The sequence below is a fragment of the Kribbella pratensis genome, from assembly GCF_004365355.1.
GTDB lineage: Bacteria > Actinomycetota > Actinomycetes > Propionibacteriales > Kribbellaceae > Kribbella.
In genome coordinates this window covers 2,069,739-2,125,628 of the sequence record NZ_SODP01000002.1, presented here as the reverse complement: position 1 = coordinate 2,125,628, position 55,890 = coordinate 2,069,739, and the positions used below count along the sequence as shown (strand labels likewise).

Here is a 55,890-nt window from a genome sequence, read left to right as displayed (position 1 = left end):
TCCTGCTCAAGGGCGCGATGAACAACGACCAGGACAACAACAGCGGCGGCGCGAAGAGCAGTGCCCCGCCGCAGACCAGCACAACACCGTCGGCGACCGGCGGCCAGGCCAAGATCGTCGGCGCCAAGGACTTCGACCCGAAGCCGGACGGCAACGGCGAGGAGCACCCGGAGGACGTGCCGAACACGTACGACGGCAAGGCGAGCACGACCTGGACGACGATGTCGTACAGCAAGGCGAACCTCGGCGGCCAGAAGCCCGGCGTCGGCATCATCTACGACCTCGGCGCACCGACCACCGTGTCGAAGGTCGCGGTGGCGGTGCAAGGCGACGACACGAGCCTCCAGCTGATGGTCCCGAAGGCCGACCCCAACACGTCGCCGACAACGGTCGACGGCTGGAAGCCCGTCGCCACCCAAGCGGACCAGCCCGAGGGTACGGTGAATCTCACCCCCTCGGCGCCGACCGAGACGCGGTACGTGCTCGTCTGGCTGACCAAGCTGCCGAAGGACAGCGGCGGTAAGTACCGGGGCACCATCTCGGAGGTCTCGATCCAGAAATGACGGCCCACCTGGACTCGGGCGACCAGCCGCCCCGCCCGGACGTCCCGCGCATCGACGCCGGCGAACCGGTGACTCAGGCTGCCCACACCGGTGCGCCGACGAGTTACGACCAGCTCGACGACCACGAGCTGCTCCGGATGCACGTGGCCGGCAACCCGGACTCGTTCGGGTTCCTGGTCAAGCGGCATCGGGACCGGATGTGGGCGGTCGCGATCCGCACCCTGGGTGAGCCCGAGGAGGCGGCCGACGCGTTGCAGGAGGCGTTCATCTCGGCGTTCCGGCGGGCCGACTCGTTCCGCGGGGACGCGAAGGTGACGACCTGGTTGCACCGGATCGTGGTCAACGCCTGTCTCGACCGGATCCGCCGCCGCCAGGTGCGGGCGGCCGACCCGCTGCCCGAGGACGAGGACCGCGCCGCCGAGCTGGCCGGACCGTCGGAGGAGGACCCGGCCGAGGTCCGGGAGCGGCGGCTGGACGTGCTCAACGCGCTCAAGCAGATCAACGAGGACCAGCGCGCCGCGCTGGTCCTGGTCGACATGGAGGGCTACTCGATCGAGGAGGCGGCGGCGATCCTCGACTGTGCTCCCGGCACGGTCAAGTCCCGCTGCGCCCGCGGCCGCGCCAAGCTCCTCCCGCTGCTGCGGCACTGGCAGACGACGCGGGCGTCCGACGTACCGGAAGAATCCGCCGCGGAAGCGGTGGGAACCGAATGAACGGGTACTCCGTCGAAGCGAGGTCGCCTGCCTCTGGCGACCTGACTGCATCTGTCTTCGACCCGGAGCTTCATATGATCACGCCGCCGCATACCTCCTGTGAGGAGGCGAGCCCCGATGACCGAATCCGGTCTGCCGACCAGTGAGCACCTCGAGCACCTGGACACGGACACGATCGCCGATCTGATCGAGAACCTGCTGCCTGCGCCCGAGGCACACCGCGCTCGTGAGCATGTGAAGGCGTGCCCCGAGTGCCAGCAGACGTACGACGCTCTCGTGAAGCTGTCCGAGGACCTCGCCGAGGAGGGTCGTGCGGACATCCCGATGCCGACCGACGTCGCCGAGCACCTGGACGCCGTCATCGTGTCGGAATCGGTACTGCGCGCCTCGACGGTGGGCGTGCACTCGTTGGCCCAGATCCGCGAGGAGCCCCGCCGCCACCTGCCGAAGCTGCTCGGCGCGGCGGCCGGCGTCGTACTGATTGCCGCGATCGGCGTCGGCGTGGTGTTCGCGACGAAGGACAACGCCAACGAAGGCGCGGCGAGCACCGACCAGAACTCCCCGCCCGCGGACGCGGTGACGATCACCACCAACGACCTCGGCCCGCAGATCCAGCAGTGGCTCGAGCACAACCCGGGCGCGATCATGCACGGCTCGGCGGCCGAGCAGGCCTGTGCCCGCACGTTCGCGTCCGGCCGGCCGAACCCGAACGTCCGGCTGGTCCAGCCCGCCAAGATCGACGGCAAGCGGGCCACGATCATCGGTCTGCAGGGCGGTTCACCGCGCGACATCCAGGTGTTCGCGGTCACCGGATGTAGCGAGCCGGGCGGAGTTGCCAGCCCGTTCTACGACACCACGGTGACACTGCGCAACCGATGACGACCCACCCTCACGGGGTGGGTACCGTGGGAATGGACGGCCTCTAGGATCCGTTGAGTACGACGTACCAATCTCGACTCCCCGAGGAACGCCTGAATGAGCGACTCCACAGTTCGCAACGTCATCATCGTCGGCTCCGGGCCGGCCGGTTACACGGCCGCCGTGTACGCCGCTCGCGCGGCACTGGAGCCGTTGGTGTTCGAAGGCTCCGTGACCGCCGGTGGCGCGCTGATGAACACCACCGAGGTGGAGAACTTCCCCGGCTTCTCGCAGGGCATCATGGGCCCGGCCCTGATGGACGAGATGCGCACCCAGGCCGAGCGCTTCGGCGCGGAGCTGGTGCCGGACGACGTCATCAAGGTCGACCTGACCGGCGACGTCAAGGTGGTCACCGACTCGGCGGGCGTCGAGCACCGGGCCAAGACCGTGATCCTGGCCATGGGTTCGGGCTACCGCAAGCTCGGCCTGGCCGACGAGGACCGGCTCTCCGGGCACGGTGTGTCCTGGTGTGCGACCTGTGACGGCTTCTTCTTCCGCGAGCACGAGATCGCGGTCGTCGGCGGTGGCGACTCCGCCGTCGAGGAGGCGACCTTCCTGACCAAGTTCGCGAAGAAGGTGCACCTGGTGCACCGCCGCGGCGAGCTGCGGGCCTCGAAGATCATGGCCGACCGTGCCTTCGCGAACGACAAGATCGAGTTCCACTGGAACTCCGCCGTCGACAAGATCCACGGTGAGGACAAGCTGACCCACCTGACGCTGAAGGACACCGAGACCGGCGAGGCCCGTGAGCTGCCGGCGACCGGCCTGTTCATCGCGATCGGGCACGACCCGCGCTCCGAGCTGGTCAAGGGCCAGGTCGACCTGGACGAAGAGGGCTACGTGCTGGTCAAGCCGGACAGCACCGAGACCAACTTGCGCGGCGTGTTCGCGGCCGGCGACCTCGTCGACCACACCTACCGGCAGGCAATCACCGCGGCCGGCACCGGCTGTGCCGCGGCTCTGGATGCCGAGCGCTACCTGGCCACTCTGGAGGACGCGGAGCACGCGGCCGCCAGCACCCAGCCTGTCTCTGTCTGACCTGACTCAAAACCACTGAAGGAGATACGCCCATGGGCGAGAAGATGAATGCCGTCACCGACTCCGAGTTCGACCAGACCGTGCTGAAGAGCGACAAGCCGGTGCTGGTGGACTTCTGGGCCGAGTGGTGTGGCCCGTGCCGCCAGGTCTCGCCGATCCTGGAGGAGCTGGCGCAGGACCACAGCGACAAGATCACCTTCCTGAAGATGAACGTCGACGAGAACCCGGTCACCCCGAGCAACTACAAGGTCACCGGTATCCCTACGATCAACGTCTACGTGAACGGTGAGCTGGCCAAGTCCATCGTCGGCGCCAAGCCGAAGGCAGCGCTGCTGAAGGAGCTGGCGGCCTTCACGGACTGACAGAGCATCGCCTGATCTACCCAGGACCCCCCGTCCGCCACGGCAAGGAGCAGTTGCATGGCAGTGTCACCGTCTGGCCCGCACGGCTTGTACCGGATCGGCGACAGCGGTGAGGCGGTCGCCGAGATCGTCGGCAAGCTCCAGCGGCTGGGGCTGCTGGACGGCGGTCACGACGTCTACGACGAGGCGACCGCGCACGCTGTCCGGGGGTTCCAGCAGCAACGAGGGCTGATGATCGACGGGATCGTCGGCCCGCAGACCTATCGGGCGATCGACGACGCACGTTGGCGGCTGGGCGACCGGCTGCTGACGTACGTCCCGTCGCACCCGCTGTCGGGAGACGACGTACTCGCCCTGCAGGCGAAACTGCAGGAGCTCGGGTTCGCGGTCGCCCGGATCGACGGGATCTTCGGCGCCGACACCCAGCGCGCGGTGACCGACTTCCAGCGGAACATGGGCCTTCCCGCTGACGGGACCTGTGGGCCGTCGACGTTCAAGGCGCTGCAGCGGATCCGCCCGATGGCGACCGGCGGTCGGCCCGACGCACTGCGTGCGCGCGAGGCTGTCCGCGCCGCCGGACCGCGGTTGTCCGGCAAGACCGTGGTGATCGACCCGGGCCACGGCGGATTCGACTACGGCTGGGAGGGCTACGGCCTGCGCGAGTCCGACATCGCGTACGACCTGGCGGCCCGGATCGAGGGTCGGCTCGGCGCCACCGGCGTCCGGGCATATTTGTCGCGGGGCCGCGATCAGGGGCCGGACGAGCTGGCCCGCGCTGCCTTCGCGAACGAGACCGACGCGAACCTGTGTGTCTCGCTGCATGCCGACGGTTCGACGAACCCGGAGGCGCAGGGCGTCGCGACGTACTACTACGGCAATGACCTGCACGGTGCCTCGTCGAGCGTCGGTGAGCAGTTCGCCGGCCTGGTCCAGCGTGAGATCGTCGCGCGGACCGACCTGCTGAACTGCCGTACCCACGCCAAGACCTGGGATCTGCTGCGGCGGACCAAGATGCCCGCGGTGCGGCTCGAGATCGGGTACGTCACGAACCCGCACGACTCCGCGCGCCTGGCCGACCCGGCGTTCCGCGATGTCATCGCGGAGGCGATCGTGGTCGCCATCCAGCGCGTCTACCTGCCGCCGGAGCAGGACGCCGCCACCGGCATGCTCCGCTTCGGGCAACTGACCGTCTGAGTCGATTTCCGGATGGGCCGTTCGTCAACTGGTTGAGCATCAGTTGACCTAGGAGGGGCTCATGGCACATCCAGTCGTCCACGCCGAGATCCGATCGGCGGATCCGGACAAGACCCGGCAGTTCTTCGCTGAGCTGTTCGGGTGGAAGGTCGCGTCCGAGGGCGCATACCCGGGGTACACGTTCATCGACACCGGTACGCCGGAGGGGACGTACGTCGCGATCGGCCCGCGGCAGAGCGCCGAGGACGAGGTGCTGTTCTTCGTCGGGGTCGAGGACGTCGCGGCCACGCTCGCGCGCGTCGAGGAGCTGGGCGGACAGATCGTTCAGCCCGCCCAGCAGGTGCCCGGCACGAGCTTCGGCGTCTTCGCCGACGCCCAAGGGCACAAGATCGGCGTGGCCGCCAACGGCTGAGGTCAGTCCTTCTCGAGGGCGATCCTCGGCAGCATCCGGTCGAGCCAACGGGGCAGCCACCAGGCACGGTTGCCCATCAGGCGCAGTACGGCCGGGACGATGATGCAGCGGATCAGGAGGGCATCGAGAAGGACCGCGGTCGCCAGCCCGAGACCGAACTGCTTGAGCATCCGGTCCGGACTCAGCAGGAACGCGCCGAACACCACGATCATGATCGCGGCCGCCGCGGTGATCACACTGCCCGTGGTCGCCAGTCCTTCCCGGACGGCGGCCCGGGCATCCTTCGTCCGTCGCCACTCCTCGTGGATCCGCGAGACCAGGAACACCTCGTAGTCCATCGACAACCCGAACACGATCGCGAAGATCATCACCGGTACGAACGCCTCGATCGGACCCGCCTGCGCGCCGAACCAGCCCTGCTGGAACACCAGCGTGATCATGCCGAGCGAGGCGCCGATGCTGAGCAGATTGAGTACGGCGGCCTTCAGCGGAATCAGCACCGACCGGAACACGGCCATCAACAGCAGCGCCGACAGCCCGACCACCACGAGCACGAAGATCGGCAGCCGCTTGCTCACCGCCCCCGCGAAGTCGTCGGCCGCCGCGGTCGCACCACCGACCAGGTACGTCGCCCTGGTCTCCGACTCGAGCTTCGGCAACGTGTCGTCGCGCAGTCGCTGCACGAGGTCACTCGTCGCCGCGTCCTGCGGCGCCGACTTCGGGAACGCCAGTACGGTCGCGACCTTGCCGTCCGGCGTCAGCTGCGGCGGCGTCACCGCCGCGATGCCAGGATCCGCCGCCAGCGTCTGACCAAGCGCCTGAGCCGCAGTCCGATCCCCCTCGGACACCACGACGAGCGGGCCGTTGAATCCTGGCCCGAACCCATCGGCCAGCAGGTCGTAGGCCTTCCGACTGGTCTTGGCCGGATCGTCGGTCCCCGCATCGGCGAACCCGAGCCGCATGTTCAACGCCGGCAGCGACAACGCCACCAACGCGACGATCCCGAGCAGCAACGGCACCCACGGCCCGCGCTGCACCAGACCGGCCAGCTTCCGCCAGCCCTCACCAGGCGTACGGCGCTGTTTCGCGGCATGCTTGCGAACGCTCCGCTCGATCCGCTTCCCGAACAACGTCAGCAACGCCGGCAGCAACGTCACCGCAGCGAGCATCGTCATGAGCACGGTCAACGTGACACCGAGCGCAACGCCTTGCAGCGATCCGAGTCCGAGCGCCAACAACCCGAGCAAGGCGATCACGACCGTGCATCCGGCGAACAGCACCGAACGACCCGCGGTGTCCAAGGCAACGATCGCGGCCGTCTCCCGATCCGTCTGGCCCTTCAACAGCTCGTGGCGATAGCGGGAGAAGATCAGCAACGCGTAGTCGATGCCGACGCCCAGACCGACCAGCATCATCACGGGGGTGGTGTAGTCCGGCACCGTGAACAGATGCGAGGCGAGCATCAGCAACCCGACCGTGCTGCCCACCGCGAACACCGCGGTCAGCAACGGAAGTGTTGCCGCAAGCAACGATCCGAAGAGGAACACGAGGATCACCAGCGCGGCCAGGATGCCCGCGCCCTCGGACGCACCGCCCGAACTGTCCGCGGCCTTCCGGGCCAGATCCCCACCGACCTCGACCTGAAACCCCGGTGCCGCGAAGTCCTGCGCCCGGTGGATGATCGTCCGCACGTCCTCCACCGGCATATCCGCCTGTGCGACATCCAGGCTCACGGTCGAGTACGCCGTACGTCGATCTGTCGACATACTGCCCGGGGCGGTGAACGGATCGGCGACGGAGGCGACGTGCGGCAGCGTCCGGACGACTGCCAGCATCGACGCCATCCGGCTCTTGTCCGTGTCGAGACCGCCGTCGGCCCGGACGACGAGCTGCACCGAAGCCGTATCGCCCTTCGGCTGGTGGGCCTGGAAGATGTCGGTCACCCGCTGGGAGTCCGTGCCCGGGAGCGAGTTGTCGTTCTTGTAGTTCGCGCCCACCACGGTCGACGCGGCGGTGACGGCGGCCAGGACGAGCACCCACAGCAGGAGCGCCAGGCCGGCGTGCCGCATCGCCCAGCCGGAGACGCGGTGCAGTAGTCCCGGCGGTTTCGTGCCGGGCGATCGTCGTACGGGGGTGTCCACGGTCATCGCCGGGGCCTCCTCACTGCTTGATGCGTAGATTGGCTACATGTTGCCTATCGACACTAACAGACATATGAGTAGACTGGCTACATGAAGGCGGATGCGCTGCGTGGGCACCTCGATCCGATGATCCTGGCGGTCGTCGAGCACGAGCCGCTGCACGGTTACGCGATCATGGAGGCGCTGCTCGAGCGCAGCGGCGGCGAGCTCGACCTGCCGACCGGCACGTTGTATCCGGCGCTGCGGCGGCTGGAGCGGGCCGGCTACCTGGCCAGTGAGTGGAGCACGGTCGGCGGGCGTAAGCGCCGGACCTATCAGCTCACCAGCGCCGGTTCGAAGATGCTTGCCTCGGGCAAGCAGGAGTGGCTGACCTTCCGCGCGGTCGTGGAAGGGGTGCTACGCCCGCGCGAGGCGTAGCGCGCGGGCTGCCTGCACGCTGACGAGCGCGAGCGGCAGGACGACGAACATCCCGACGATCCCGTACGCCGGCAGGCCGGGGGCGTGGGTGCTGGTCGCGGTCATGGTGACGCCGATCCCGGCGATCAGCGCGGAACCGGCCAGGGTGAAGAGTGCGGTGATCCGGCTCAGGTGCTCCCGGACCAACGGGAATCGCTGCCCGATGCCGGTGCCGAGCACGGCCAGCACAGCGCCGGCGATCACCACGCCGCCGACATCCCGGACGACGATCTGGAGCAGGTCGTTCAACGCGCTCGAGTCGGTCTGCTCCTGGGTCCAGACCCAGGCGCCGCTCTGCCAGACGATCGGCTGGATGATCAGCGCCAGCAACAGCATCATCGCCGTCCGCCGGCTCTGACTGATCGCCAGCTCGGACCGGTATCCCGGTGCGACGTCCTCGATCGCCCCGAAGTCGGCGACCGCGTGCTTCTCCGCGTCGTACCGGTCGAAACCGTCGGCCTCGAAGGCCTCGGTCGCGTCGGTCAGGTGGTCGCGGGCCTCGGCCAGCAGATCCGCCTTCCGGCGCCGTGGTCCCCGGAGCTGCTTGCTCAGCGCGGCCAGGTAGTCGTCGATGGGCACCCTCCCAGTATGGGGAGGCTTCGTCCGGCTCACGTCCGGGGTCCCACTGACTCTCCCCTGACCTTGGCCTTCCGACCGTGCTGTACGACGAAGAACCCGGCGTACGCGATCAGCACCAGCGCGAAGCCGATCCGCTCCGCCCACGGGGTCGCGCCCTCCGGCCAGAGGTGTCCCTCGAGGTAGTGGTGGATGTACCCGCCCGCGTAGACGCTCTCGCCGCCCTGCCGGCGGAAGTACTTCTCGGTGGCCGTCACGGGGCAGCCGAAGTCGGCCAGGACGATGACAAGGTTCCACACCACGATCGCGAGGTGGAACCAGATCAGCCTGGGCCACCGCCAGGCGAGGAATCCGCCCACCACGAAGAACAGCAGCAACGCACCGTGCACGACCATCACCACATCGGCCAGTGCGCGCCAGATCACGGGACCTCCGGACCCGACCTCAGTGCGTCCCGGACCGTCACCGGACCGGACGGCGCGGGCTCCGGGCGGATCGCGCCCATCAGCCGCTCGACGGCGGCCTCCATCTCGCTGCGCCAGGTGATCGCCGAACGCAGGTCGAGCCGGAGCCGTGGATTGCGCGGATGCTCACGGACGACCGCGAACCCGACCGCGCGGAGGAACTCGGTCGGCCAGACGCAGCCGGGCCCGTTCCACCGCGAGTCACCGAACGCCTCGACCGCCCGGAAACCACGCTTGAGCACGTCCTTCGCAACCGCCTGGACGAGGATCTTGCCCAGGCCGAGCCCGAGGTACCGCGGCTGGATCCGGCCGGTCGCGAGTACGACGGCGTCCGGGCTGACCGGAGCGGTCGGGAACGCCTGGACCCGGGGCAGGTACGTCGCCGGCCCGTAGAGCGCGAATCCGGCCGGATCGTCGTCGACGTACAGCACGACGCCCGCGGGACCCCAGTCGAGCAGCAGCTGGGACAGCCAGGCTTCCTTCTCCAGCGCGGTGTCGCCGTTGCGGTCGGCCTGCCGCGCGGCGACCGGGTCGAGCTCCCAGAACACGCAGTCACGGCACGGAAGCGGCAACTCGCCGAGGTTGGCGAGTGTCAGCGGTTCGAGCCGTCGGGCCATCAGCGCGTCCGGTCAGCGGTGCTGCGTCGATCGTGGCTTGTTAGCTTCGTCACGATGCGTGTCATCGCGTAGCGGGTTCGGTCGCCGGTTCCGGCACCGGGGCCGGGGTCCGTGCGTCCGTCGTGCGGGTCGCCTCGGGGGCGACGTACCGCTGCTGCACCTTCGCGGCGGGTTGCCGCCGGAACAGCTCGGCCGCGAAACCGGCCAGCACGCCCAGCAGCAGTCCGCCGAGGGTCCAGCCGGCTGTCTTGCCCACGCTCATCCCGAATCCTGCCTTCCGCAGTCCACCTCTCAGGCCGCACCGCGCCGCCCGGCTGTCTCAGCAGCCAGATCACGGCATGGTCGAACCTGCCCCTATAAGGCATGGTAGTGAGAGGTCGCGCCGATCCACAGCCCGGACTCGGGTCTGTCGACGTAACCTGGTGACTTCCCCTCGATCACCCGTTGGAGTGGCCCTCGTGAGTGCTGACGTGCCTGATGTCCGGCAGACCCGCCTCGACAACTATGTCGAAGCGTACGCAGCCCGGACCAAGGGCATGACCGCATCGGAGATCCGAGCGCTGTTCTCCGTTGCCAGCCGCCCCGAAGTGGTCTCCCTCGCGGGCGGCATGCCGAACATCGGCGGCCTGCCGCTGGATGTGGTCGGCGGCGCGGTCCGCGACCTGGTGATCGACAACGGCGCGGTCGCGATGCAGTACGGCTCCGGCCAGGGCGACCCGGCTTTGCGCGACCAGATCTGCGACATCATGCGGCTCGAGGGCATCGAGGCCCACCCGGACGACGTCGTGGTCACGGTCGGCAGCCAGCAGGCCGTCGACCTGGTGACGCGGGTGTTCTGCGATCCGGGCGACGTGGTGATCTGCGAAGCGCCTTCGTATGTCGGTGCGCTCGGCGTGTTCCGGGCGTACCAATGCGAAGTGGTGCACGTCGCGATGGACGACGACGGCGTCGTGCCGGAGGCGTTGGAGCAGGCGATCGCCACGGTCCGCGCGGCCGGCAAGCGGATCAAGTTCTTCTACACGATCCCGAATTTCCACAACCCCGCCGGGGTTTCGCTGTCGGACGAGCGCCGGTCGCGGGTGCTGGAGATCTGTCAGCGGGCCAAGCTGCTGGTGCTGGAGGACAACCCGTACGGGCTGCTCGGCTTCGAGGGTGAGCCGCAGCGCGCGTTGCGGGCCGACGATCGCGAAGGCGTGATCTACCTCGGGTCGTTCTCCAAGACGTTCGCGCCCGGTTTCCGGGTGGGTTGGGCGGTCGCGCCGCATGCGGTGCGGGAGAAACTCGTGCTGGCACAGGAGTCCGCGACGCTCTGCCCGCCGACGTTCAGCCAGCTCGCCATCTCGTCGTACCTGGTCCGGCACGACTGGATGGGGCAGGTGAAGCAGTTCCGCGAGATGTACCGCGAACGCCGGGACGCGATGCTCGCGGCGCTCGCCGAAAAGATGCCTGCAGCAACGACCTGGACGCGGCCGAGCGGCGGGTTCTACGTGTGGCTGACGTTGCCGGAAGGCCTTGATGCGAAGGCGATGCTGCCCCGGGCGGTCACCGCGCGCGTGGCGTACGTGCCCGGAACGGCCTTCTTCGCCGACGGTTTCGGCTCGCAGTGCATGCGGCTGTCGTACTGTCATCCGACACCGGAGCGGATCACCGAAGGTGTCGGTCGGCTCGCCGCGGTGATTCATGAGGAGCTCGAGCTCCGCGAGACGTTCGGTCCGCTGCCACCTGGTGCGGGACGTGACTACGACGCTCCGGGACCGGAGCTGAGTTAGACCACCCTGCTGCGACGAGCGCAAAGGTTGCGCAATGGATCTACGGGTGGCCGTGGGTCGCTGACGCGCTAGCGGTACCGTTCCAATGGGCCTCGGGACCGGCGCCCGTGCCGGAGTCGCCCACGAGTGATCGGGATATTTGTGATGAGTGATCTGGGTCGAGTGCTTGTTCTGGCCGGCGGGCTGTCGCACGAGCGGGACGTCTCGCTGCGGTCCGGTCGGCGGGTGGCGGACGCCCTGCGCAGCGTCGGCGTAGAGGTCGAGCAGCGTGACGTCGACGCCTCCCTGGTCGACCGGCTGCGCAACGATCCGCCGGACGCGGTCTTCCCCGTCCTGCACGGCGTCACCGGCGAGGACGGCGCACTCCGCCAGGTCCTCGACCTGTACGGCGTTCCGTACGTCGGCGCCGACGCGGCCGCGTGCCGCACGGCCTTCGACAAGCCGGTCGCGTCGACGATGGTCGGGGCAGCCGGGCTGCACACGCCGGCGTCGGTCGTGCTCGGGCATGACACATTCCGGGAGCTGGGCGCCGCGTCGCTGATGGAGTCGGTGATCCACCAGATCGGGCTGCCGCTCGTCGTGAAGCCCGCCCGCGGCGGTTCCGCGCTGGGCGCGTCGATCGTGCGGTCAGCCGAGGAGCTGCCGTCGGCGATGGTGAACTGCTACGCGTACGGTCCGGTGGCGCTGATCGAGCAGTACGTCGACGGCACCGAGGTCGCCGTGACCGTGGTCGACACGGGCGACGGGCCGCGGGCTCTGCCGGCGGTGGAGATCCGGCCGGACTCGGGGTTCTACGACTACGAGGCGCGGTACACGGCCGGGGCGACGCAGTTCGTCGTGCCTGCCCGGCTCGAGCCTGAGGTCGCGGGTGCGTGCGCTGCGGCAGCGGTGCAGGCGCACCAGGCGCTGGGGCTGCGGGACCTGTCGCGGTCGGACCTCGTCGTGGACGCGGCCGGCGTGCCGTGGTTCCTCGAGGTGAATGTGGCGCCGGGGATGACGGAGACGTCGCTGGTCCCGTTGGCGGCTGAGGCCGCTGGGATCGAGCTCGGTGTGCTCTGCCGCGATCTGCTGGCGACAGCAGCTGCTCGCTGAAGGTTGTGATGCCCGACGTACCCCGGCCGCTGTGGCGGACCGTCCTGACACCGCGGTGGATCGGGCTGCTTGTGCTGGCTCTGGCCATTGCCGCAGTGATGTCGGTGATGGGTGTGTGGCAGTTGGGCGTGTACCGGTCCAAGACGGCTGATGCCACGGCCCACCGGGCTCAAGCTGCACCGGTGGCCTTGCAGTCGCTGTTCTCGATCGACGAAGGGCTGCCGTCCAAGGCGGTCAGCCGACGGGTGACGGTGGACGGGACGTGGGGTCCGGCCGCGGATCAGGTCTTCATCGCCAATCGCTCGCAGGACTCGCGGGTCGGCTTCTGGGTTGTGTCGCCGGTGAAGCTCTCGTCGTCGGACGCCGTGATGGTGGTTCGTGGCTGGGTCCCGACGGTCGGGGATGCCGCTGCGAAGGCTCCTAGCGGCCCGGTGCGGCTGACCGGGACGGTGATCGCGTCCGAGGCGGAGGATTCGTCGGGCGATGCCGCCAAGGGCCGAGTGCTGTCGTCGCTGCGGATCCCGACGATCGTCCACCTCGTCGACTACCGCGTGTACGACGCGTTCGTCGTCCAGGAGTCCGTGTCCGGCGGCGTACCCTCCCCCGCGCCGGCCGTCGTCCAGCCACCCCCGCCGCCGACCGACCACGCCGGGCTGCGGAACATCGCGTATGCCTTCCAGTGGTGGATCTTCGCGGCCTTCACGCTGTGGATGTGGGCGAAGATGGTGCTGGACGCCAACCGCGACGTCGACGAGCCGGATCCGGACCAGGACCGGCCCGGAGAGCGTGTGGAGCCAAGCGGTACCGTTTCAGCGTGACCTCTCCAGCCGACCCCGCCACCTCCGCCGGCTCGCAGCCGTTGACCCCGGCCGTCCGCGGCGCGCTGATGCGCTACCGCGTGATCGCGTACGTCGTCGGCGTGATGCTCCTGCTGCTGGTGTTCCTCGCCATGCCGCTCAAGTACTTCGCGGACAGCCCCGGCGCGATGGACGTGATCGGCCCGACGCACGGGTTCCTGTACATGGTCTACCTGCTGCTGACCTTCGACTTGTTCCGCCGGGTTCGTTGGTCGTTCCCGCGACTGGTGATGATGGCGCTGGCCGGCACGATCCCGTTCCTGTCGTTCTACGCCGAGCGCAAGACGTCGCACGAACTGCTGGGCCGCTAATCCCGTTGTCCCGCAGGGGTTCCGGCCCCTAGCGTCGACTCCGTGCTGCATGACATCACGGAGTCGAACCGCGCCAGCTGGAACCAGATCCACACTGCGCGCCCAGGGCAACCAGCGTCGTACTTCGCCAACGGCGGCTCGACGCTGTCCGCCGACGAGCTCGCAGCGGCGGGCGAGGTCCGCGGCCGCCGCGTCCTGCAACTCGCCTGTTCTTGCGGCGACGAAGCCCTGTCATGGGCTCAACTGGGCGCCGCGGTCACCGGCGTCGACATCTCCGAGGTCGCCCTGGATCTGGCGCGCTCGAAGTCCGTTGCCGCCGGCATCCAGGTCGACTTCCGCCGCGCCGACATGCTCGCCCTCCCGGCAGACCTCACTGACTTCGATCTCATCTACCTGAGCTGGGGCGCGATCTGCTGGGTCCCCGACCTGACCGTGTTCGCGACTCTGGTCGCGTCACGCCTGGCGCCCGGCGGCTCGATCCTCGTGGCCGACCATCACCCCGTCTGGGAAGTCCTCGCCGTCCAGGCCACCGGGCAGTTGACGGTCACCGCCGATTACTTCGGTCGCTCGACCCCGCACGCCACCATCGAAAACACCAAACTCCCGACCGGGGCCCGCGACAATCCCGACGCCCCGTCCTTCCAGGCTTTCATCTGGCCTCCGAGCGACATCATCACCGCGTTGTCGGCCGCCGGCCTCACGCTGGCCAGGTTCCAGGAGTTCCCCAACCCGGAGATGTACGCCGGCCTGGGCCCCACCGCAAGCCTGCTCCCCGCCACCTATCTCATCAAAGCCACCCGCAATGTTTCACATGAAACATTGCAGCAAGTCCCCAAGTAGCTATGTCGACAAATCTCGCCTCGGCTCACGCGCTCGCTGTGGACCTTGCCCGCCGAGAACATCGCCCGAGGTCGCTTAGGATCCCGCTGACAGAGGAATCCCTGGCCTTACCGAGACCACAGGCAGGCTGCTCACGACCCACCCGGGCGCAACCCCTCCGCGCGAACAGGGTGCGCCGGCACACCAGGCCGTCTCGTCCACCTCGGGCGGTTCCGGCGACCGGCTGTCTCGCCGGCTCGGGTGGTTCCGGCCGTTTTGGCAACTCTGGGTGCTCGGGCGCCTGCGCCACTCAGGCAGCTCCGGCTATTACGGCGTCTCAGACTGGCCGGTCGCTCCCGGCGGCTTCCGTGACCAGGGCGCCACATCGCGCTTGCGGCCCACGGATCTTCAGGCCATCACAATCGTGGCCGCCGTCCGCGGGTGAGCGGGCGGTCGGCGGACGTCGCACGTTGTGATGGCCTGGAGATCCGCGACAGACCCCGCCCTCGGCCAGCGCTCCGCCCGCGCGCCCATCTGTTCGCATGGTGGCAGGCGGCAGGCAGCCGGGGAAGTCAGTCGGTCTGCTTGTTGGGGTCCATCAGTGTGACGATGCGCTCGAGGTCGTCGAGGGAAGCGAACTCGACGGTGATCTTGCCCTTGGTCTTGCCGAGGTCCACCTTGACGCGCGTCTCGAAGCGGTCGGAGAGCCGGTCGGCCAGGTCGACCAGGCGCGGGGCCACCGGCTTGTTGCGGCGCCGGGGCGGAGTGGGATCCTCGGCGTTCATGTCGCCCAGTGCGACGATCTCTTCGACGGTGCGGACCGAGAGGCCCTCGGCGACGATGCGCTGCGCGAGGCGCTCGATGGCGTCGCCACTCGGGAGACCCAGGAGAGCCCGAGCGTGGCCCGCGGAGAGGACCCCGGCGGCAACGCGGCGCTGTACGCCGGCGGGCAACTTCAGGAGTCGCAACGTGTTGGAGATTTGTGGCCGCGACCGTCCGATCCGGTTGGCGAGGACTTCCTGGGTGCAGCCGAAGTCGTCGAGCATCTGCTGGTAGGCGGCCGCCTCTTCGAGCGGGTTCAGTTGGCTGCGGTGCAGGTTCTCCAGGAGCGCGTCCCGGAGCATCGCGTCGTCGGAGGTGTCGCGGACGATCGCCGGGATCGTCGCCAGGCCCGCCTGCTGCGTTGCCCGCCAGCGGCGCTCGCCCATGACGAGTTCGTACTTGTCGCCCTCGAGCCGGCGAACGACGATCGGCTGCAGGAGCCCGATCTCCTTCACCGAATGGACGAGCTCCTCCATCGCCTCCTCGTCGAAGACGCTCCGGGGCTGCTTCGGGTTCGGCGTGATCTTGTCGACCTCGATCTCGGCGAACGAGGCGCCCGGTACCGCGGCCAGCTCCGGCCCTTGCGGCCCCTGCGGCCCCTGCGGCTCAGCCGGTTTCGCGATCGGCGGCGCGCCCGGGATCGAGCTCGACTTGCTGCCGAGGGTCGTAGTGCCGGGGGCCGGCGAGCTGGGGATCAGCGCGCCAAGTCCGCGTCCGAGTCGGGTGTTCATCGCGCTCCCTCGAGATCGACATCCTGAGTCACTGCTGACGTTCCCGTTTCACGTGAAACGGTGCCACACCGATCCACAAATCAGGCGTTGTTCCGCATGGCGATCTCGCGGGACGCCTCCAGGTACGAAAGTGCGCCCGCGGACGCCGGGTCGTACGCGAGCACGGTCTGCCCGTGGCTCGGGGCTTCCGAGATACGCACCGAGCGCGGCACGGCAGTCCGCAGTACGGCGTCCTTGAAGTGGCCACGGACTTCGGCCGCGACCTCGCCGGCCAGCTTCGTCCGGGCGTCGTACATCGTCAGCAGGATCGTCGACACGTCGAGGCCGGGGTTCAGATGCGACTTCACCATGTCGATGTGGCGGAGCAGTTGAGACAGACCCTCGAGTGCGTAGTACTCGCTCTGGATCGGCACCAGCACCTCGCGTGCGGCCGTCAGCGCGTTCACGGTCAGCAGGCCGAGCGACGGCGGGCAGTCGATGAAGACGTAGTCGTACTTCTCCCCCGCGGCCTCGGACTTGGCCAGATACGCGTCGAGCACGTTCTTCAGCCGGCTCTCACGAGCGACGACGCTGACGAGCTCGATCTCGGCACCGGCCAGGTCGATCGTCGCCGGGATGACCTGGATGCCCGGGTGCTCGGCACACGGCTGGATGAGGTTGTCGAGAGCCTCACCCTCGATGACCGCTTCGTACACGCCCGGCGTTCCTTCGGCGTGGTCGATCCCCAGGGCCGTCGACGCGTTGCCCTGGGGGTCGAGGTCGATCACCAGGATCTTCGCGCCGTACAGCGCGAGACCGGCGGCGACGTTCACGGTTGTCGTGGTCTTGCCGACGCCACCTTTCTGGTTGGCGACCACGAAGACTCGGGTCTGGTCGGGCAGCGGGAACTCGCGGCCCATCGTGCGTCCTTCATTCACCAGCAGGGTCCGTTCGGTCGCGGCGGCGATCGGAGTCTCGAGAAGTCGTCGCTGAAGCTCGTCCGACGTGGCCCGCGCGGCGATCTGTGCGGCAGTCATAGCGCCCATTCCAAGAGGTGCGGGACTTGGCCCGAAGAGGATGTCGGTAGGGGTCGGGGCGGGTCTGCCCCCAGCTCCGTCCACAGGCTGCTGTGGACGAATTCCCGTGTGCAGAGGCAGTTTCATGCGGTGGTCATCCACAGGCGGTGGAGAGTCCGAGAAGCCCGGTTCGGCGTCCACCAGTGACGCCGATTCGGGCTCGGAACCATCATCGCGCATGTCTGGCGTTTCACGTGAAACGGAGCCGTCGCCGATCGCTCCGGGGACGTCGAGACCGGCCGCGGCAACCGCCCGGAGCCCCGAACTGTCGATCGGCGGCGTCGCCACGATCGGGTCAGGCAGCTCCGCAGAAGAAGAAGTCCGGACAGGAGGTGCCGGCGCGGGGGTGAGGTCGGGAGTCGGCTCGTGGGTGACCACGCGAACGCTGGATTCCGGATCGGTCGGCCAGCCGATGCCTTGCGATGACCTCGGCTCACCGGTGCTCCTCTCGGGCCATCCGAGGGCACGACTCACCAACCCGCTCACCTCCCGTGTCTTCCGTGCCGGGATCCCCCTGCAGCACGTCCGGCCACAATACTCACCACAGTCGTGGGGAGGGCCAGTTCATCGCCGCCGAGTTGATGAATGTGCCAAAGCTCTGCCCCGAGCTTCGCCAATTCGCGTTCCGAGGCGTCCAGTTCCTCCTCTGCGGACTCGCCCTTCATCGCCAGCATCAGTCCGCCCTCGACGCAGAGCGGCAGACACCAGCGGGCGAGTTTGCCGAGAGGAGCAACGGCCCGGGACGTCACCACGTCGTACGAGGCTCGTGGCAGATCCTCGGCCCGGGACCTGACCACCGTCGCGTTGTCGAGCTCGAGTGTGTCGACCGCTTCCTGGAGGAAGGTGGTGCGTCGGAGCAACGGCTCGACGAGCTCCACCTGGAGATCGGGACGGACGATCGCGAGCACGATCCCCGGCAGGCCGGCGCCGGTGCCGATGTCGGCAACCAGGGACTCCTCCGGGACCAGCCGCTCGACGACGGCACAGTTCAGCAGGTGCCGGTCCCAGAGCCGCGGCACCTCGCGCGGCCCGATCAGCCCGCGCAGGGTGCCTTCGGTCGCGAGCAGCTCGGCGTACGCCGAAAGCCGGACCGCCGCCCGTGGAAACAGCTTGTCCACGAGCGGCGGTGTTTCACGTGAAACGTCTTCGGTCATCGGGCCTCCCGGGCTGGACTGAGGAGCGCAGGGAGCGGAGCGACCAGAGCGACGAGGGAAGGCCGCGAGTCACAGCCCGATGACCCGCCGCGCCGGAGGCGCGGCATGCGCACTGTCACTGGCGTGCGTTCATGGCTGTACCACCACGCGGCGGCGGGGCTCCTCGCCCTCGGACTCTGACGTCAGGCCCGCGGCGGCGACCACGTCGTGCACGACCTTGCGCTCGAACGGCGTCATCGGGTCGAGCCGAACCGGGGTCCCGGACGCCTTCGCCTCCTCGACCGCCTTCCGGCCGACCTCTTCGAGCTCGGCCTTCCGGTTCGCCCGGTAGTTCGACACGTCCAGCATCAGCCGCGACCGCTCACCGGTCTCCCGGTACACCGCCAGCCGGGTCAGCTCCTGGAGCGCCTCGAGCACCTTGCCGTTCTCGCCGACGAGGTTGTTCAACTCCGCGCCGACGATCGACACCGCGGCACGATCGCCGTCGATGTCCATGTCGATGTCGCCGTCGAGATCGGCGATGTCGAGCAACTCCTCCAGGTAGTCCGCCGCAATATCGCTCTCGGCCTCGAGCGCCTTCAGGCGATCCGCGGCCGAATGGTTCGTACCGGCGGACTGCTCCGCCGCCTCAGTGTTCTGCATGCCGTCGCTCACGGCCACTCCTTCGCAATATCGGGATCCGCCCCACGGGGACCCCGTCGTTCACAAGTCAGGATGTGCAAGCACGAAGAGCTCGCGGGTCAGCGCGAACCGCCGGAGCGCTTCTGCGCCGCCCTCTTCTGCGCGGCCCGCTTCTGGGCGGCCGACTTGGCTGCCGGCTGGCGCTTGGTCGAGCCGGCCGGCTGCTTCTTGGGAACAGCGCCCTGTGCGTTCTTCGGTGCGTCCTGTGGTCGCGGCGCGTCCTGCGGTGCCGTCGTCTGGCCGTTGCTTGACGCCGTCGAGTCGGAGGCGGTCGCAGCACCGGCGGCCGGGCCGCCCTTGCGGTCGCTGCGCGACTGGCGCTTCGGCTGCTGACGCTGGGCCGGACGGCGATCCGAGGTCGCGGTCTCCGTCGCGGCGCCCGCCGTACCGGGAACGCCGTCGTCGACCGGCTTGCCGTGCCGGACGTTGTGCTCGCGCTTGCGGGCCTGCATCGCGTCGTACGCCGGGGTGCCAGGAGCGGGGTTGCGGCGGATCACGTAGAACTGCTGGCCCATCGTCCACAGGTTCGAGACGAACCAGTAGATCAGCACACCGATCGGGAAGTTGAAGCCACCGATCAGGAAGAAGACCGGGAAGACGTAGAGCATGACCTTCTGCATCTGCGCTGCCTGGCCGGTGAGGGCCTCCTTCGGCATGTTCTTGCGCATCAGCTGAAGCTGCGTGGTGAACATCGTCGCGGTCATCAGGATGATCAGCACGATCGCGACGATCTTGACGTTGTTCTCACCCGGGCCGCTTGCCTTCAGGAAGGTTTGCGAGATCTCCGCGCCGAAGATCTTGGCGTGCTGCAGCGACGAGACGTACGGCTGCATGATCGGGCTGTGGGCCTGACCCTTCGCGGCGTAGTCCAGCACGCGGAACAGGGCCAGGAAGATCGGCGACTGCAGCAGCAGCGGAAGGCACGAGGAGAACGGGTTGGTGCCCGTCTCCTTGTACAGCTTCATCATTTCCTGACCGAGCTTCTCCCGGTCATGGCCGTACTTCTTCTGCAGCTCCTTCATCTTCGGCTGCAACAGCTGCATGTTCCGGCTGGAGCGGATCTGCCGGACGAACAGCGGGATCAGGAGCGTCCGGATCACGACCGTGAGGCCCGCGATGGACAGCGCCCAGGCCCAGCCGCCGTTCGGGTCGAGCACCTGGCTGAGCAGCCAGTGCCAGCCGACGAGCAGCGCCGACACTGCCCAGTACAGCGGCGTCATGACCGTGTTGAACAGATCTACGATCCCGTCCCAAACGGCGAGCCCGGGGATGGCCAGAAGAGTCACTCATGCACCTCGCTGCACAGGCCCGGCGTCGGCTGACGGTCCGGGCTGGTTGGCGGAGTCGTGAAGACTGGGGTCCTCATGTTCTCCGCGCTGGTCGACATCTGTGGGTGGAACGGGGTCGTAGCCTCCGGGGTTCCACGGGTGGCAGCGGATGAGTCGTCTCATCGCCAGCCAGCTACCGCGCACCGCACCGTGGCGCTCGACCGCCTCCAAGGCGTACGCCGAACAACTCGGGTAGAACCTGCAGACCTGCCCGTACATCGGGCTGATCAGCAGGCGGTACAGCTTCAAGAATCCGATGATCCCGCTCCGCACGGGATTGATCCGCATCATGACTTCAGCAACCGGGTCAGAGCACCGTCGACATCCGCGGCGAGCTCCTCGTACGACGCCGAGGCGGACGACGGGAGCGCGCGGACGACGGCCAGGCTGCCGGCCGGAAGGTCAGGGAGCCGCGCTGTCAGCACAGCACGCAGACGGCGGTGGACCCGGTTCCGCAGAACCGCGTTGCCCACCGCCTTGTTCACAACGAATCCGACACGTGGAGGCTCGGCGCAGCCGTCCTCCACCAGCAGGTGGAGAACCACCGCGCGCCGCGACGCGCGACGTCCGGAGCGGACGGCGCGACGGAAGTCGTCGGACCGGCGGAGCCGGTTCGACGCTGGCAGCACGAGGTGGTCACCGTCGAGCAGGTCGCTCAGGCCGCGAGGCGCTGACGACCCTTGCCACGGCGGGCGGCGATGATCGCGCGACCCGCACGGGTACGCATCCGAAGACGGAAGCCGTGCTTCTTGTGCCGACGACGGTTGTTCGGCTGGAACGTCCGCTTGCTCACTGGAATGACTCCGGTTACTCGAGATCACAGAATGTCGACAAATCCACTGATTGGATCTGCCCAATGTAGCCGTCCTACACACCACCGGAGGAATCCGCAGGGAGCGCAGCACGAAACGGCCGGCTCAACACCGACTGATCCACGGTACGTGGCCGCCTGTGGACAGGTCAAACCAGGTATCCCCAGACTTTTCCACAGGCTTGTGGACAGGATAGTGGGCAACGGCCGCACCGGGCCGTGGTCACCCTCCGATCCGGACAGCCACAGAGAGCGATCGCCGACCATGACTACGCTCCGGCGTCTACCCGACACGCCGCAAGTTGCCCCCAATTTCCTGTTCATAGCCTGTGGATGACGGCTTGAAGCTGCCTACTCAGACTTGTTAGCGTCACTCCCTCACACCAGAGGTCCCACACCCCGCGATTGGTAACCAACCTGCTCCTGCGGTCGTTCACAACTGTGGACAACCGTGTGGACAGTGCGGCGGTCGGGTCGAATGGTCGCGCTACCCGGGTCCGCCCGGGACGCGCCGGCCACCGCAGCGATGAATCGGGGAGCAACGCGTGGTCGAGGACCATTCCGCCAGTGCGGAAGTCACACCGGTGGAATACACAACAGCCGAGTACCGGACGGAGCACTCCGGCGACGGCCGCCAGGACCTACGCCCCGAACCCGACGCAGGCCTCCGCCCCGAGCCGGAGGCGAACTTCCGTACCGAGGTCCCGCCCGCACCCGAGCCACAGCCTCGGGCAGAGACCGCGCCTCCGGCTGAGAGCAGCCCGGCGCCGACCCCGCGGCTGGATCCCGCCGACTACCTCAGCCCGTCCCTCCCGATCCCGATGCCGGAGCAGCCGGCGCCCGGTTACCGGCCCGCGCCACCGCCAGGTCCGTACGCATACCGCTCCGAGCTCGAGCGCGCGGCGACCGATCTGCCGGCCGGCCCCCTCCAGCCACCAGCACTGCAGCCACCAGCACTGCAGCCACCAGCACCAGAACCGCCGGCACTACAGCCGCCGGTAGGTACGGCGTACTTCGGTGCGGCGCCGACCATCGGCAATGTCCGCTACCCCGGTGAGAACACCGCCTGGGGCAGCGCTCCCGAATGGGGTACAGGCAGCGGAGACAGAGCGGTCTCGGCAGCGAACGAGGGGGATGGACGTGCGGACAACGCAACGAGCAACCAATGGTCACCGGATCACCGGCCCACTCAACAGACCGCAGAGCAGCCGGCCGAGACCCAGACCCCCGGGCAGCACACGCCCGAGCAGCACGCCCCGATCCAGCACACCCCGGAGCAGCACGCCCCGATCCAGCACGCTCCACAGCAGCAGTCCCAGCAATCCCAGCAGCAGGCGCCGCAGCAGCACCTCCCTCAGCAGCACGTCCTCCAGCCAGCGCCGCAGCCGGTGCAGCAGCCTGCGCCTCAGCAGGAGGTGGCAGCACCGGTGACGGATCTTGGTGATGCCTGGACCCGCGTACTCGCAGGCCTCCCGCCGAACCAGCGCGCCTGGCTGACCAATTCACGTCCGGTGACGCTGCACGAGAGCACCGCGATCGTTGCAGTACCCGACGACTTCACCCGCGGTCAGCTCGAGACCCGGCTCCGTCCCGACCTCGAGCGGATCCTCACCGAGAGCTTCGGCCGCGACATCCGGATCGCCGTCACCGTCGACCCGTCCCTCGACCCCGAGCTCCGCGAGCAGCAGGCCGCGCAACAGGCCGCTGCGCAGCAGCCCCCGCAGTACACACAGCAACCACCACCACAGCAGCATCACCAGCAGCACCCGCAGCAACCCGCCGTACGCGAGCCGCTGCGTACCGAAGGCGCGTACCAGCCGACCATCCAGTCAGCGCTGACCGATCCGGACAACGGACCGCAGTACAACCAGCCGCGTCCGGATGCAGCGCCGCAGCACTTCCAGCAGCCGGCGCCGCAGCAGCAGTTCGGTCAGCCGATGGGATCCGTCGCTCCGCCGCCGAACGGTTCGCCGACCCAGTCGGCCACCGAAGCGCAGGGTGAAGCCCGGCTGAACCCGAAGTACACCTTCGAGACCTTCGTCATCGGCAGCTCGAACCGGTTCGCCCACGCGGCCGCGGTGGCGGTCGCCGAGGCGCCGGGCAAGGCGTACAACCCGCAGCTGATCTACGGCGACTCCGGTCTGGGCAAGACCCACCTGCTGCACGCGATCGGGCACTACGTGCGCAGTCTCTACACCGGGGCCCGCGTCCGGTACGTCTCCAGCGAAGAGTTCACCAACGACTTCATCAACGCGATCCGCGACGACAAGGCGTCCCAGTTCCAGCGCCGGTACCGCGACGTCGACGTACTGCTGATCGACGACATCCAGTTCCTCGAAGGCAAGATCCAGACCCAGGAAGAGTTCTTCCACACCTTCAACACGCTCCACAACGCGAACAAGCAGATCGTGATCAGCTCCGACCGCGCGCCGAAACGCCTGGAAGCGTTGGAGGATCGACTGCGGAACCGGTTCGAGTGGGGTCTGATCACCGACATCCAGCCGCCCGACCTCGAGACCCGGATCGCGATCCTCCGGAAGAAAGCTGCGACCGAGCGGCTGACGGCTCCGCCCGAGGTGCTGGAGTTCATCGCGTCGAAGGTGCAGACGAACATCCGCGAGCTCGAGGGCGCACTGATCCGTGTCACCGCGTTCGCCAGCCTGAACCGGCAGCCGGTCGACCTGAGCCTGGCCGAGATCGTGCTGAAGGACCTGATTCCCGAAGGCAGCAAGCCCGAAGTCACCGCCAGCATGATCATGGGCCAGACGGCGTCGTACTTCGGTTTGTCGATCGACGACCTGTGCGGATCGAGCCGGAGCCGCGTCCTGGTGACCGCGCGCCAGATCGCTATGTATCTGTGCCGCGAGCTCACCGATCTGTCCCTACCGAAGATCGGCCAGCAGTTCGGCGGCCGCGACCACACCACGGTCATGCACGCGGAACGCAAGATCAGGCAGCTGATGTCCGAGCGGCGCAGTGTTTTCAACCAGGTCACCGAGCTGACGAACCGGATCAAACACCAGGCGAAGCAGCAGTAGAAGAACCGCACAGGCTGGGGACACAGCTGTGGAAAACTGTGGGTATTGCCGTGGACACAGCGGTCAATCGTGTGGACGCCCTGTGGGGACAGAATCCGTCATCCGCAGGCGTCCCCAGCACGACCGAGACTCGTCCACACGCCGTCCCCACCCGGAAACGCGGTCTGACCTGCGAACTCGTCGCTTTTCCACAGTATCCACCGGTGCGAAGAACACTATGGAATCTGTAGAGAGGTCCCAGTCCACAAAACGAACGGGCGGCCCGATCTGGGGAAAACCCCGATCTCGCGTCGATCGGACCGACCTGTCAGGCTGTTCCCGTAACGACCCGCAGTACGACGCCGACGCGACCCGCCCGAAGCGCCACGTCAGGCCCGATGGGCGCACAGCACCTTTGTCCGTGGCAGGATCTGCCTGGCACACAGCCGAATCAGGAGGCACCCAGCGGTGAAGTTTCGCGTCGAGCGCGACGTACTGGCCGAGTCGGTGGCCTGGGCCGCGCGCAGTTTGCCCAGTCGTCCCAGCGTTCCGATCCTTGCCGGCCTTCTGGTCGAGGCCGAGGACGGGCAGATCACTCTGTCCGGATTCGACTACGAGACCTCGGTCCGCGTCACCGTCCCCGCACAGGTGGCGGACTCCGGCAAGTGCCTGATCTCCGGCCGGCTTGTCGCCGACATCTCCAAGAGTCTTCCGAACCAGCCTGTGGACTTCTCCGTGGACGGCGCGAAGGCACAGGTCACCTGTGGCAGTTCGCGGTTCACCCTCCAGACGCTTCCTACAGAGGAATATCCGGCTCTGCCGGAGCTTCCGGCCGCCAGCGGGACGGTCAAGGCCGACGTTTTCGCCCAGGCCGTCTCCCAGGTGGTGACCGCGGCCGGACGTGAGGACACCCTGCCGGTACTGACCGGTGTCCGGGTCGAGATCGAGGGCTCCACGATCTCGCTGCTCGCCACCGACCGCTACCGGCTCGCGATCCGTGAGCTCGAGTGGAACCCGCAGTCCCCCGACGCATCCGCGGCCGCGCTGGTGCCTGCCCGGGTGCTGTCCGAGACGGCGAAGGCGATGACCGGCTCCGACGTGATCGTGTCGCTGGCCGCTCCTGGCACCGGCGACGGCATCGTCGGCTTTGAGGGTGAGGTGTCCGGTGGCAACCGGCGCGCCACCACCCGGCTGCTGGACGGCGAGTTCCCGAAGGTCCGCGGCATCATCCCGACCGACGCGGCGATCGCGACCCGGGTGCGGATCGACACCGCGACCCTGGTCGAGGCGGTCAAGCGGGTCGCCCTGGTCGCCGAGCGCAATGCCCCCGTCCGGCTGACCTTCGAGGAAGACAGCGTGACGCTGGACGCCGGCAGCGGTGACGAGGCGCAGGCGTCGGAGTCGCTCGAGGCACGGGTCGTCGGCGAGCCGGTGACCGTAGGCTTCAATCCGACGTACCTGCTCGACGGCCTGGGCGCGATCGGGACTCCGGTCGCACACCTGGCCTTCACGCAGGCGACGAAGCCGGCCGAACTGACCGGTGTGCGGGACTTCGAGGGCGAACCGATCAGCGAGTTCCGGTACGTGTTGATGCCGGTCCGCCTCAACAGCTGAAAGCCAATAGAACAAGGGGATTCAGATGGAGCTCGGCCTTGTCGGTCTCGGCAAGATGGGCGGCAACATGCGCCAGCGGATTCGCAACGCCGGCCACACCGTGGTCGGGTTCGACCACAACCCGGACATCTCCGATGCCAAGGACCTCGCCGACATGGTCGGCAAGCTCACCGCCGACGGCCAGCCGAAGGTGGTCTGGGTGATGGTTCCGGTCCAGGCCATCGATCCGGTCGTCACCGAGCTGGCCGAGCTGCTCTCCCCCGGTGACATCGTGATCGACGGCGGCAACAGCCGCTGGACCGATGACACCCGCCGCGCCGCACAGCTCGCCGAGAAGGACATCCGCTTCGTCGACTGTGGCGTCTCCGGCGGCGTCTGGGGCCTGGAGAACGGCTACGCCCTGATGTGCGGCGGCGACAACGACACCGTCAACACCGTGATGCCGATCTTCGAGGCGCTGAAGCCCGAGGGTGAGTTCGGTTTCGTGCACGCCGGCAAGGTCGGCGCGGGCCACTTCTCGAAGATGGTCCACAACGGCATCGAGTACGGCATCATGCAGGCGTACGCCGAGGGCTACGAGCTGCTCGAGGCGTCCGACGTCGTGGAGAACGTGCCGGAGGCGTTCCAGTCCTGGCGCGAGGGCACCGTGATCCGCTCGTGGCTGCTCGACCTGCTGGTGAACGCGCTCGAGGACGACAACCACCTGGAGAAGATCCGCGGGTACGCCGACGACTCCGGCGAGGGCCGCTGGACCGTCGAGGCCGCGATCGACCTCGCCGTACCGGTGCCGGCCATCGCGGCCGCGCTGTTCGCCCGGTTCTCGTCGCGGCAGGACGACTCGCCGGCGATGAAGGCGATCGCCGCGATGCGCAACCAGTTCGGCGGCCACGCGGTGAAGGGCGCCGAGTCCGCCGACCCGTCGTACGCGACACCCCCGGTCAAGCACTGAGGTGTACGTCACCGCCCTGGGTCTGCTCGACTTCCGGTCCTACCAGCAGGCGGAGGTCCAGCTCACCCCGGGCGTGACGGCCTTCGTCGGGCCGAACGGCCACGGCAAGACCAACCTGGTCGAGGCGATCCACTACACCGCGACGCTCGGTTCGCACCGGGTGGCGAACGACGCGCCGCTGGTGCGGGCCGGCGCCACCCGCGCGATCGTGCGGACCGAGATCCGCAGCCAGTACGACCGGGATGTGGTCGTCGAGCTTGAAATCAATCCTGGGAAGGCAAATCGGGCCCGGATCAACCGATCGCCGGTCCCGCGACCGCGGGAAGTGCTCGGGCTGCTGCGGACGGTGCTGTTCGCGCCGGAGGATCTCGCGCTGGTGAAGGGCGATCCGTCCGAGCGGCGGCGGTTCCTGGACGAGTTGCTGACGCTGCGGTCGCCGCGGATGGCCGGCGTACGGCAGGACTACGACCGGGTGCTGAAGCAACGGAACTCGCTGCTGCGGAGCGCGTCGCAGGCCCGTCGGCAGAACCGGACGAGCGCCGCCGAAGGGCAGCTGCGCACGCTCGAGGTCTGGGACTCGAACCTGGCGCGCGTCGGGTCCGAGCTGCTCGCGACCCGGTTGGAGCTGCTGGAATCGCTGCGCCCGCTGGTGTCCAGCGCGTACGACGCTGTTGCCCGGGGCAAGGGTGATGCGCGGCTGGAGTACAAGTCGTCGGTCCTGCTCGAACCGGGCGTGACGTCGCGGGAGCAGTTGGCCGACGTGCTGCTGGAAGCGGTTCAGGAGAAGCGGCGGGACGAGCTCGAGCGTGGCGTCTCGCTGGTCGGTCCGCATCGCGATGACGTCGTACTCGGGCTCGGGGACTTGCCCGCCAAGGGATACGCGAGTCACGGTGAGTCCTGGTCGTTCGCGCTCGCGCTGCGGCTGGCGTCGTACGAACTGCTCCGTGCGGACGGGGGTGAACCGGTGCTGATCCTCGACGATGTGTTCGCCGAGCTCGACACCCAGCGCCGGGACCGGCTCGCCGAGCTGGTCGCGCCGGCAGAGCAGGTGCTCGTGACCGCTGCCGTCGGCGCTGACGTGCCCGCTGAGCTCAGCGGGGCGCGCTTCGAGGTCGGTGAAGGGGTCGTTCGGCGTGCCTGAACCCCCGGATTCCTCTGAGAGCGGCCCTGAGAGCGAGCTCGGTCCGGAAGTCGAGCACGACAAGCAGGGCCTGGAGTTGGCGAAGTCGCTGGCGGGACGGCTCAAGCAGCAGGCGGCCAAGGGCGGCATCATGCCGGTCAAGCGCCGCCGCCGGCCGCGGATCGACGGCGCCCAGATCAGCAGCGCCCGCCCCGACGACCGCGACCCGCAGAAGCTGACCAACACGCTCGGTCGCCTGATGCGCGACCAGGGCTGGGAGGTCGACGTCGCGGTCCACGGCGTGATGGCCCGCTGGCCGTCCATCGTCGGCCCCGAGATGGCCGAACACTGCAAGCCGGAGTCGTACGAGGACACCGTGCTGACCGTCCGAACGTCCTCCACCGCCTGGGCAACCCAACTGAAGCTGCTGGCCCCCGACCTGGTCCGCCGCCTGAACACCGAACTCGGCGAAGGCACCGTCACCCGCGTCAACGTCCAAGGTCCCCACACCCCCTCCTGGCGCAAAGGCCCCCGAACCATCCGCGGCGGCCGAGGCCCCCGCGACACCTACGGCTGACACCGCTGATTGCGCCCACGACCCGGGCAAGCCCTAGGATCGGGCGCGATGCGCACCCTCGTTGACGGCTTTCGCGAGATGGTCCACCTGATCGGAGACACCTTCCGACTCTGGTGGAAAAACTTGCTGCCCATGACCACCTGGTGGGTGGCCGGCTTCGCCGGGTTCACCGTGTGCATGCAGGGCGCGATGTGGCTGGGGAAGCACCAGCACTCGAGCCTCGGGACTGGTCTCTTCGCGGTCGGTGTTCTGCTGCAGATCACCGCTTCTGTCGGCATGATCCGCACCTGTGCGATGTCGTTGTACCGCTGGCGGGATGCCGCGAGCAGCGAAGCTGAAGAGACGTCGGACCCGACGCAGCGCGGGTTGCTCGAACTGCTGGCCATCACGCTGCTGCCGCTGGTCGCAGTCTGGTCGGCTTGGGGCTTCTTCGACGATCAGATCAGTCAGCTCTCAGCGACGAACCTGGTGCAGAACGGAACGCAGGCCGGCTCACAGTTCTTCAAGCTGGGCATCCACAGCTGGCACAGCTACCTCCCCGCGCTGGTCATCCTGCTGGTCCTACGTCGGGTGCTGCAGGCCGTCGACGATCGGTGGCCGAACAGGCCGGTGAAGTTCGCCCAGGTCTGGGCCGAAGCCTTCTTCGTGCTCCTCACGTGCGTCATCACGCCGTTCGCGATTGCCGAAGGCAAGCTGTGGTTCCAGCAACGGACCTTCTGGTACTGGTCGCTGAACTGGTGGGACGGCCTGAAGGACTTCTTCTCGCACATCCACATCCCGCTGCCGGCCGGCATCGAGTTCCTCTGGGGCTTCTTCTGGGAGACTCTCTGGCCGCTGTTCAAGCTCGGCGTCGGTGAGCCGCTGACGTGGCTGGCAATTACGACCGTCGTCTTCGGCCACCGGGTGCTCTCCAGCGGCGGAGTCTTCCGTGGCACCCGGCTGGAGCAACGACTCGGCGGCCGGGTGGAGCAGGAAGGACCGCAACGAGGCCGGTTGGTCGAGCTGACCTACAAGGCGCCGGATCTGGTGCTCGGCGGTCTCCGCGAGAAGTTCTACCCGGCGATCAACGCGTTCAGGCTCTTGGTCCGGGTCGGCCCGGTCTTCCTCGGTGTGGTCTGCATGGTCTACACGCTCTGGGTGCTCGCGGACGACTGGGCGTTCGTCCTGGTCCAACGGCTGATCGGTATGCACGGCGGCTACTGGGGCCTGATGAACCAGGAGATCTCAAGCATGATCGAGCGGCTCATCTTCGAACCGCTGCGCATCGCGCTCCTGGCGGCCGCGTTCGACCTGTGCATCTCGGTCGGCATCCAGCGGCGTAACGAGGCAGCCGCGGCCACTCGGCCGAAGGAGAACGAAGCCGAGCAGTCGGTGCCCGTCACCGTCTGACCAGCCTCAGGGAGTGATCAGGACCCGCCGGTGAGCGCTGAAGTCCTCGATGGTCACGCCAGTGAGATTCGGTACGGCTGACTTCGGCACCACGTAGACCTGTGCGATCTGCCGCGGCTTGTTCATGGTGAACGGGAAGTCGTCGTCACCGCAGTACGTCGGCAGCGGGTAATCGAACGGCTGCTGTCCGTCCCACGTGTTGCCGTGGGTGTCGCGCAGCGTCGCCTCGCAGCTGAAACCCTTGTCCTTGAGGAAGAGCCCTTCGCGCGGGGTCACCGTCAGCGTGGCGACGATGATCGTGGAGCCCGCCGGCCCGCCGAGCTCGATCGCCTCGCCGTCCTTGTCCAGCAAGGTGGTGTAGGCCTTCAGCGAGTCGAGCTTCCATTCGACGTGCGCGACCGTCACGGGTCCCTGGCTGACGACCTGGTCGATCCGGCCCTCTTCGTAGATGCGCTCCGTGTCGGTCAGATAAGGCCGCAGCAAGATGATCGTGGCGGCGGCCAGCAGGGCCACCAGCAGCGCGATCTGAACGGTTAGCCGGGACGCCCGGCTCGCAAGCCTCACGATGCCACCCGGGTGACCGACTTCTCGACGATGTACTGCGGGGCCGCGGTGTCGACCATCTGCTGGGCGATGGCATCGGTAGGGATGCCGAGATCGACCTCGATGTCGGAGTTGTAGTAGTTGAACACCATCGTCGGGTGCAGTTTCAGTGTGAGGCCGGTCATGTCCGCCGGGTTGAGCTCGAACACGACGGTGCCGGTCTTGGCGAAGCCGGCGTCCGGGAAGTCGATTCCGCTGTTGGACAGTCCTTCGACCGGCTCGTACACGCTGCCGCCGTCGGCCAGCAGGGTGGCGTTGATGTTGTCGGGCTTCTTCGCGCCACGGACCGCGTCCCATTCGATCGCGAGGTAGATGCCGTTGGTCTCGAGCGGCTTCTTGTCGCTGTCGGTGCTGTCGATCACCGAGCGGGCGAACTTGATCCGGGTCACTTTCATCGTCGATCCGCTGCCGGTGTAGTCGAGAGCCTGACCGATCGTGCCGTGGACGACCTTGATGTTCTGCTCGTCGTACACCTGGTCGGGCGCCGCGAGCCGGGTCACGCCGCCGAGCAGCACGAAGAGGACGCCGACCAGGATCGTCCCGGGGCGATAGAGCTTCACTTGCTGCCCCCGTTGTCGGTCACCACGGCCGGGTCCAGTCGCACGACGGCGACCGGCGCCTCGTTCTGCCAGAACTCGTTGTCGCTCGCGCCGAACACACCGCTGACAGCCTCGTACGTCTCGCCGAGCACACCGACCTCTATGGTCTTCGCGGCGAAGTCGGGGTCGACCTTGAACGTTGTGGAGCAGCTCTCCGGCGGAAGCCCATAGACGAGCACCCAGTTGATCTCGCCACGGCAGGAAACGCCGTCGCTCTCGATGGTCTCCGCGCCACCGCCCGGAACCAGAACCAGGAGCTGGTTCCGCGGGTTCTCGCTGTGATGTTCTTCGGTGTCGATGTTCTTGGCGTCGAAGTAGATCTTGACCTTCGACTCGGCCTCGTCGTACTCGGTCTTCGGTGTGCGGACGATCTCGGCTTTCGTGAAGCTGAACTCGAATCGGCCGGCCGTCACGGTCGTCGGTGCCGTCAGGGTTGGGACTGTGCGGCCTTTCTTCTCTTTCCAGCCGCCGGTGGCGAGGATGATCAGGGCGGCCACCACGACGAGGGCGATCACCAGCAGCCAGATTCGCCGGTGCCGGTGAATCACCCGGTCGGCGATCATCGCGTCGATGACCTCGTCGAGACTTTCCACGGCAGCGATCCTAAGGGGCGGTGGGTGCGCGCCAGGCACCGCTTGTCCACGGGACCCCGGACCCCGGTTCGGAGCCGGTCAAGCGGTCTGGACCGGTCGGTTCCGGAACGGTCAGTCGCGAAACACCCGGAGGCCACTGAGCGGCCGTGAGCGCTTTTCTGACCCCCTCCCGCGAGAGGGGACATGGAGATGAGGGAGAAAAGACGCCCTGATGCGAGTTTCGGGCGGCTGGTGGCAGGTTCTGCTTCGGTCGACAGGTAGAATGGACCGGGTAGGGCGAGCCGCGCCTCTACTATCACCGTAGAGGGCGGCTCTACTGTGCCGCGATGCCTCGCGAACGCGGGGTCCGAGGAGGACAACCACCGGTGACCGACGAGCCGATCGAGATCGACGCCAACCAGTCCGCCGACCCCATCGGCAACCCCGCACCCAGCGAGGCGCTCCCGGAGATGCTCGACCAGATCCCGTCGAACGTCGTCGAGCGGGAGTACGACGCGAGTGCGATCCAGGTCCTGGAGGGACTGGACGCGGTCCGCAAGCGCCCGGGTATGTACATCGGGTCCACCGGTGAGCGCGGACTGCACCATCTTGTCACCGAGGTGGTCGACAACGCGGTCGACGAGGCGATGGCCGGGTACGGCGATCGCATCGTCGTGACGCTGCTGGCCGACGGCGGTGTCCGGGTCGAGGACAACGGCCGCGGTATCCCGGTCGACATCGTCGAGTCCGAGGGCAAGCCGGCCGTCACCGTCGTACTGACCGTCCTGCACGCAGGCGGCAAGTTCGGCGGCGGCGGTTACAAGGTGTCCGGCGGTCTGCACGGCGTCGGTGTCTCCGTCGTCAACGCGCTGTCCACCAGGCTCCAGGTCGACGTCAGGCTGAAGGGCAAGCTGTACACGCAGTCCTTCACCAACGGCGTCCCGGACGCCGACCTCGCCGAGATCGGCACCTCGACCTCGAACGGTACGACGATCACGTTCTGGGCCAGCGAGGACGTCTTCGAGACCACGACGTACTCCTACGAGACGCTTGCCACCCGCTTCCGCGAGTACGCCTTCTTGAACAAGGGCCTCGAGCTGGTGATCCGGGACGAGCGTCCGGACCACTTCGACGAGGACGGCAAGCCGCTCGAACAGTCCTTCCGGTACGACGACGGCCTGGTCGACTACGTGAAGTACCTGACCGGCATCCGCGAGACCGTGCACCGCGACGTGATCTCGTTCGAGGCGGCCACCGCCGACGACACGATGAGCCTCGAGGTCGCGCTGCAATGGAGCGGCTCGTTCCAGGAGTCGGTGCACACCTTCGCGAACGCGATCAATACCCACGAGGGCGGCACCCACGAAGAGGGCTTCCGGGCCGCGCTCACCTCACTGGTGAACGGCTTCGGCGAGGACCAGGGCATGATCAAGAAGAAGGAGGACAGGCTCACCGGCGACGACATCCGGGAGGGCCTGACCGCGATCATCTCGGTCAAGCTCGCCGAGCCGCAGTTCGAGGGCCAGACCAAGACCAAGCTCGGCAACACCGAGGTCAAGGGCTTCGTCCAGCGCGTCGTCAACGACAAGCTCGGCGCCTGGTTCGAGCAGAACCCGGCCGAGGGTCGCGAGATCATCCGCAAGGCGTCCGCCGCGGCGAGCGCCCGGATCGCGGCCCGCAAGGCCCGCGACCTGGCCCGCAACCGCAAGGGTCTGCTCGGCGGCGGCGGCCTGCCGGGCAAGCTGGCCGACTGCCAGTCGACGAACCCGGAGGAGTGCGAGGTCTACATCGTCGAGGGTGACTCGGCGGGTGGCTCCGCGAAGGGCGGCCGCGACCCGAAGTTCCAGGCCATCCTGCCGATCCGCGGCAAGATCCTGAACGTCGAGAAGGCCCGGATCGACAAGGTCCTGCAGAACAACGAGGTCCAGGCGATCATCTCCGCGCTGGGCACCGGCATCCACGAAGACTTCGACGAGGACAAGCTCCGGTACCACAAGATCGTGATCATGGCCGACGCCGACGTCGACGGCCAGCACATCCGGACCCTGCTGCTGACGCTGCTGTTCCGGTTCATGCGCCCGCTGATCGAGCGCGGTCACGTGTACGCCGCACAGCCGCCGCTGTACAAGATCCGCTGGAGCAACCAGCCGCACGAGCTGGCCTACACCGACCGCGAGCGGGACGGCCTGCTCGAGGCCGGCGCCGAGGCCGGTAAGAAGCTGCCCAAGGAGAACCCGATCCAGCGCTACAAGGGTCTGGGCGAGATGAACGCGAACGAGCTGTGGGACACGACGATGGACCCGGCGAACCGGGTGCTGCTGCAGATCACCCTCGACGACGCGATCCGCGCCGACGAGACGTTCCAGACGCTGATGGGCGACGACATCGAGGCGCGGCGCAGCTTCATCCAGCGCAACGCCAAGGACGTTCGCTTCCTCGACATCTGATCTTGCTGCCCTCCAACGTACTGATCTGAACGGGACTTATTCATGACCGAGACCCCCACCTCGCCCGGCCACGACCGGGTCGAGCCGCTCGACCTGCAGACCGAGATGCAGCAGTCGTACCTCGACTACGCGATGGCGGTCATCGTCGGCCGCGCGCTGCCCGAGGTCCGCGACGGCCTCAAGCCGGTGCACCGCCGCATCCTCTATGCGATGTACGACGGCGGTTACCGGCCGGACCGCGGCTTCAACAAGTGCTCGCGCGTCGTCGGTGACGTCATGGGTCAGTACCACCCGCACGGCGACTCGGCGATCTACGACACCCTGGTCCGGCTCGCGCAGCCGTGGGTGATGCGCGCACCGCTGATCCAGGGCCAGGGAAACTTCGGTTCCCCGGGCAACGACCCGGCGGCCGCGATGCGGTACACCGAGTGCCGGATGGCGCCGCTGGCGATGGAGATGGTCCGCGACATCGACCAGGACACGGTCGACTTCCGGCCGAACTACGACGGCAAGTCGCAGGAGCCGGTGATCCTGCCGGCCCGCTTCCCGAACCTGCTGGTCAACGGCTCGTCCGGTATCGCGGTCGGTATGGCGACGAACATCCCGCCGCACAACCTGCGAGAGGTCGCGGCCGCGGTCGACTGGGCGCTGGAGCACCCGGACGCGACCCGTGAGGAGCTGCTCGACGCCTGCCTGCAGCACATCAAGGGCCCGGACTTCCCGAACGGCGCGCTGATCGTCGGCTACAAGGGCATCGACGACGCGTACCGCACGGGCCGCGGCTCGGTCACGATGCGCGCGGTCGTGGACATCGAGGAAGACGCGAAGGGCCGTACCAGCCTGGTCGTCACCGAGCTGCCGTACATGGTCAACCCGGACAACCTGGCGCTGAAGATCGCCGAGCTGGTCAACACCGGCAAGGTCAACGGGATCGCCGACATCCGCGACGACAGCTCGTCCCGGACCGGCCAGCGCCTCGTCGTCGTGCTGAAGCGTGACGCGCAGCCCCGCGTCGTACTGAACAACCTCTACAAGCACACGCAGCTGCAGGACACCTTCGGCTGCAACATGCTCGCGCTCGTGGACGGCGTACCGCGGACGCTGAGCGTCGACCTGTTCATCAAGCACTGGATCGACCACCAGATCGAGGTCATCCAGCGGCGGACCCGCTTCCGCCTGCGCGAGGCCGAGAAGAACGCGCACATCTACCGCGGGTACGTGAAGGCGCTGGACGCGCTGGACGAGGTCATCGCGCTGATCCGGCGCAGCCCCGACGTCGACGAGGCGCGGACCGGGTTGATGCAGCTGCTCGACATCGACGAGATCCAGGCGCAGGCGATCCTGGACATGCAGCTGCGCCGGCTGGCTGCCCTGGAGCGGCAGAAGATCATCGAGCGGTTGCAGGAGCTCGAGGCGATCATCGCCGACCTCGAGGACATCCTCGCCAGCCCGGAGCGGCAGCGCACGATCGTGAAGGACGAGCTCGGCGAGATCGTCGAGAAGTACGGCGACGAGCGGCGTACCGAGATCATCGCGGCCGACGGCGACCTGTCGGTGCAGGACCTGGTTCCGGACGAGGAGGTCGTCGTCACAATCTCCCGTGGCGGCTACGCGAAGCGGACCAAGACCGACCTCTACCGGACCCAGAACCGCGGCGGCAAGGGTGTCCGCGGCGCCGCGCTGCGGGCCGAGGACGAGATCAACCACTTCTTCGCCACCACGAACCACCACTGGATGCTGTTCTTCACGACCAAGGGCCGGGTCTACCGGGCCAAGGTGTGGCAGCTGCCCGAGTCGGCCCGTGACGCCAAGGGCTCGCATGTCGCCGGTCTGCTGTCGTTCCAGCCGGACGAGGAGATCGCGCAGGTTCTGACGCTGCGCGACTACGACCAGTCCGACTACCTGGTGCTCGCGACCAAGAAGGGGCTGGTCAAGAAGACCGCCCTGCGGGACTACGACTCGGCGCGGCAGAGCGGCATCATCGCGGTCAACTTCCGCGAGGAGGACGACGAGCTGATCGGCGCGGACCTGGCCACCGCTGAGGACGACCTGCTGCTCGTGTCCCGCAAGGGGCAGTCGATCCGCTTCACCGCGAACGACGAGCAGCTGCGGCCGATGGGCCGGGCCACCTCCGGCGTGACGGGCATGAAGTTCCGCTCCGGCGACGAGCTGCTGTCGATGTCGGTGATCCGGGCCGGATCCGAGGAAGACGCGCAGTTCGTCTTCACGGTGACCGACGCCGGATACGCCAAGCGGTCGCGGGTGTCGGAGTACCGGCAGCAGGGTCGCGGCGGTCTCGGCATCAAGGCGGTGAAGCTGAACGACGAGCGCGGTTCGCTGGTCGGCGCGATCATCGTCGTCGAGGACGACCAGGTGCTGGCGATCAAGGCGAGCGGGCAGGTCGTCCGCAGCCGGGTCGACAGCGTGCCGGTCAAGGGCCGCGACACGATGGGCGTCCGGTTCGCCGGGGTCGGCGAGTCCGACGCCGTCGTCGCGATCGCGCGGAACACCGATCTGACCGTCGCTCTGGAGGAATCGGAGGCGGCCGAGGAGGGTACCGTCACCGAAGGTGCCCAGAATGTGGACGGATCGACAACCGAATCCACCTCTGAGAGCGTCCAGAATGATGACGAACGTTCGACGGACGTGGACGGCGCGGCTACCGTCGAAGACGACGAAGCCGGCCAGGAGGGTGACTGATGACCAACCGCGCGAGGCCGACATGGCCTGAAGGTGCGGCCGACAGCTCCAAATCCCAGCGCACCGCGCCGGGTGGGAAGCCGTCTGCCGCCCCGGCCAACCCGGCTTCCAACGGTCGTTCCAATGGTGCGCCGGGCGGCCAGCCGAGGATTACGAACGGTCAGCGCCCCTCGTCGTCGGAGTACCGCCCGCAGCCGCGGCCGGCCACTCCCGGCGCCGGCGCTCCGGCGCGTCCTCAGCAGCCTGCTCCCAGCACCCCGGGCCGGCCGGAGCCTTGGTCTCCGCCGGGTACGACGCCCGCCGCGGCTGCCCCGCCGTACGAGGCTCCGGCGGCTGCCGGGGGTCCAGGGGCGAAGACCGAGTCGTTCGGTGACCGGGTGAGCGCTGCGCGTCAGGCGGTGCTCGACAAGGCCTCCGCGGTGACCGCTGCCAAGCCGGAGAAGGTCGACCGGGAAGAGGCGCGGCAGGCGCGGCTCGCCGAGAAGGACGCCAAGACCTCCAGCCGGCCGCAGACCCGCAAGGCGCGGCTGCGGATGTCCCGGATCGATCCGTGGTCGGTGATGAAGACGGCGTTCCTGCTGTCGATCGCCTTCGGGATCGTCACCTGGGTCGCGGTCTTCATCATCTGGTCGGCGATCGGTGCGGCGGGTGTCTTCGACAACATCAACAGCACCGTCCAAGAGGTCCTGGGTACGCCGACCGCCGAGCCGTTCCGGGTCGAGAACTACATCAACACCGGCAAGGTGATGGGCTTCACGACGCTGCTGGCCTGCGCCGACGTACTCATCATCACGGCGCTCGCAACGCTCGGATCCTTCCTCTACAACATCGCCGCCACGCTGCTCGGCGGCCTCGAAGTCACGCTGGCGTCGGAGGACTGATTTCTCCGGCCGGGCCCTGGTCGGGCCCGGCCGGAACCGGTTTGGGAGTAGAGCACTTGGTGCGGTAATCTCTCCCGGGTTCGACACCGCAGTACGCGGGCCTATAGCTCAGACGGTTAGAGCGCTGCCCTGATAAGGCAGAGGTCACTGGTTCAAGTCCAGTTAGGCCCACCCTCACGTATGTGAAACCCCCCGATCCCCCGAGGAGTTCCAGTGCTGAAGAAGCTCCTGCTGGTGCTGCTGGCCGGCATCGGTGGATACTTCGCCTACAAGAAGACCCAACAGTCCCGCGCCGACAAGGACCTCTGGGCCGAGGCCGTCGACCCGGTGACCCCGGGCCGCTGACCACCCTCACGGGGGCGTAGCTCAACTGGCAGAGCACTGCCTTTGCAAGGCAGGGGTTAGGGGTTCAAGTCCCCTCGTCTCCACCATCAAGTTCGTGCAGATCAGAGCGCGATTCTCCGCGCCCGCCGAACGGCCCGCCCTCCGCGTTTGAGGCAGCGATCGCTAGTCGTCATCCTCATCTACGCGAAATGCATCGACAGCTCGCTCGCGCAGGATGTCCAGTTGGACGGTGAGAACGCCGATGACCTCCTCGATGTTCATACCCTCGGTCTCGCGGAAGGCCCAGCTCGGACGGCCTTCGTCGTCTAGGGCCTTGACCAGCACGATGCCTTCCAGAGCGGTCCAGCCTGGTAGTAGCGCGGGCACTCGAAAATTGTCGCCCAAGACCTGCCCAATCGGTTCACCGTAGTCGTTCGACATGCCCTGCATGCTGCCAGGTGATCACGGCTGCCTGCTACCGAAGTTGCTAACAGCGCCATGGGCCGGATCGTCATGGCCGGGCTGCGGCGTGGCCTGGAGGCGGCCTTAGCATGGCCCGATGGTCTTCGCTCCTGGTCGATCGATCGCCCGTCGCGACGTCCACCTCAACGGGATGATCGCCGCGGTGCAGACCACGCGGGTTGTGCGTGACGACGCGGAGGCGCTGCTCACCTGGACTGCGGCAGGATCGGACTGCATGCTGCGCGGCACTCGGGACGGCGCATCGATCCGGAAGATGTCGCTGGCGGAGCGCGACCGTACGCCGTCCATGCTCTGGCCGCGGCACTGGGAAGGCCGGCACGTGCTGATCCGCACCGAACCCGAGGCCGACCATTCGGTGTGGTGGTTCTTCGACCTGGAGATGCGGTTCGAAGGCTGGTACGTGAACCTGGAGTCCCCGGTACGCCGCTGGTCGGCCGGGATCGACATCCTCGATCACGCGCTCGACATCCTGGTCGCGCCCGATCGCAGCTGGTCGCTGAAAGACGAGGACGAGTTGGCCGAGCGTATCGATCACCCGGCGTACTGGACGGCAGCCGAGGCGGACCGCATCTGCGCCGCCGCCGAACGCATCATCGGCGACATCGAGACCGGCCGCTTCCCGTTCGACGGCCGCTACACGGATTTCCGCCCCGATCCATCATGGAAACCAGCCGCCCTCCCCCCGTACTGGGACAGCGAGGTGGCGTCCCACCGCTCGTCAGCGCCAATCACCTGATCCAGACGCCACCTTCGATCCTCAGGCGATTGGCTTGTCGGCCGCGGCCGCGCGGGTCTTGCTGGATCAGGCGTCGTCGGCGGGGTGGGCCCGCTGGGCGACCTCGCGGATTAGGGCGTCTGTTTCGGGGTCGGGCATTAGTTCGCGGACTTCCTGGGTGCAGCGGCAGGCGGTGGCGATCTTGGCGGCCCACTTCAGGGCTTCCTCGCGGGTGGCGACGTTGACGACGGAGAAGCCGCCGACGACCTCCTTCGTTTCTGGGTACGGGCCGTCGGTGACCAAACCGTCCGGGTCGACGAGGGTTGCCTGCTGCCGCTCGAGGCCGCCGCCGTACACCCAGACGCCGGCGTTCACGGCCTCGCGGACGACCTCGTGCGAGGCCTTGCCGACGTCGGGCCAGTCCTCGGCGGGGATGTGGTCCATCGCGCCGTCATTGAACGTGATCAAGTACTCCGTCATCCCACGACTCCCATGTCCCGGCGGCCGCTTCGACCGCCTCTCGCCTGTACTACGAACTACTTGCCCCGAATCCGACGCTATGCCAAAAGAAGTTCTGTGGGGACTCCGCCGCCCGCGCGCTCCCCGGTATGCGAGGTCGGTGAGCTGGCCTGGGAACTGGGCTCGAACTGACAGGCGGACTCAGGTTGTGGCGTCCCACTGGTAGTAGTCGGGCTCTGGGTCGACTGGGAAGCGGACGGCGTCTATCGTCGTCAGGCCGCTGAGCCAGGCCTTCGAGATTCTGTGGCCGCCGTCCATCAAGCGCCCGTCCGCGGACAGGATCACCGGGTAGCTGAGGTCGGCCTTCTGGATGAGGTCGGCATGACGAGCGACCATTCGGCAGGTGACGGACCTGCCGCCGAACCAGCAGTCCTCGTCGAACTCCTTGATCGCGTCGATCGGTACAGCTTCGACAGGAAGACCTTCGGCCAACTGCCAGAGTCGTTCGGTCAGGTAGAACGCCCGGCCACCGGGCACGGCGCGCGAGTGTCGTTCAGGCATCGCACCATCATCATCCGTTGGGCCTCCCACCGCGCGCCGATTTACCGCATACGGCGCCACTTGCGGATGCTGCGCAGCGAAACGTCGCCCAGTGCAGCCGCGATTGCGTCGTACTGCGAGCGGTTGACGCGGATGACGATCGACTGGGCCTCGTCGGAGAGGGACACGATGTCATGGCCGGCGGAGCTCCAGACGGTGGCGTCGTACGCCCAGGGTGCGAACTCCACGAAGGCCGACCAAATCTCGTCATCGGCGTAGGCGATGATGCCGGTTTGGGCGTAGCCGCCGCGTTCGACTCGACCCGTCCGAGCTGCAACACCGCGAAGAACCTCGGCGGCCGATAGGACGCCTGACGGCCAGTCCGCGGAAGCGATCGGTATGTCGGTCTCATAGCGGTTCACGGAGCCTTGCACTGATCGCAGGATCAGGCGGGCTGCCCGCGCCGCGTCGGCGTGACTCGAGCCATCGCTGACGATGAACCTCTCCAGCGTGGTCATGCCGACAGCATCTCCCACCGCTTGCTTAGTGGACGACTCGGTAGTCGATGAGGAGGTGGCCGGTGGGTGTGGTGGTGGAGTGGAGGGTCTCTAGGTGGATGGGCGGTAGGTCGGCGAGGAGTTGTTGGCCGGTGCCGGCGATTGTGGGGATGACTACGAGTCTTAGTTCGTCGATCAGGCCGGCTGTGAGGAGGGATCGGGTGAGGGAGATGCTGCCGTGGATGCCGATGTCGCCGCCTGGCTGGGACTTCAGGTTGCGGACGAAGTCGAACAGGTCGCCTTCGATGACCTGCGAGTTGGACCATTCGGGTTCGAGTGGTGTCGACGTTGCGACGTACTTGGGGGTGGCGTTGATGAACGAAGCGAAGGGCTCGATGTCGCTGGTCGGCCAGAAGCCGGCCCATTCGTCGTACGTGCGGCGTCCGAGGATGACCTCGTCCTGGGTCTCGATGAGTCTCTTGCCGCTGGCGTCCGTCTCCTCGTCCCAGCCGGTGAGGAACCTGTCCGGCGCCTCGGCGACTCCGTCGAGCGACAAGAAGTAGCCGCCGACAACCTTTCGCGGGTCGGGCATTGTGGTTCTCCTTCGGGGGGTTGGTTATCCCTTCGTCGAACGGCGCGCCGTCAGATCGACGGCGAGCCCGAAGAAGTTTCTAGGGGCAGAGGTTTGCGAGCGCGGCATCGATCGGGAACAGGGCGGTCAGCGGCTCGGTCGGGTTCCACCAGGTGGCGGCGGACATCTCGTCGTTCGGTGTGAACGGTTGTGGCGAGTCGAGCTCGCCGCGGTAGATCGCGAGGTACTCGAGCCGGTCGTCGGGTGCGACGCGGATCTTCGCGACGCCGGCGAGATCAAGCGAGTCCGCACGCTGGCCGCTCTCTTCGGCGAGCTCCCGTACGGGGGCTTCGCGCGCGGACTCGCCGGGATCGAGCATGCCGCCTGGGAGTTCCCACGCCCGGCGGTACCGGTTGAAGACCATCAGGCACTCATGACCGCACCACAGCACGACAAGCGACGCGGTCAACGGCACGGACGGGTCCAGCGTGCCGAGCTGCTCTTCACGGATTCGGTCGAAGCTGATCAGCACCGACCCGTCGGTGTCCTCGACCGGAAGCCCATCCATGGCCGTCGAGTATTCCACCGTTGGTTATTCGCCGGTGGTGCCGTCGAGGGATTCGCGGAGGAGGTCGGCGTGGCCTAAGTGGCGGGCGTATTCCTCTATGACGTGGGTGAGGATGAAGTGGACGTCGGTCGGGCCGAATTCGGGGTTGGGGATGATGCGGGTGAGGTCGTGGGGTGGGAAGAGGGATCTGGAGTCGGCGCAGGCGGAGAGGTAGTCGGTGTACACGGTCCGGGCCGGGGTGGGGTCTGACTCATCGAACCAGTCCGTGTCGGCGTTGGTGAGGTACGGGAAGTACTGCGGGGTGGTGCCCGCCAAGCGGTGCTGTAGCCAATAGCGCTCGACGCCCTGCAGGTGGCGCATGAGGGACAGCAGGGTCAGGTCCGACGATGGGATTGCGCGTCGACGGAGCTGGGCATCCGTCAGACCCTCGCATTTCCACAGGAATGCGGCTCGGTGGTAGTCGAGGTTCGAGGCGATCACTTCCAGCCAGGTACCCGACAACGTCCGCTCCGGGCGGACGATCTTCTCGATCACGATGTCGCTCATACCTGTCCGATGCCTGGCGTGCGTGCCGATCGACAGGAGGTGTCGACAAATCTGCGCTGGTTCACGGTCAGCTCAGGCGGGCGAGGCGATGTACGTAGACGACTACGTCCTGTCGTTAGCGCCCAGGATGACGTCGGTGGTGGCCGCGGGTGGGACGTGGCCGGTCGGGGGCTGCGACTGGGCGAGGTTGATGCCGGTGTCTACCAAGGCGGCGCGGTCGAGGGTCGGGACAGCGGTGAGAGGCGTCCACACCGACTCGGCGGTTTCGCCGTTGGGTTCGGGGCGGAGGGTGCCGGCGGTGATCCGGACGGCGTAGAAGATGCCGATGTTCTGGTGGTCCTCGGGGCCCGGGTGGTGGCGTTCGGCGGCGGGGATTATCCGCGAGTCGACGCCGAGCAGGCGCTCGACCACGGCCGTGCAGCCGGTCTCCTCCGCGACCTCGCGGACCACGGTGTCGAACGGGTCCTCGCACGGTTCGACTCCGCCGCCGGGGAGCGTCCACCAGGTGCCGTCGCCGTACGGCGAGACGTACCGCGCCAGTAGCACTCGTCCGTCCTCGATGCACACGGCATACGCGGCCAGTCGTCTGCTCATCCACGCGACTCTAGATGCAGAACGGATGACCGGCCGGGTCGGCGTACACGTGGTGATCCGGACCGCTCGTCTGCAAAGCCTCCGCGCCAACGGACAGAGCATGAGCGCGAGCAGCCGGCACGTCGGACGTGAACAGGTCCAGATGCACCTGCTGCGGGTACGCCGGATCGGGCCAGCGTGGAGCGGGTGATGTGCTCTGCTGGAACGCGAGCTCGGGGGTGCCGGCGAGGACCACACGGGACGGCGTGTCGAGCGAGCGCTCCGGCCGGTCAAGCAGCGAGCTGTAGAACGCAGCGAGAGCTTGCGGGTCAGGGCAGTCGATGACGATACGCCGGATCTCCGCGCGGTCGGCCGGCTCGGAGTACAAGCAGAAGGGGTGCCCGATCGGATCGGCGTACACCCGCCACTCGCCGTTGTCCCGCAGCAGCTGAGCCCCAGGCGGCGCGAAAGATGAGGGTACGGCGAGATCGAGATGCATCTGCTGCGCTCCATCGGGCCACCCCGGCGGCTGGTAGTCGATCGGCCCGTCGCCGAACGCGAGCTGCAGGTCGGACGCCCCACCGCCGATGACGAACCAGTCCTCGCGAATGATCTCCATCCCGAGCAGGTCCGCGTAGAAGGTGGCGACCGGCCGAGCCCCGCGGTCGTAGCTCTCCGGCGTGTCCCCCGGGCACGCGAACACGACGTTCCGAATCGTCAGGCTCACCCTTCCACCTCACCCGAGAAGCCCAGCCGACGCAACGGTCGAGTCAGGTCAGATCAGGGACGGAATGTGCACCCACGTAGTCGCGGAACAGCTTGATCTTGCCGTCCTGGATCCGGAAGACCTGGATGCAGGTGGCTTGGAACGGTACGTCGGTCGTGGTGTGCCGCGCCTCGGTGACCAGTTCGAGGATCACGACCTCGGGATCGGTGGTCCGGTGCAGCTGGACCGTGCGGAGGTCTGTGATCTCGACGGCACGGGTGCCGGCCTTGAGTGAGAACTCGCGGATCGCCTCGCGGCCGACGAGGCGGTCGGGCACGCCTTGGAGGGCGAACGGCATCTCGATGACACCGTCCTCCGCGAAGAGGTCGGCGAACGACTCGAAGTCGCGATCGATCAGGTACTGGCGGCGCAGGTCAAGTACTTCCTCAGGAGTCATTCAACGACCGTAGAACGAAATTCGCAGAGATTCAACACCTGTAGAATGAATTCGGTGAACGAGACCACCCGCGACCGCCGCCGGATCGAGACGCAGGACCGGATCCTGACCGAGGCGCGAAGACTGTTCGCCGAGACCGGGTACGACCGGACGACGATCCGCGCTGTAGCCGCCGCCGCGCAGGTCGACCCGGGCCTGGTGATGCATTACTTCGGCAGCAAACAACAGCTGTTCGCCCGTGCGGCCGAGACTGAGAGCCGGCCGATCGTCGAGGGCACCGCCGAAGAGGTCGCAGAGCAACTCCTCGAGCGGCTCCGCGCGTCGCTGATCGACGAGCCGGTTGCCTCCCTCGCGGTGTTGCGCTCGATGCTGACGCACCCCGATGCGGCCGACGAGGTCCGGGGCAACGCACACGTCCGCGGCAGCAACATCGGCAAGGCGATCCACGGCGTCGACGGCGCGCTCCGTGCCGATGTGCTGAGCGCCGTACTGATCGGTGTCGTGCTCGGTCGTCACCTGCTCAAACTGGATCAGCTGGCTGATGCCGACCCGGACAAGATCGTCGAGCTGCTCGGCCCGGCGGTCCGTTCCTTGACCAAGGGCTGACGGAATACGGTCGTCCGGGCCGGGGTTGGCCCGAGGTATGAGCCTTGAGATCGGAGTCATCCTGCCGACGTCGACGCCGGATCCCGAGCGCCCGATTCTCGGCGATGTCCGGGAGAGCGCCAGGTACGCCGAGAGCGTCGGGCTGGACTCGGTGTGGTCGACGGATCATCTGGTGGCGAGCGCGCCGCTCCTCGACAGCTCCGTCGTACTCGCGACCGCGGCCGCGGTGACCGAGCGGATCACGGTCGGATACAACGTGATGCTCCTAGCACTCAGGCCGGTCGCGTGGGCGGCGAAGCAGATCAACACACTGCAACTGGTGTCGAACAACCGGCTTGTCCTCGGCGTCGGCACCGGGAATCCGGCGCATGGCGACATCGGATGGCGGGCCGCCGGTGTGAACTACAAGGAGCGAGGCCGGCTGACCGACGAGGCTCTCGCCGTACTGCGGGATCTGATCGCGGGGAAGTCCGCGAAGGTCGCCGAGGATCTCGAGGTGACGCTCTCCCCCGGTTCGCCGCTGCCGCCGATCTTTGTCGCGGGCAACGGTCCGCGCGCACATCGGCGAGCGGCGCGGTACGCCGACGGCTGGGCGACGATCGCGGCAACCCCTGCCGAGGTCCGTACCAACCTCGACCGCATCAACGAACTTGCCGACGGCAAGCAACTGAAGGCCACCGTGGTCGCACCCCAGCTCAACGGCAACGCCGCCGAACAACTGGCCGAGTACGAAGCCGCCGGCGTCGAGCGCATCATCCTTCCGCCCACCGGCGACTGGCGCCGCGACTACGACAAGGCAGCCGAACTGCGGAACTAGCTGTTCAGTTTCAGTCGGCACCCCCGTGCTATGTCGGTGACGCGTCACCTTTACTCTCGAGAGTATGGCTGGAGTTGTGGTGGTGGGGGTCGGACCCGGTATCGGTCTCGCGGTGGCCAAGCGATTCGTGCGGGAGGGGATGAGCGCCGGACTGATTGCGCGCTCGGAGTCGACGGTGAAGGCCGCCGCGGAGCAGCTCGCCGGCGCCGACGTACTGCCGCTGACCGCCGACGTGACAGATGAAGCCGGCCTGCGGTCGGCCCTCGATCGGATCGTCGAGGCGTACGGCGTACCGGAGGTCGTCGTGTACAACGCGGCCCTCATCCAGTCCGACCGGATCGGCGACCTGACCGCGCAGCAGCACCGGGATGCCTGGGCGGTGAACGTGGTCGGCGCGATCACCACCGCCGCGCATCTCGCACCCGCGATGGCCGAGCGTGGCAGCGGGTCGTTCCTGATCACCGGCGGGATGCCGCTGCCGAAGCCCGACTACGCGAGCCTGTCGCTCGGCAAGGCCGGTGTCCGCGCGCTCGTCACGCTCCTGCACCAGCAGTACGGCGCGGCCGGCGTCCACGCGGCAAGTGTCACCGTGAGCGGCGGCGTCGGGCCGGGCACCGGGTGGGAGCCCGACGAGATCGCCAACCACTACTGGCGCCTCCACCAGCAGTCGCCCGCCGACTGGATCGAGGAGATCGTCATCTGACGTGGTCTGGTGAAAGGCTGGTCGGATTGGACCTGCCGTTCAACCGAGTCGGTGAGGAGACTTGTGCTGTGTATGTTCCCAAGCACTTTGCCCCTGACGAGGACGCAGTACAGGAACTGCTGGCCAACCACGGCGCCGCCGATCTGATCACGATGACGGCGGACGGGCTGCTGGCGACCATGCTGCCGTTCATCTACGACCGCCCGCGCAACGTGCTGCTCGGACACGTTGCCCGCAACAACGATCACTGGCAGCGCGAGGCGATCGGCGACGCGCTGGTGATCATGCGCGGCCCGAACGCGTACGTGTCACCGGCCTGGTACGCGTCCAAGCAGGAGCACGGTCGCGTCGTACCGACCTGGAACTACGTGACCGCCCACGTGTACGGCGAGCTGACCGTGCACGACGACGCGGCCTGGGTCGAAGGCGTCGTACGGCGGTTGTCCGACCTGCACGAGCACGGTCGCGCCGAACCGTGGTCGGTCGACGACGCACCGGAGAAGTACGTGCAGGGACAACTGCGGGCGATCGTCGGCGTCGAGGTCCAGATCCACCGGATCGAGGCGAAGTTCAAACTCAGCCAGAACCGGCCGGCCGCCGACATCGACGGAGTGATCGACGGCCTGCACGCCGCCGGCGAAGACCCCACCGCCGCCGCGGTCAGCCGCCACCGGCCCTAGCCCGCCGCGCCGAGCAGGCCGCGTCTGAACGCCTCGGCGACAGCGGAGGCGCGGTCCGGTACGCCGAGTTTGGCGTAGATGTTGAGCAGGTGCGTCTTAACGGTCGCCTCGCTGATGAACAGGTGGGCGGCGATCTCGCGGTTCGTGTTGCCGGCGGCAACCAACTCGATGACCTCGAGTTCGCGCGGGCTGACGATGTCCGGAGTGGGCGGCGTGCGGACGTGGTTCATCAAGGTGTTCGCCACCGACGGCGCGAGTACGGACGTCCCGTCTGCGGCGGCGCGAACCGCGCGGACCAGCTCGTCCCGGGGTGCGTCCTTGAGCAGATACCCGGTAGCGCCCGCCTCGATCGCGGGTACGACGTACCCGTCGGTGTCGTACGTCGTGAGCACGAGCACCCGGGCCGTCACGCCGCGTTCGGTGAGGCCGCTGATCGCGGCCAGCCCGTTCACGCCCGGCATCTGTAAATCCATCAGGATGACGTCCGGCCGCAATGTCTCGGCCAGCTGGATCGCCTCCGCGCCGTCACCCGCCTGGCCGACCACCTCGAACCCGGGCTCGGCCGCGAACATCGCGCTCAGTCCGTCCCGTACCACCGGGTGGTCGTCCGCGATCAGCAGCCGGATCATGCCGACGCTCCCGGCAGCGGCACGGTCGCGGAGATCGCCGTACCAAGGCCCGGCTCCGATTCGATCGAGAGCGTCCCGTTCAGCGCCTCGACCCGCTGCCGCATCGCAACGAGCCCGAATCCACCGGCCACGGACGGAGTACCGCGGGACGGATCGAACCCGGCGCCGTCGTCGCGGACGTCGAGCGCGACCTCCTTCTCCATGTACGACAGCGTCACACCCACCCGGGTTGCGTGCGCGTACTTCGCGACGTTCACGAGCGCCTCCTGGGTCGCACGCAGCAGAGTCGACTCCGCCTCCGGTGTCATCACCCGCGGCGTGCCGGTCGTGGTCAGCTGTGCGTCGATGCCGTGCAGCGCCGACCACCGCCGTACGACGTCTGCGATCGCCTCGCTCAGCGTCGCCGACTGCAGCGGCTGTGGGCGCAGCGCGTGGACCGAGCGCCGCGCCTCGGTCAGGCTCTCGCGGGCCAGGCCGACCGCGGTCGACACGTGCCGCCGCCAGTCGTCGGCGTGCTCGGCGGCCCGGAGTTGCGTGACGATCCCGGTCAGACCCTGCGCGAGGGTGTCGTGGATCTCGCGCGCCATCCGCTGGCGCTCGTCGATGACGCCGGCTTCGCGGGCCTGGGTCAGGAGCTGCTCGTGCAGGTCCGCGTTCTCGGCGAGGGTTGCCTCGAGCCGGCGATTGGTCTCGGTCAGCGCGTCGACCGCGTCCTGCCGCTGCTGGCTGAGCACCTCGTCGCGTCTACCGAGCCACGCGGCCAGACACATCCCGGCCACGTTCACCCCGATGACGGCGGCGCAGCCGAGCAGGCCGAGCACGTCGGTCTTGGGGAGGTCGTACGACTGTGCCCACCCCGCGATGACCGCGACGGCCCCGATCCCGATCAGCTCGCCGGGCCACGACAGCAGGATGAAGGTGTAGAAGTAACCGGCCGGGGTGAGGAACCCGAACCATGGATCGCGGGCCACGAGTACGGCGAGCAGCAGGACGAAGCCGGCGATGAAGATCGCCATCGGACGGGTCTCGCTCCGCCGCGCCGGGCGGAGGGTGAACATCCCGAGGGTCCACAGCGCGATCAGCGCGCACAGCACCAGGTCGACGGTCAGCGACCCGGGCTGTTCGCGCTTGATCAGGACGGTGACGGCGGCGATGCACGCAAGCAACACGTACGGCACCACCGTCAGCCGCCGCGGCCAAGCCTGCTCCTTCATGTCAGTTAGTGAACACCGAGCGGAGGTGCTTGCCGTTCACCAGCAGGGCGACGCCGAACAGCAGTAGTCCGCAGACGGCCTGCTCGCCCTTCATCCAGAGCGGGAAGACGCCCGGCAGCGAGATGATCACGACGATCGCGACCAGCATCACCGCCGACACGATCCGGAGCCGGAGGTATCCGCGCCGCGAGCCGCGTGCCGCGCTGCGGGCGAACAGGAAGGTCAGGAGCGCGCTGCCGACGACGATCGTGCCGCGGGTCCAGACCGCGTCGTTCACCATCGACGGGTGGTTGCGCAGGGCAATGATGGCGATCAGGGTCAGCACGCTGATCGCGAGGTAGCTTGCCACCAGCAGTTGCACGCTCCGCAACGCGGCCGCGCTCCGCGGGTGTTCGACGTTCACCGGGGTGGTCATCTTCGGTCTCCGTTTCGGGGTCGATCTCGATACCCCGACTCTCCCGTGACGGCCCCGCTCCCCACATCGCCCAGCCGGCCTGATCGCCCTCCACCGATCGGTTGATCCCGCGCTCAGGCGGAGCGGTGCCGCCAACGGAAATCGCACACCACGGCCCGGTGATCGGACGGGAAGATTCCGTCTACGGAGTCGCCCGCGAGGACGGCCGACTCGACATTGACGAGCTGATCCTCGTGGCCCGGCCGGTACCAGATGTGGTCGATCCGCTGGTCGACCAGTTCCGGACCGGCCTCGAGCGGCGCCGACGGATGGGTCGACGGCAGCGTCACAGCCTCCGGCGTACCGCCGCCGGCCACCCAGGCGTCGAGCAGGACGTCGCGGAGCGGACGAAGTACTGCGCTGTCGGCGGCCGCGTTCAGATCGCCCATCACCAGCGACGGGCACGGCCCGTCGGTGGAGGGGTCCGTCCCGAGATCGGCCAGCAGTGCCGCCTGCGCCAGTCTGTCGTCGCTGAAGGTGGTCGCGTGCTCCAGGCAGGCCACGGCGATCGGCAGTGGTCCGGCCGGATGAGCCACCCGGGCCCGCAGTACGACGGGATCCCAGGACCGGTGACGGGCCGGCATCGGGATCGCGTCGTGCTCGACGATCGGCCATCGGCTCAACAGCGCGACGCCGAGCTGCACGCCGTCGTGATCCGGCGTCAGGATCGGTTCAGGCGTCCGCGGGTACGACGGTGCCGCGAACACCGCGTGGAACCCGAGCGCCGCGGCGAACTCGTGCGCCTGCGTCGTCCCACCGGCGGCCCAGACCTCCTGCAATGCGATCACGTCGGGATCGAACCGCTCGATCGTCGCGAGGATCCCGGGTTGCCGTTCCCGCCAGCGTGGACCGAACCGCCACCAGATGTTCCAGGTCATCGCGCGAAGCTGTGGATCGGCCACGGGGGGGCTCCTTCCGGCTCGGGTGCGGACCCCCGGTACCCACCCCGGGCAGGCACATGATCGTTGCCCTAAGCATCTTTCTTCCGTGTCAATTTGTGCACGGACTGTCACGGAGAGTTTGCGGCTGCGTGCAGATGTCCGGACACCTCTGGCGGCGGTGGGATCGGTCGGCAGATTGTCGAGTCAGGCAACGACATCGACGAGGAGAAGGTTCGAGGCAGCCGTCGACCACGGGAGGGTCCGGACGCGTGCTCGAGACTTATCGCGGTATCCCGCACTTGTTGGACACCTGGCTCGTGCTCACCGGCATGACCCTGCCGATCGCCCTTTCCGCGCTCCGCCGTCCGGGAGACCTGATCCCCCGGCTGGCCGCGTTCTGCATGCCGGCCGCGTTCGCGCTGATCATCGCGGCGACGCTCAGCCCGACCCCGCACCGCCTCGGGCAGATCGGCGAGTGCGGCACGCACCTGACCACGACAGGCGGGCTGACCTCGCTCCAGGGCCTGCTGAACATCCTGCTGTTCGTCCCGGCCGCCGGCATGCTCACACTGGCCAGCGGCAGGCCAGGCGACGGAATCGCCGCCGGGGTCGGGATGTCGGCCGCCGTCGAGGCGGTGCAGGCGCTGATCCCCCAGCTGGGCCGTTCGTGCCAGCTGCACGACCTGATCGCGAACTCGATCGGCGCCGTCTGCGGAGTCAGCCTCGCAGCCGGTCTGCAGAGCCTGACCCGGAGCCGCTACCTCGTCGTCACCCCGCAGTACGTCGTCGAGCACGCCGCGCTCCTCGTCGTACGACGATCGCGGCGGCCGGCTCGTCATCGGCGTGGAACCTTCGTCCCGGCGAACCGGCCGGGCGCACCGGTCAGATATCACAGAACGAACACACAGTTATCCGGATAGTTATCCACAGGTTGTGGATAGAACGGGGGATGACCGCGTGACTACCTGGGGATATCCACAGCGCCGATGCCTGCCCCGGCCGGTCACGGCCGGACGTCCAGCCCGAGGGAGGCGGCGACGACCATCGCCTGGGTCATGTCGATCCGGGCGTCCCGCAGGGTGACGGTCAGCGGATCGAGCGTCGACAGGTCGGATCCGCGCAGGTCGGCGCCGGTGAGATCGGCGCGCTGGAGGCTGGCTCCGGACAGGTCGAGGTCTCGCAGCGAAGCCTTGGCCGCCCGGATCCCGGTCAGCTCCGCCTCGCGGAACTTCGCCCCGCTGAACTCGGTCCCCTTCAGGTCCGCGCCCGGGAGGGCGGTGAACGACCAGTCCCCGCCGTTCACCTTCAGCAGGTTGTAGGTGCAGTCGTCGAAGAAGCTCCCGACCATCTTGCAGCGGGTGAACGTCGTGTCGAACAGCGAGCACCGGACGAACGTGCAGTTCACGAACGCGGCGTCGGTGTGCGTCGAGGCGTTGAACCGGACCCCGCGGAACGTGCACTCCTCGAACACCCCGCCGCGGTTGTCCACCTCGGTGAGGTCGGAGTCGACGAACAGCACCCGCCGGTAGGTCTGCCCGGACGGATCCGCGTCGTCCCAGTCCCGGATCGTCGACTCGGTCGGCACGCCTCGACGTCGGTCAGCCATGTCTCTCCCTCACTCGGTGACGCCCCCACCCTGCCACCTCCCACCGACCCCTCCCACCGACCCCTCCCACCGACCCCGGCCACCGACCCCGCCCCTACCCGCCCTCACGCCGGCCCCGCACCGGGAGTGGCCGTCTCAGGGGTCAACCCCTCAGCCGGCCGCTTGCCCCCGGAGAATCAGCCTCCGCAAGCGTCAAGCTGCGGGGTTGACCCCTGAGACGGGCGCGCCGACTGGATGGTCGGTCGCGGTGGACCGAGACCCGGCCGACACAGTTGTGATGCTGACGACGGAGAACGGTAGGGCCACCGACAAATACGAACCGCACGATGGAGGGGTGACCGGAACAGAGCGGGTGATGGTGTTCGGCGCCGGGGGCTTCCTCGGTGCCAGGATCTGCGCGCTGCTCGACGACCGCGGGGTGGAGTACCGCGGCCTGAGCCGGACCCGGAGCGAGCCGTACCGGCGCTGCGACCTGGCCGCGATGCATCCGTACGCGCTGGACACCCAGATCGGGATGTACAAGCCAACCGTGATCATCAACGCGGTCGGCGCCACGCTGGGTGAGCCGGCCGAGCTTGTCCGGGCGAACGTCATCGCCGTCGAGGCGCTGCTCGCCTCGGCCCGGGACAACGCCGGGCACGCCCGGTTCGTCCAGCTCGGCTCGGCGGCGGAGTACGGCGGTGCGCCGCACGGCACGAGCCTCGACGAGCAGGCCGCGCCCCGTCCGCTCGGTCCGTACGGGCTGACCAAGCTGGCCGGCTCGGAGCTCGTCCTGCGGGCTCAGCGCGGCGGCGCGGATGCCGTCGTACTGCGGATCTTCGACGTGATCGGGCCGGGAGCGCCGGAAAGCACACTCACCGGCAGGGTGATCGAGGACCTCCGCTCGCGGCACCTGATCGAGGTCGGCTCGCTCGACGTGTGGCGCGACTTCGTCGACGTGCGGGACGTGGCCGAGGCCGTACTCGCGGTTGCCCTCGCCGACGCCACGCTGCCGCCGGTGCTGAACGTCGGGACCGGGCGCGCGACGCTGGCTCGCGACGTCGCCGGACAGTTGTTCGAGCTGAGCGGTCAGCCGGCGACGATCGTGGACGACGCCGACCAGGAGACCGCGCTCGGCGCACCGTGGCAGCAGGCCGACACCACGCTCATCGGCGAGCAGCTCGGGTGGTCGCCGAAGATCGCTCTCGACCAGTCACTCGCCGACAGTTGGGTGTCTGGACAATAGGTCCGTGGAGATCCGCTCGATCAGTGAGGCCGCGCCGGATCGGCGACCACCTGCGGTCAACGAGGACCTGGTCCTGACCGGACCCGGCTTCGCGCTCGTCCTCGACGGCGCCAGCGCTCCTCGGGTCTTCGTGGATTCCGGCTGCCGGCACACGGTCGCCTGGCTGGTCATGCGGCTGGCAACCGAGCTCGCGACCCCGCTCCTGACCCACTCGTCGGCCCCGTTGACCGACCTGCTCGCCGACGCGATCACCGCGGTCCGAGCCTCCCACGCGGATACCTGCGACGTCAGTAATCCCGACAGCCCGTCGTCCACCGTCGCGATGGTCCGCTTCGACCCGGACCACGTCGAGCATCTCGTCCTGGCCGACTCGCCCATCGTCATGCGGTCGCCTGCAGGCCGGGTCACCGTCCACAGCGACGACCGCATCGACCTTCTCCCGGACCGGACCCTCGAGACGGTACGGCGCCGGCGCAATCAGCCCGGCGGCTTCTGGGTCGCGAGCACCGAGCCCAAGGCGGCGTACGAGGCCGTCACCGGTACGACGGATCGCGCGGCCGTCGAGGCGATCGCGCTCCTGACGGACGGCGCCTCGCGCTACGCCGAGCGGTACGGGCACTCGTGGGAGGAGCTGGTCGACGTACTCACGACCGAAGGTCCGCGGCAGTTGATCGACCGCGTGCGGCAGCACGACAGCGCGTCCACGTCGAGCGGCAAGCAGTACGACGATGCGAGCGTCGTCCTGCTTCAGGGTCCGTAGGTCGGGAAGTTCGGGCCGGGGCGGTGGTACCGCGGGGCGTACTGCGGAGGCCCGAACGGCCGCGGCAGGTCCTGGATCGGTGGCGGGGTGGCGCGGGTGTGCTGCCAGTCGGTGACCTGGAGCATCAGGAACGACGCGGCGACCGCGGCGACGATCAGCAGGACGGTCGCGACCGTGAAGCCGATGTCGACGCCCAGCGCGACGCGGACCATGAAGTCCTGCATGTCGTAGATGTCGACGTACGGGCTGCCCGCGTCGCTGCTCTCCGACACCTGCACCAGCCGGACGAACCAGACGATGAACCCGATCACCGCGACCGCGCCGCCGCCGACGAGGATCACCCAGAACGCGGTCCAGGTCGCCCACCAGCTGTACAGGAGCGTGCGCACGCGGCCGGACCGCGGCGCTTCGGGCGGTTCGCTGGCCCTGGTGATGTCCTGCACGATCTGGAACGGGTACCAGAACTGGACGATCGGGCAGAACCAGGCGCCGACGACCCAACCGGTCGCTCGCCGGTGCGGACCGCGCACGGGGTCAGCGGGGAAGGCCGGGCGCGGCGCGAAGGGTGAGTAGAGGAAGTCGGTGTTCTCGCGGGCCTGCCACAGCCAGATCAGGAAGGCGATCCCGGTCCCCATCAGCAGGTAGCTGACCAGGTTCAGCAGCGGGCCGGTGCCCGAGATCGACTCGACGCCGCGGTCGATCTCCTCCTCGGAGAGCAGCCCGTACACGAGGCGCTTGACCTCGTCGTACGAACGCCAGAGCAGCACGGACTGGATCACCGCCGCGAGCGAGGTCAGCCCCATCAGCACGATGCTGACGATCGCGACCTTCCGCAACGGCCGGTACCGCGGCATGATCGGCGCCGGGTACGGCAGCGGCGGATACGGCCGTTGCTGGTACGGACTCGGTCCTTGGTACGGCCCTGGATACGGCTGAGTCACCCTTCCACCTCCCCGCAGCCAAGTTAACCCCACGCCCGACTCACACCGCGGCGAAAGTCTCCCGTACTGCGGGCAACGCGAGCTCGCGATCGGCGGCCGACAACCCGATCCGCGTCCGCCGGTCGAGGACGTCGTCCTCGGTCAGCGCACCCTCGTGCCGGACGGCGAACCGCAACTCGGCGTACGTCGTCCGCAGCCCCGGCGCGATCGGCTGCTGGAACTCCGGCGGACCGGCGATCACCTGCGGCGCCTCGACGCCGTACCGCTGCACGAACCGCGCCGGCGCCTTGACCGCGGCCAGCCGCACCCGGTCGGCGGCCCCCACCAGCGGGATCCGGTGCGTTTCGCACGGCCGTCGTACGTCGAGCGACGACTGCTCGATCGCCTTGTCGAGGGCGTCCTGCGCCATCCGGCGGTACGTCGTCAGCTTCCCGCCGACGATCGTCACCACGCCGTCCGGGCTGGTGATCACCGCGTGCCGGCGGGAGATGTCCGCGGTCTTGTCCTCGCCCCTGTGGTGGCCGGTGTCGAGCAGCGGGCGCAGTCCGGCGTACGTGCCGAGGAGGTCAGCGCGCGTCAACGGCTGCTGCACGGCGGAGCTGATCGTGTTGAGCAGGAAGTCGATCTCGGCATCGGTTGCATGCGGTACGTCGTTCACCGGGCCGGGCGCGTCCTCGTCGGTGAGGCCGACGTACACCCTGTCGTCGGGTGCGGGGATCGCCATCACCACGCGGCGGAGCTCGCCCGGGACAGGGACGGTCAGGATGGCGGACAGGCCGCCGAAGACGGATTGCGGCAGGACGAGGTGAGTCCCGCGGCTCGGCCGGAGTTTGATGCCGGAGGCAACCTGATCCGCCCAGATCCCGGCCGCGTTGATCACCATCCGGGCATCCACGGTCAGTCGGTGGCCGGTCAGCTGGTCGACCAGGACGGCGCCACGCCCGGTGACCTCGGTGGCGGCGACCCTGGTCAGGATGCGAGCGCCGTACTGCGCCGCGGTCCGCGCGATCGCGACCACCAGCCGCGCGTCGTCATACAGCTGGCCGTCCCAGGTCAGGAAGCCGCCGCGCATCCCCTCGGGCTTGAGCGTCGGCGCGTACCGCAGGAGCTCGGCGGAGCTGACCCGTCGCGAGTGCGGCAGGTAGTCGTCGCTGGTGCGCGCGAACATGCGCAGGACGTCGCCGCCCAGGAACGCCGATCGCAGCATGGCAGCCTGCGCGAACTTTGCCTGCGGCAACCATGGCGCGATCTGCGGGATCGGGTGGACCAGGTGCGGCGCCGTCGTCTTCATCAGGATGCCGCGCTCGACCGCGCTCTCGTAGGCGATCCCGACATGACCGGACACGAGGTACCGCAGTCCGCCGTGCACCAGCTTGGAGCTCCACCGGCTGGTGCCGAAGGCCAGGTCGTGCTTCTCCACCAGGGCAACCGTGAGTCCGCGGGCGGCCGCGTCGAGCGCCACGCCGGCGCCGGTGACCCCGCCGCCGACGACGAGCACATCCACGCTCGTCAGCGAGTCGAGCTCGCGTGACCGGCGGGCCGCATTCAGGCTCGCGTTGCCCGCTGCCCTGAATTCCTTCCCC

General features: G+C 68.1%; 63 protein-coding genes, 2 tRNA genes and 1 pseudogene (2 of these 66 running past the window's edge). 33 read left to right on the top strand and 33 right to left on the bottom strand.

The window, feature by feature from the left end:
- The 7 genes from EV653_RS27090 to EV653_RS27060 form a co-directional block, all read left to right on the top strand.
- A protein-coding gene (locus EV653_RS27090) for a protein kinase family protein (RefSeq protein WP_134106467.1) crosses the window boundary here: on the top strand, positions 1–563 show its 3' portion. The gene continues 1,102 nt to the left of window position 1, outside the view; the window shows 563 of its 1,665 coding nt (coding positions 1,103–1,665); its start codon lies off the left edge, out of view; its stop codon occupies positions 561–563.
- Positions 560–1,276: an RNA polymerase sigma factor SigM gene (gene sigM / locus EV653_RS27085; protein WP_238160122.1), complete on the top strand. Its 717-nt coding sequence runs from the start codon at positions 560–562 to the stop codon at positions 1,274–1,276. The genes EV653_RS27090 and sigM overlap by 4 nt, the downstream gene beginning before the upstream one ends.
- A gap of 117 nt (positions 1,277–1,393) precedes the next feature.
- Complete coding sequence (locus EV653_RS27080) at positions 1,394–2,155, top strand: hypothetical protein (protein ID WP_134106466.1); 762 nt, start codon at positions 1,394–1,396, stop codon at positions 2,153–2,155.
- Positions 2,156–2,251: 96 nt separating this feature from the next.
- Positions 2,252–3,232: a thioredoxin-disulfide reductase gene (gene trxB, locus EV653_RS27075; RefSeq protein ID WP_134106465.1), complete on the top strand. Its 981-nt coding sequence runs from the start codon at positions 2,252–2,254 to the stop codon at positions 3,230–3,232.
- A 32-nt stretch (positions 3,233–3,264) separates the two neighbouring features.
- A complete protein-coding gene (gene trxA / locus EV653_RS27070) occupies positions 3,265–3,594 on the top strand; it encodes a thioredoxin (protein ID WP_134106464.1) in 330 nt (109 codons plus the stop codon).
- Positions 3,595–3,651: 57 nt separating this feature from the next.
- Positions 3,652–4,788, top strand: a complete 1,137-nt coding sequence (locus EV653_RS27065) for an N-acetylmuramoyl-L-alanine amidase (protein WP_134106463.1) — start codon at positions 3,652–3,654, stop codon at positions 4,786–4,788.
- A 61-nt stretch (positions 4,789–4,849) separates the two neighbouring features.
- Positions 4,850–5,200 (top strand): VOC family protein, encoded by a 351-nt coding sequence (locus tag EV653_RS27060; protein ID WP_134106462.1) that lies wholly within the window; start codon positions 4,850–4,852, stop codon positions 5,198–5,200.
- 2 nt (positions 5,201–5,202) lie between these two features.
- Here EV653_RS27060 and EV653_RS27055 read toward each other — a convergent pair whose 3' ends face one another.
- Entirely contained in the window at positions 5,203–7,347 is a 2,145-nt protein-coding gene (locus EV653_RS27055) for an MMPL family transporter (protein WP_134106461.1), read from the bottom strand.
- 84 nt (positions 7,348–7,431) lie between these two features.
- Between EV653_RS27055 and EV653_RS27050 the strand changes: the two genes are divergently transcribed.
- Positions 7,432–7,758, top strand: coding sequence for a PadR family transcriptional regulator (locus EV653_RS27050; RefSeq protein WP_134106460.1), 327 nt, complete (start codon positions 7,432–7,434; stop codon positions 7,756–7,758).
- Here the strand turns inward: EV653_RS27050 and EV653_RS41785 are convergent.
- The 4 genes from EV653_RS41785 to EV653_RS27030 all read right to left on the bottom strand — a co-directional run bounded on the left by EV653_RS41785 (position 7,738) and on the right by EV653_RS27030 (position 9,716).
- Positions 7,738–8,376: a permease prefix domain 1-containing protein gene (locus EV653_RS41785; protein WP_202871827.1), complete on the bottom strand. Its 639-nt coding sequence runs from the start codon at positions 8,374–8,376 to the stop codon at positions 7,738–7,740. The genes EV653_RS27050 and EV653_RS41785 overlap by 21 nt on opposite strands.
- 29 nt (positions 8,377–8,405) lie before the next feature.
- On the bottom strand, positions 8,406–8,798 hold the full coding sequence (locus EV653_RS27040; protein ID WP_134106459.1) for a DUF2784 domain-containing protein: 393 nt from the start codon (positions 8,796–8,798) through the stop codon (positions 8,406–8,408).
- On the bottom strand, positions 8,795–9,454 hold the full coding sequence (locus tag EV653_RS27035) for a GNAT family N-acetyltransferase (protein WP_134106458.1): 660 nt from the start codon (positions 9,452–9,454) through the stop codon (positions 8,795–8,797). Before EV653_RS27035 ends, EV653_RS27040 begins: the two co-directional genes overlap by 4 nt.
- 61 nt (positions 9,455–9,515) lie before the next feature.
- Positions 9,516–9,716, bottom strand: a complete 201-nt coding sequence (locus tag EV653_RS27030; protein ID WP_134106457.1) for a hypothetical protein — start codon at positions 9,714–9,716, stop codon at positions 9,516–9,518.
- A gap of 196 nt (positions 9,717–9,912) precedes the next feature.
- Here EV653_RS27030 and EV653_RS27025 point away from each other — a divergent pair, with 196 nt between their 5' ends.
- The 5 genes from EV653_RS27025 (at position 9,913) to EV653_RS27005 (ending at position 14,323) form a co-directional block, all read left to right on the top strand.
- Positions 9,913–11,223 (top strand): aminotransferase-like domain-containing protein, encoded by a 1,311-nt coding sequence (locus tag EV653_RS27025; protein ID WP_134106456.1) that lies wholly within the window; start codon positions 9,913–9,915, stop codon positions 11,221–11,223.
- 144 nt (positions 11,224–11,367) lie between these two features.
- Complete coding sequence (locus EV653_RS27020; protein WP_134106455.1) at positions 11,368–12,315, top strand: D-alanine--D-alanine ligase family protein; 948 nt, start codon at positions 11,368–11,370, stop codon at positions 12,313–12,315.
- 8 nt (positions 12,316–12,323) lie between these two features.
- On the top strand, positions 12,324–13,133 hold the full coding sequence (locus tag EV653_RS27015; RefSeq protein WP_134106454.1) for an SURF1 family protein: 810 nt from the start codon (positions 12,324–12,326) through the stop codon (positions 13,131–13,133).
- The gene (locus EV653_RS27010) at positions 13,130–13,483 is read left to right on the top strand and encodes a DUF3817 domain-containing protein (RefSeq protein ID WP_238160120.1); all 354 of its coding nucleotides are present in this window, start codon (positions 13,130–13,132) and stop codon (positions 13,481–13,483) included. The genes EV653_RS27015 and EV653_RS27010 overlap by 4 nt, the downstream gene beginning before the upstream one ends.
- Before the next feature lie 42 nt (positions 13,484–13,525).
- Positions 13,526–14,323, top strand: a complete 798-nt coding sequence (locus tag EV653_RS27005; protein WP_134106453.1) for a class I SAM-dependent methyltransferase — start codon at positions 13,526–13,528, stop codon at positions 14,321–14,323.
- Between the two features lie 551 nt (positions 14,324–14,874).
- On the opposite strand, the gene EV653_RS27000 is transcribed toward EV653_RS27005, so the two are convergent.
- The 8 genes and pseudogenes from EV653_RS27000 to rpmH all read right to left on the bottom strand — a co-directional run bounded on the left by EV653_RS27000 (position 14,875) and on the right by rpmH (position 20,866).
- A complete protein-coding gene (locus EV653_RS27000; protein WP_134106452.1) occupies positions 14,875–15,855 on the bottom strand; it encodes a ParB/RepB/Spo0J family partition protein in 981 nt (326 codons plus the stop codon).
- An 80-nt stretch (positions 15,856–15,935) separates the two neighbouring features.
- Positions 15,936–16,871, bottom strand: coding sequence for a ParA family protein (locus tag EV653_RS26995; protein WP_166679568.1), 936 nt, complete (start codon positions 16,869–16,871; stop codon positions 15,936–15,938).
- Positions 16,872–17,392: 521 nt separating this feature from the next.
- Positions 17,393–18,064 (bottom strand): 16S rRNA (guanine(527)-N(7))-methyltransferase RsmG, encoded by a 672-nt coding sequence (gene rsmG / locus EV653_RS26990; protein ID WP_134106451.1) that lies wholly within the window; start codon positions 18,062–18,064, stop codon positions 17,393–17,395.
- A 129-nt stretch (positions 18,065–18,193) separates the two neighbouring features.
- Positions 18,194–18,718: a Jag family protein gene (locus tag EV653_RS26985; protein WP_441294981.1), complete on the bottom strand. Its 525-nt coding sequence runs from the start codon at positions 18,716–18,718 to the stop codon at positions 18,194–18,196.
- A 323-nt stretch (positions 18,719–19,041) separates the two neighbouring features.
- Positions 19,042–20,022 (bottom strand): annotated as a pseudogene (gene yidC, locus EV653_RS26980) (membrane protein insertase YidC); the annotation flags it as partial.
- 9 nt (positions 20,023–20,031) lie between these two features.
- Positions 20,032–20,292 carry a membrane protein insertion efficiency factor YidD gene (gene yidD, locus EV653_RS26975; protein ID WP_238160231.1) on the bottom strand — a complete coding sequence of 87 codons (261 nt, stop codon included), beginning with the start codon at positions 20,290–20,292 and terminating at the stop codon, positions 20,032–20,034.
- A 68-nt stretch (positions 20,293–20,360) separates the two neighbouring features.
- Positions 20,361–20,702, bottom strand: coding sequence for a ribonuclease P protein component (gene rnpA, locus EV653_RS26970; RefSeq protein ID WP_134106448.1), 342 nt, complete (start codon positions 20,700–20,702; stop codon positions 20,361–20,363).
- Positions 20,703–20,728: 26 nt separating this feature from the next.
- Positions 20,729–20,866: a 50S ribosomal protein L34 gene (gene rpmH / locus EV653_RS26965; protein ID WP_130386492.1), complete on the bottom strand. Its 138-nt coding sequence runs from the start codon at positions 20,864–20,866 to the stop codon at positions 20,729–20,731.
- Positions 20,867–22,272: 1,406 nt separating this feature from the next.
- Between rpmH and dnaA the strand changes: the two genes are divergently transcribed.
- The 6 genes from dnaA (at position 22,273) to EV653_RS26935 (ending at position 29,550) form a co-directional block, all read left to right on the top strand.
- On the top strand, positions 22,273–23,922 hold the full coding sequence (gene dnaA, locus EV653_RS26960) for a chromosomal replication initiator protein DnaA (protein ID WP_370358706.1): 1,650 nt from the start codon (positions 22,273–22,275) through the stop codon (positions 23,920–23,922).
- A 447-nt stretch (positions 23,923–24,369) separates the two neighbouring features.
- A complete protein-coding gene (gene dnaN / locus EV653_RS26955; protein WP_134106447.1) occupies positions 24,370–25,515 on the top strand; it encodes a DNA polymerase III subunit beta in 1,146 nt (381 codons plus the stop codon).
- Positions 25,516–25,540: 25 nt separating this feature from the next.
- A complete protein-coding gene (gene gnd / locus EV653_RS26950; protein WP_134106446.1) occupies positions 25,541–26,464 on the top strand; it encodes a phosphogluconate dehydrogenase (NAD(+)-dependent, decarboxylating) in 924 nt (307 codons plus the stop codon).
- A 1-nt stretch (position 26,465) separates the two neighbouring features.
- Positions 26,466–27,605, top strand: a complete 1,140-nt coding sequence (gene recF / locus EV653_RS26945; protein WP_134106445.1) for a DNA replication/repair protein RecF — start codon at positions 26,466–26,468, stop codon at positions 27,603–27,605.
- Complete coding sequence (locus EV653_RS41780; RefSeq protein ID WP_202871825.1) at positions 27,598–28,161, top strand: DUF721 domain-containing protein; 564 nt, start codon at positions 27,598–27,600, stop codon at positions 28,159–28,161. The genes recF and EV653_RS41780 overlap by 8 nt, the downstream gene beginning before the upstream one ends.
- A 132-nt stretch (positions 28,162–28,293) precedes the next feature.
- The gene (locus EV653_RS26935; RefSeq protein ID WP_238160119.1) at positions 28,294–29,550 is read left to right on the top strand and encodes a hypothetical protein; all 1,257 of its coding nucleotides are present in this window, start codon (positions 28,294–28,296) and stop codon (positions 29,548–29,550) included.
- Positions 29,551–29,556: 6 nt separating this feature from the next.
- On the opposite strand, the gene EV653_RS26930 is transcribed toward EV653_RS26935, so the two are convergent.
- From EV653_RS26930 to EV653_RS26920, 3 genes are read right to left on the bottom strand one after another with little or no spacing between them, the layout of a single operon-like run.
- Positions 29,557–30,114 (bottom strand): hypothetical protein, encoded by a 558-nt coding sequence (locus EV653_RS26930; protein WP_134106443.1) that lies wholly within the window; start codon positions 30,112–30,114, stop codon positions 29,557–29,559.
- On the bottom strand, positions 30,111–30,713 hold the full coding sequence (locus EV653_RS26925) for a hypothetical protein (RefSeq protein ID WP_134106442.1): 603 nt from the start codon (positions 30,711–30,713) through the stop codon (positions 30,111–30,113). Before EV653_RS26925 ends, EV653_RS26930 begins: the two co-directional genes overlap by 4 nt.
- Positions 30,710–31,345 carry a hypothetical protein gene (locus EV653_RS26920; RefSeq protein ID WP_134106441.1) on the bottom strand — a complete coding sequence of 212 codons (636 nt, stop codon included), beginning with the start codon at positions 31,343–31,345 and terminating at the stop codon, positions 30,710–30,712. The genes EV653_RS26925 and EV653_RS26920 overlap by 4 nt, the downstream gene beginning before the upstream one ends.
- Positions 31,346–31,710: 365 nt before the next feature.
- Between EV653_RS26920 and gyrB the strand changes: the two genes are divergently transcribed.
- From gyrB to EV653_RS26895, 6 genes are all read left to right on the top strand, one after another.
- Positions 31,711–33,771, top strand: a complete 2,061-nt coding sequence (gene gyrB, locus EV653_RS26915; protein WP_134106440.1) for a DNA topoisomerase (ATP-hydrolyzing) subunit B — start codon at positions 31,711–31,713, stop codon at positions 33,769–33,771.
- A 42-nt stretch (positions 33,772–33,813) separates the two neighbouring features.
- Positions 33,814–36,471, top strand: a complete 2,658-nt coding sequence (gene gyrA, locus EV653_RS26910) for a DNA gyrase subunit A (protein WP_134106439.1) — start codon at positions 33,814–33,816, stop codon at positions 36,469–36,471.
- A 377-nt stretch (positions 36,472–36,848) separates the two neighbouring features.
- Positions 36,849–37,352, top strand: a complete 504-nt coding sequence (locus EV653_RS42280; RefSeq protein WP_134106438.1) for a DUF3566 domain-containing protein — start codon at positions 36,849–36,851, stop codon at positions 37,350–37,352.
- A 97-nt stretch (positions 37,353–37,449) separates the two neighbouring features.
- A tRNA-Ile gene (locus tag EV653_RS26900) sits at positions 37,450–37,523 on the top strand.
- A gap of 42 nt (positions 37,524–37,565) precedes the next feature.
- Complete coding sequence (locus EV653_RS42275) at positions 37,566–37,697, top strand: DLW-39 family protein (RefSeq protein WP_238160117.1); 132 nt, start codon at positions 37,566–37,568, stop codon at positions 37,695–37,697.
- A gap of 10 nt (positions 37,698–37,707) precedes the next feature.
- Positions 37,708–37,783, top strand: a tRNA-Ala gene (locus tag EV653_RS26895).
- 76 nt (positions 37,784–37,859) lie between these two features.
- Here EV653_RS26895 and EV653_RS26890 read toward each other — a convergent pair.
- Positions 37,860–38,117 (bottom strand): hypothetical protein, encoded by a 258-nt coding sequence (locus EV653_RS26890; RefSeq protein ID WP_134106437.1) that lies wholly within the window; start codon positions 38,115–38,117, stop codon positions 37,860–37,862.
- Positions 38,118–38,235: 118 nt separating this feature from the next.
- On the opposite strand from EV653_RS26890, the gene EV653_RS26885 reads away from it, so the two are divergent.
- The gene (locus tag EV653_RS26885; RefSeq protein ID WP_134106436.1) at positions 38,236–38,895 is read left to right on the top strand and encodes a DUF402 domain-containing protein; all 660 of its coding nucleotides are present in this window, start codon (positions 38,236–38,238) and stop codon (positions 38,893–38,895) included.
- Positions 38,896–38,961: 66 nt separating this feature from the next.
- On the opposite strand, the gene EV653_RS26880 is transcribed toward EV653_RS26885, so the two are convergent.
- The 9 genes from EV653_RS26880 to EV653_RS26840 form a co-directional block, all read right to left on the bottom strand.
- Entirely contained in the window at positions 38,962–39,354 is a 393-nt protein-coding gene (locus EV653_RS26880; protein WP_134106435.1) for a YciI family protein, read from the bottom strand.
- 180 nt (positions 39,355–39,534) lie between these two features.
- Complete coding sequence (locus EV653_RS26875) at positions 39,535–39,894, bottom strand: hypothetical protein (RefSeq protein WP_134106434.1); 360 nt, start codon at positions 39,892–39,894, stop codon at positions 39,535–39,537.
- 41 nt (positions 39,895–39,935) lie between these two features.
- Entirely contained in the window at positions 39,936–40,391 is a 456-nt protein-coding gene (locus tag EV653_RS26870) for a hypothetical protein (protein WP_134106433.1), read from the bottom strand.
- A gap of 25 nt (positions 40,392–40,416) precedes the next feature.
- Positions 40,417–40,962 (bottom strand): dihydrofolate reductase family protein, encoded by a 546-nt coding sequence (locus EV653_RS26865; RefSeq protein WP_134106432.1) that lies wholly within the window; start codon positions 40,960–40,962, stop codon positions 40,417–40,419.
- A 79-nt stretch (positions 40,963–41,041) separates the two neighbouring features.
- Positions 41,042–41,509 (bottom strand): NUDIX hydrolase, encoded by a 468-nt coding sequence (locus EV653_RS26860; protein ID WP_134106431.1) that lies wholly within the window; start codon positions 41,507–41,509, stop codon positions 41,042–41,044.
- Between the two features lie 24 nt (positions 41,510–41,533).
- Positions 41,534–42,055, bottom strand: coding sequence for a DinB family protein (locus EV653_RS26855; protein ID WP_134106430.1), 522 nt, complete (start codon positions 42,053–42,055; stop codon positions 41,534–41,536).
- A 102-nt stretch (positions 42,056–42,157) separates the two neighbouring features.
- A complete protein-coding gene (locus tag EV653_RS26850) occupies positions 42,158–42,649 on the bottom strand; it encodes an NUDIX hydrolase (protein ID WP_134106429.1) in 492 nt (163 codons plus the stop codon).
- Between the two features lie 10 nt (positions 42,650–42,659).
- Entirely contained in the window at positions 42,660–43,355 is a 696-nt protein-coding gene (locus tag EV653_RS41345; protein WP_166679566.1) for a VOC family protein, read from the bottom strand.
- A gap of 43 nt (positions 43,356–43,398) precedes the next feature.
- A complete protein-coding gene (locus EV653_RS26840; RefSeq protein WP_134106428.1) occupies positions 43,399–43,791 on the bottom strand; it encodes a nuclear transport factor 2 family protein in 393 nt (130 codons plus the stop codon).
- 54 nt (positions 43,792–43,845) lie between these two features.
- Here EV653_RS26840 and EV653_RS26835 point away from each other — a divergent pair, with 54 nt between their 5' ends.
- From EV653_RS26835 to EV653_RS26820, 4 genes are all read left to right on the top strand, one after another.
- Complete coding sequence (locus EV653_RS26835; RefSeq protein ID WP_202871823.1) at positions 43,846–44,397, top strand: TetR/AcrR family transcriptional regulator; 552 nt, start codon at positions 43,846–43,848, stop codon at positions 44,395–44,397.
- Positions 44,398–44,434: 37 nt separating this feature from the next.
- Positions 44,435–45,214 (top strand): LLM class flavin-dependent oxidoreductase, encoded by a 780-nt coding sequence (locus tag EV653_RS26830; RefSeq protein WP_134106426.1) that lies wholly within the window; start codon positions 44,435–44,437, stop codon positions 45,212–45,214.
- 64 nt (positions 45,215–45,278) lie between these two features.
- Positions 45,279–45,917, top strand: coding sequence for an SDR family NAD(P)-dependent oxidoreductase (locus EV653_RS26825; protein ID WP_134106425.1), 639 nt, complete (start codon positions 45,279–45,281; stop codon positions 45,915–45,917).
- Between the two features lie 68 nt (positions 45,918–45,985).
- Positions 45,986–46,597: an FMN-binding negative transcriptional regulator gene (locus EV653_RS26820; RefSeq protein ID WP_134106424.1), complete on the top strand. Its 612-nt coding sequence runs from the start codon at positions 45,986–45,988 to the stop codon at positions 46,595–46,597.
- On the opposite strand, the gene EV653_RS26815 is transcribed toward EV653_RS26820, so the two are convergent.
- The 4 genes from EV653_RS26815 to EV653_RS26800 form a co-directional block, all read right to left on the bottom strand.
- Positions 46,594–47,226, bottom strand: a complete 633-nt coding sequence (locus tag EV653_RS26815; protein ID WP_134106423.1) for a response regulator — start codon at positions 47,224–47,226, stop codon at positions 46,594–46,596. The genes EV653_RS26820 and EV653_RS26815 overlap by 4 nt on opposite strands.
- Positions 47,223–48,440, bottom strand: a complete 1,218-nt coding sequence (locus EV653_RS26810) for a sensor histidine kinase (protein WP_134106422.1) — start codon at positions 48,438–48,440, stop codon at positions 47,223–47,225. Before EV653_RS26810 ends, EV653_RS26815 begins: the two co-directional genes overlap by 4 nt.
- Position 48,441: 1 nt before the next feature.
- Positions 48,442–48,855, bottom strand: a complete 414-nt coding sequence (locus EV653_RS26805; RefSeq protein ID WP_134106421.1) for a hypothetical protein — start codon at positions 48,853–48,855, stop codon at positions 48,442–48,444.
- Positions 48,856–48,968: 113 nt separating this feature from the next.
- Positions 48,969–49,796 carry an endonuclease/exonuclease/phosphatase family protein gene (locus EV653_RS26800; protein ID WP_166679565.1) on the bottom strand — a complete coding sequence of 276 codons (828 nt, stop codon included), beginning with the start codon at positions 49,794–49,796 and terminating at the stop codon, positions 48,969–48,971.
- Positions 49,797–50,044: 248 nt separating this feature from the next.
- Between EV653_RS26800 and EV653_RS41340 the strand changes: the two genes are divergently transcribed.
- The gene (locus tag EV653_RS41340) at positions 50,045–50,695 is read left to right on the top strand and encodes a VanZ family protein (protein WP_166679564.1); all 651 of its coding nucleotides are present in this window, start codon (positions 50,045–50,047) and stop codon (positions 50,693–50,695) included.
- 83 nt (positions 50,696–50,778) lie between these two features.
- Here EV653_RS41340 and EV653_RS26790 read toward each other — a convergent pair whose 3' ends face one another.
- Positions 50,779–51,381, bottom strand: a complete 603-nt coding sequence (locus EV653_RS26790; RefSeq protein ID WP_134106418.1) for a pentapeptide repeat-containing protein — start codon at positions 51,379–51,381, stop codon at positions 50,779–50,781.
- 334 nt (positions 51,382–51,715) lie between these two features.
- Here EV653_RS26790 and EV653_RS26785 point away from each other — a divergent pair, with 334 nt between their 5' ends.
- Positions 51,716–52,606: an NAD-dependent epimerase/dehydratase family protein gene (locus EV653_RS26785; RefSeq protein ID WP_238160115.1), complete on the top strand. Its 891-nt coding sequence runs from the start codon at positions 51,716–51,718 to the stop codon at positions 52,604–52,606.
- Between the two features lie 4 nt (positions 52,607–52,610).
- Complete coding sequence (locus EV653_RS26780) at positions 52,611–53,366, top strand: protein phosphatase 2C domain-containing protein (RefSeq protein WP_166679563.1); 756 nt, start codon at positions 52,611–52,613, stop codon at positions 53,364–53,366.
- Here EV653_RS26780 and EV653_RS26775 read toward each other — a convergent pair.
- On the bottom strand, positions 53,354–54,307 hold the full coding sequence (locus EV653_RS26775; RefSeq protein ID WP_134106417.1) for a DUF4328 domain-containing protein: 954 nt from the start codon (positions 54,305–54,307) through the stop codon (positions 53,354–53,356). The genes EV653_RS26780 and EV653_RS26775 overlap by 13 nt on opposite strands.
- A gap of 40 nt (positions 54,308–54,347) precedes the next feature.
- Positions 54,348–55,890 carry the 3' portion of a glycerol-3-phosphate dehydrogenase/oxidase gene (locus EV653_RS26770; protein ID WP_134106416.1) on the bottom strand. It continues 23 nt past the right edge of the window, so only the last 1,543 of its 1,566 coding nucleotides appear in the window; the start codon falls outside the window, past its right edge; it ends in the stop codon at positions 54,348–54,350.

Coding starts and splice junctions, on each gene's coding strand:
- sigM (WP_238160122.1), top strand. CDS start 560: ATGACGGCCCACCTGGACTCGGGCGACCAGCCGCCCCGCCCGGACGTC.
- EV653_RS27080 (WP_134106466.1), top strand. CDS start 1,394: ATGACCGAATCCGGTCTGCCGACCAGTGAGCACCTCGAGCACCTGGAC.
- trxB (WP_134106465.1), top strand. CDS start 2,252: ATGAGCGACTCCACAGTTCGCAACGTCATCATCGTCGGCTCCGGGCCG.
- trxA (WP_134106464.1), top strand. CDS start 3,265: ATGGGCGAGAAGATGAATGCCGTCACCGACTCCGAGTTCGACCAGACC.
- EV653_RS27065 (WP_134106463.1), top strand. CDS start 3,652: ATGGCAGTGTCACCGTCTGGCCCGCACGGCTTGTACCGGATCGGCGAC.
- EV653_RS27060 (WP_134106462.1), top strand. CDS start 4,850: ATGGCACATCCAGTCGTCCACGCCGAGATCCGATCGGCGGATCCGGAC.
- EV653_RS27055 (WP_134106461.1), bottom strand. CDS start 7,347: ATGACCGTGGACACCCCCGTACGACGATCGCCCGGCACGAAACCGCCG.
- EV653_RS27050 (WP_134106460.1), top strand. CDS start 7,432: ATGAAGGCGGATGCGCTGCGTGGGCACCTCGATCCGATGATCCTGGCG.
- EV653_RS27035 (WP_134106458.1), bottom strand. CDS start 9,454: ATGGCCCGACGGCTCGAACCGCTGACACTCGCCAACCTCGGCGAGTTG.
- EV653_RS27030 (WP_134106457.1), bottom strand. CDS start 9,716: ATGAGCGTGGGCAAGACAGCCGGCTGGACCCTCGGCGGACTGCTGCTG.
- EV653_RS27020 (WP_134106455.1), top strand. CDS start 11,368: ATGAGTGATCTGGGTCGAGTGCTTGTTCTGGCCGGCGGGCTGTCGCAC.
- EV653_RS27015 (WP_134106454.1), top strand. CDS start 12,324: ATGCCCGACGTACCCCGGCCGCTGTGGCGGACCGTCCTGACACCGCGG.
- EV653_RS27000 (WP_134106452.1), bottom strand. CDS start 15,855: ATGAACACCCGACTCGGACGCGGACTTGGCGCGCTGATCCCCAGCTCG.
- EV653_RS26995 (WP_166679568.1), bottom strand. CDS start 16,871: ATGACTGCCGCACAGATCGCCGCGCGGGCCACGTCGGACGAGCTTCAG.
- rsmG (WP_134106451.1), bottom strand. CDS start 18,064: ATGACCGAAGACGTTTCACGTGAAACACCGCCGCTCGTGGACAAGCTG.
- yidD (WP_238160231.1), bottom strand. CDS start 20,292: ATGTACGGGCAGGTCTGCAGGTTCTACCCGAGTTGTTCGGCGTACGCC.
- gnd (WP_134106446.1), top strand. CDS start 25,541: ATGGAGCTCGGCCTTGTCGGTCTCGGCAAGATGGGCGGCAACATGCGC.
- EV653_RS26935 (WP_238160119.1), top strand. CDS start 28,294: ATGACCACCTGGTGGGTGGCCGGCTTCGCCGGGTTCACCGTGTGCATG.
- gyrA (WP_134106439.1), top strand. CDS start 33,814: ATGACCGAGACCCCCACCTCGCCCGGCCACGACCGGGTCGAGCCGCTC.
- EV653_RS26890 (WP_134106437.1), bottom strand. CDS start 38,117: ATGTCGAACGACTACGGTGAACCGATTGGGCAGGTCTTGGGCGACAAT.
- EV653_RS26885 (WP_134106436.1), top strand. CDS start 38,236: ATGGTCTTCGCTCCTGGTCGATCGATCGCCCGTCGCGACGTCCACCTC.
- EV653_RS26880 (WP_134106435.1), bottom strand. CDS start 39,354: ATGACGGAGTACTTGATCACGTTCAATGACGGCGCGATGGACCACATC.
- EV653_RS26875 (WP_134106434.1), bottom strand. CDS start 39,894: ATGCCTGAACGACACTCGCGCGCCGTGCCCGGTGGCCGGGCGTTCTAC.
- EV653_RS26870 (WP_134106433.1), bottom strand. CDS start 40,391: ATGACCACGCTGGAGAGGTTCATCGTCAGCGATGGCTCGAGTCACGCC.
- EV653_RS26865 (WP_134106432.1), bottom strand. CDS start 40,962: ATGCCCGACCCGCGAAAGGTTGTCGGCGGCTACTTCTTGTCGCTCGAC.
- EV653_RS26860 (WP_134106431.1), bottom strand. CDS start 41,509: ATGGATGGGCTTCCGGTCGAGGACACCGACGGGTCGGTGCTGATCAGC.
- EV653_RS26855 (WP_134106430.1), bottom strand. CDS start 42,055: ATGAGCGACATCGTGATCGAGAAGATCGTCCGCCCGGAGCGGACGTTG.
- EV653_RS26850 (WP_134106429.1), bottom strand. CDS start 42,649: ATGAGCAGACGACTGGCCGCGTATGCCGTGTGCATCGAGGACGGACGA.
- EV653_RS26840 (WP_134106428.1), bottom strand. CDS start 43,791: ATGACTCCTGAGGAAGTACTTGACCTGCGCCGCCAGTACCTGATCGAT.
- EV653_RS26830 (WP_134106426.1), top strand. CDS start 44,435: ATGAGCCTTGAGATCGGAGTCATCCTGCCGACGTCGACGCCGGATCCC.
- EV653_RS26825 (WP_134106425.1), top strand. CDS start 45,279: ATGGCTGGAGTTGTGGTGGTGGGGGTCGGACCCGGTATCGGTCTCGCG.
- EV653_RS26815 (WP_134106423.1), bottom strand. CDS start 47,226: ATGATCCGGCTGCTGATCGCGGACGACCACCCGGTGGTACGGGACGGA.
- EV653_RS26810 (WP_134106422.1), bottom strand. CDS start 48,440: ATGAAGGAGCAGGCTTGGCCGCGGCGGCTGACGGTGGTGCCGTACGTG.
- EV653_RS26805 (WP_134106421.1), bottom strand. CDS start 48,855: ATGACCACCCCGGTGAACGTCGAACACCCGCGGAGCGCGGCCGCGTTG.
- EV653_RS26790 (WP_134106418.1), bottom strand. CDS start 51,381: ATGGCTGACCGACGTCGAGGCGTGCCGACCGAGTCGACGATCCGGGAC.